Raw genomic sequence first — 55,054 nt, 5'->3', positions numbered from 1 at the left:
AGGAAGAGCGGGACCACTACGATTGGATGGGCTACGTCGGGAACTTCATCGGGGTGTTCGGCCTCCTGCCCCTGCCTTTCGCCGGCTACTGGTTGATGCGAGAAATCTACCAGTACAACCAGCAGATGGGCATCACCCTGATGGGCGGGTTCCTCTCCTGGCTGTTTATCCTCCAGGCGATGTTGATCGGTGTTCTGTTTCTCGGCTCCAACTATTACTTCTGGCTCGGGATCACGCATCGGATCCCCGGTTCGGAGGTCAAGTACCGGAAGCCGATGATGGCGATGCTGATCATTCTGCTGCTCTGTCTCGGGGTCTGGATGACGCCGCACTCCTTGGTTGCAAGCCTGGAAGAGGCGCGGAAGATGGGCGGGACGCACCATCCATTGCTGGGCGTCTTCGGCGTCATGTCCGCCAAGATGACGGTGGCCAACCTCATGATCCTGGTCACGTTCATGAGTTTCATCATGTACTGGCGCGCCGGCAAAGAAGAGACCGCCACCTGGGCCAAAGTCGCCAGGTCCCTGATGGGCGGGGTGCTCGGGGTGGCCGCGATCGTGGTCATCGTGCTCGGAGTCTGGGGCTATTTCGTTCCGGCCATCGTGCGCATCAACTACTTCTCGGTTGCCCAGGTGTTGATCGTGTTGTTCGTGATGCTCACGATCACACCGCTGACGGCCCTCCTGCTGCGCAGCGCCAAAACCACGACCGAGATGGTGTGGGGAAAGATGCCGCCGCGGGCTGGCTATGCGCTGGTTCTCAACGCTGTCATGGTCATTCTGTTGATGACGCTGATGGGTTATGCCCGGTCTTCTTCACGGGTCCACTGGCATATCTACGGCGTGATGCGCGATTCCTCGCAGTATGCCTTTTCGCCTGCGTTGGGATATGCGGCCGCCTTTATGTCGCTGAACACGTTCCTCTTCTGTATGCTGGTGGCGTTCATCTTCTGGGTGGCCACCATGGGGGACAAGGCCAAGGAGAAAGAAGCGGGGGGCAAGGGGCATGGAGCGCAGGGCACCCTGCCGGCGATGGCGGGCGGGTCTCCGGCGCTGGATGAGCGCAAGTAATCCGGGCTGTGGCTGGGGACAACCCGGCGGTCGGGGAACTGACACCTCACAACTGAGAAGGGCGCTATGAGCGAAGTTGCGCTGTTACAGATCATCGGACTTTGCGTGATCGGCACCGGAGTCTCGATTCTCTTGTTCGTCAAGGCCCGGTTCGTCCGCGTCGTCGGGTTTGTCATGATCGTGCTCGGGCTCTTTTCCATGACGGCGCTGGGTGTGCCCCAAATGGCGTCCTTGCCGCCGGCGGAAGAGAAGTTCGATGTGGCCAGCATCAAGACTGCTTCGGACATGGCGGCCATCGGTCAGAAGATTTTCTTCAGCAAGGGCCAGTGCGCCCTCTGCCATTCGATCGGGCCCAGCGAGTCGGCCCGCTGTCCGGACCTGAAGGGGATCGGGGCGAAACTGTCCCGGGAGTTTATATTTGAGAGTTTGACGCAACCCCAGGCCTACATTTATTTGGACTACCGGCACGAGGGGCCGCCGAAGGAGTACCCGGCGCGCATGCCGTATATCAACAAGAACCCGATCGGCTTGTCGAAGAACGAGATCCTATCCGTGATCGCCTTCTTGCAGCAGATGAGCGGGGAGCCGATCACTGTCAGTCCGGACGAGATCGCACAGACGGCTCAGGCAACGGCACCAGTGTCGATCGCGCACGCGCAGTAACCACGAGACGGCATCCGAGGAGCGGAGTGATGCCGGTTCTGGCACAGAAGGGTGGAAGATTATGAAAGGCGGCGTATTCCTCAAACCAGCGATCCTGATCGTCGGGGTCTATGTCTTCCTGAAGATTGTGTTGCCGCTGTTCACGGCCCCGCTTCCGGCCAGCTTGATTTTCCTCTACCTGGCCCTGACGACGACCGGGATCGTGATCTTCGCCACGCTCAGCGGCCCTTCCACGGATGCGTTCTTTGGGCCCATCGTGCGGTTTCTGACCGGGGAGGGGCAGGGTGGGGCGGCTCAGGGGGCACGGATCGCCGTGCTGCTGCTGTTTCCCATGTTGGTCGGCTGGCAAACCTATACCAGTACGGCGCCGAGCGATCAGCCGCCGGCCGAGAACCGCACCATCCATCCGGCGCCTCCCGGAGAGTACACAGGGCTCTCGAATCCCGTGCCGAACACTCCGGAAAACGTGATGACCGGAAAGGGGCTCTATGCCGCGTTTTGCTCCCCCTGTCATGGAGGGAACTTTGACGGGAAGGGGCCCGCATCGAGGGGGTTCAATCCGCCGCCGGCGAACTTTTCCGATCCGACAACCATCGCGATGCTGCAGGAGAGCTACTTGTTCTGGCGCATTAAAAAGGGCGGGGTCGGCCTGCCGATCGAGGGCATGCCCTGGAAGTCGGCCATGCCGCGCTGGGAAGTGGAGTTGCCTGATGAGTGGATTTGGAAGATCATTATGGGGGAATACGACGGGGCCCATCAGAAGCCGAGGACTTGGGAATAGTCACTGAGGAGGGCCGCCGATGGCCGTCTTCCAAGCCGTACGAGCGAATCAAGAGGAATCTATGAGGACGTTGGGTCAAGTCAAGCCCTGGTGTGCCGGGCTCCTGGTCGGAACGGTGCTGGCGGCGGGCTCTTTGGTCCCTTCCCCAGGCTTTGCTCAGGAAAGCGTGTCGGTCCGAGCGGCGCTGGTCAAGGGAGGGCTGCCGGCCGATGATCCTACGGCGGCGGCCTGGAATAGTGCGCCGGCCTCGGAGTTTCCGATGTCCCCGCAGGTCCACTGGCCCAACCGGATTCAGGAAGTGACGGTCAAGTCCGTCAAGGTCCGCGCGTTGCACGATGGGCAGCAGATCGCCGTCCTTCTGGAGTATGAAGATCCGAGCCAGGACCCGGATGATGCCGCCGGCTTGGAGTTCATGGTGGGGGATAAGAAAGCCCACTTTGCGCACGGGCAGCCGATGGCGCAGGTGCAGGGCGGTCCGGTGAACATCTGGTTCTGGAAGAACAAGGACAACAAAGCGCTGGACATGAATGCCCAGGGCTTCGGCAGCTTGAAAGTGCAAGACCAGCAGGATGTCAAGGCTAAGGGGGTCTATCAGAACGGCTCCTGGAAAGTCGTCTTCAGCCGGGCCCTCTCCACGCCCGATGTCGAGCATGACACGCAGATCAAGCCGGGTGACTTTATCAATATTGCCTTTGCCGTCTGGGACGGAAAGAAGCTGGAGAGCGGGGATTTGAAGGAGAAGGGCTCGCAGAAGGCGGTCTCTTCCTGGTGGTACTTCAGAGCTGATCCTCCGCCGGACTATTCGGCCTATTATTACGTGGCCCTGGCGGTGGGGCTTGCGGCGGGCTTTCAGTTTGTCATCATCAGGAAGTTGAAGAAAGGGGCGACCTCATGAAGGCGGTGGCGCAGGCGACAGACGGCGCGCGCATGGGGACGACGGGCGGCCGGCGAAGGCTGGTCGTCGCGGCTATGGTGATCGGGATTGCCGCAGCGGTCGGAGGCGCAGGCTGCGCCCTCTTTCAGAGCGAACAGGTCGCCAAAGGCAAGCACCTCTATGAACACTACTGCATGCATTGTCATGGCGAGCACGGGCAACAGAACGAAGGATACAACTGGAATCAGATGCCTGATCCCAAGCCCAAGGATCTTTCCAATAAGTCTGAAATGTCCACATTCAAGGACGAGGAGATCTTCAGCACGGTCTCCCGAGACATGAAGGATACGACTCCTGAGATCGGCGATAAGATCGGAGACGATGACTTTGCCGTTCCGACCATGCCCACGTTCAAGTACACCCTGTCGGAAGAGGAAATTTGGGCTATTGTCGCCTACGTCCGAACCTTGCACGGAATGCAACTGACCTATAATGTCGAAGGTCGGAAGAAGGAAATCGCGGATCAGTTGCAGGCCGCCCAGCAGAAATTCGATCAGGCCAAGCAGACCTTCGATGCGGCGGACAAGAAGGCCAGCGACGAGGCGGAGAAGAGCGGCAAAGACATGGATGATGCCGCAACCGCCAAAGAACAAGAGGCCATGGGGGTGGCCGCCAAGGAGCTGGAGACGGCCAAAGCCGCCTTGGCCAATTTCACCGCCAGACCAAAGTTTGCATCCGTCCCAAGGCCAGACCTGACGATGGCTGCCGACGTGGCGGCCAAGCAAGCCGAAGTGGGGAAACGGCTCTACTCGAACAAGTATGGCTGCAATGCCTGCCACCGGGTCGGGGAGGAAGGCGGAGTCGTCGGTCCGGCCCTGGACCGAGCCGGTTTTCGGCTGAACAGCACGTGGGTGGTGCGCTGGATCAAGTATCCACAGAGCATGAAGCCGGAGACCCGCATGCCGAACCTCGGGATCAATGATCCTGACGCGAAGGCGATCGCCATGTACTTGGCCACCCTGCAGGCTCCCAAGCCGGAGAAGCCGATCGAGAAGCCGGCCAGCTAAGCCGGGCGCTCATCCGGCCGGAGCGGTTTATGGAAGTAGAACTCCGGCCCAGATGCCTACCAGGATCGCCATACCGATCCATACGTGCTGTTTGAACAAGGCGAACGCGATGGGCTGCGACACGGGGCCTCTCAGGAGGCGAACCTGCCGGCTCATGACCCATGCCGCCCCGGTCAGCGTGACGTAGAACGCCGGACCCAAACCGGTGAGCCATCCGGTAGCCCCGATCATAGCCAGTGTTCCGGCGAAGAAGCAGGCCACGGCCAGCCATGTCCGTGGACCGAAAAAGATAGCCGAGGACTTCACGCCGATCCGCTCATCGTCGTCGCGATCCTGCAGCGCATAGATCGTGTCATAGCCCAGGGCCCAGCAGACGGTGCCGGCATAGAGGAGCCAGACGGGCAAGTCCAGATGGTTTCGCGCTGCGGCCCAAGCCATGACCGCGCCCCAGCCAAATGCGATGCCGAGCACGGCTTGCGGAATTTGCACAAATCGTTTGGAAAATGGGTAGAGGACGGCCAACAAGAAGGCTATCGGACTGAGCAAGATGGTGAGACGATTGAGAAAATACAAGAGGCCAGCCGAGGCGGACAAGAGCAGGAAGGCAGTGACCAGTGAGGTCTGCACGCTCAACCTCCCGCTGGCCAGCGGACGTGTTTTGGTGCGCGCCACCTGGCGATCGAAGGAACGGTCGGCCAGATCGTTGAGGACGACGCCGGCGCTGCGCATCAGAAATGAGCCAAGGATGAACAGGGCCAGCAGCGTCAGCGAGGGACGTCCCTCAGAGGCCAAGACCAGGCTCCACAGAATCGGCCACAGCAGGAGGAGGGTGCCGGATTGGTTCCGAAGCCGAATCAAGTCGGCCAGTGGCTGCCAACGGGTTTGTTTTTCCCCGCACATGGGTGAGGAAAAGCTCTCCGGCGAGGGGGCTGGAACCATGCCGCTGACCTTAACGCAAGCAAGAAAACCCTGTCAATGTGGTGTCCACAGCAGCCGCATCCGGCCTTTGCGGTTGCCTTGCAGCGAGGAATCCGGTATAACCCTAACGTGTGGGCTCCGTCCACATTCTTGGTCCCCCTTCCCGCGCGTACACTCCGTATGACTCGCGTTGCTACCTGGCTTCTTCTCCTTGCGGCCTTCACCGGCTGCAGCGGGCTCACGTCGCGCCCCTGGTTCGGCGGCGATAGCCGAGGCTATTGGCTGCCTCTGACCGTCAATCTGCAGCTAGACCCTACAGTAACCAGCGCGGCATTCGACTATACGAACGCCTGCCAGCAACCAGCCACCCTGGTTTTTGGGGAGAAACTCACGAAATCTGTGACCCGTGAGGTTGGGATGGCCTTCGAGCATGTTATTGACGGGCAAACCAAATTAACCGGCAAAGAGCTTCCTGATGGAACCGTGCAGCTGGTTCTGGGGTTGAAAGATCTGCAGCTCTTTATTCCGCGTCATGAGACCAATAGCTATACGGCTGTCGTGGTGCTCGGGGGGACGGCGACATATCTGGACGGCAGTGGCTCCGTCGTCTATACGAAAAGCATTCGGACCGAAGCCCAGGGGAGCGTAGAGACGGAGCGGGGCAGTTGTGACGTGCAAGGGCTCGACGGCCTGGTCGCCAAGGCGGCGGCAACCTTGGCCCAAGGATTCAAGACGCACCTTGGATCATCCAGCCAGATTCGGCAGGCGGCGGCCGACAGAAAGCAGAGGAGCGGTCCTCCGGTAGCCACCGCAGGTGTGCCGACCCAGGCTCAGCCCATAGCAGTGCCACCTGCGCAACCCAGCGCCTTGTCGTTCCGGGCCATGCTGAGAGATGAAAGTCAGGATAACGTCTTGGAGGGGACGGAACGGGTCACGGTGGATGTCGAGGTCAATAATGCGGGCCCGGATGTCGCCCGAGGCGTGGTCGTTGCGCTGAAGGGCACTCCGGCCCTGATCCAAATGTTGCAGAATCCGATTCCGGTCGGTGACCTGCAACCGGGAGAGAGCAAACATGTCACGGTCAGCGGAAATCTTCCCCAGGTGCCCGCGGTCCAGCAAGCGGAATTGATCGTCTCTGTGGAAGCTCCAGGAGGTTTGACCGGCCCGCTCCGACCGAAGAAGTTCCTGGTCGCCTTGCGTCCCGCCAAGCCGGAGAGTGTGGAAGTATTGTCGGTTGACGTGGATCAAGTCCCCACGCCGGTCCGCGGCTACGAGCGAAAGAAGGCTGTGGCCCTCGCCATTGGAGTGGGAAGCTTCCGCGAGCCGGACATGCCAGGCGTAAAATATGCCGCCCGTGACGCGGAGGTTATGGCCAACTATTTTAAAGCCGTCGGGGGAATTCCTGCGAAACGCGTGAAGTTGCTGACAGATGAGCATGCGCTCAAGGACGATCTCGTGGAGGCTTTCGAAGACTGGCTTCCCCAGCAGGCGGAGGCCGGCGGGGTAGCCTTGGTGTTCTTTTCAGGCCGAGCGCAGGTGGACCCAGCCACCGGATCGGTTGTCCTGTTGCCCCATGAAGGGAATGTGGGGGCGCCGCTTAAAGGGTTTTCCCTGCGTCGTCTTCAGACCGCCCTGGCCAACCTTCCCGTGCAGCATGCCGTGGTATTGCTCGATGTCACGCTCGCGCTGCCGCCGGGTGCGGTCTTGCCGGATGGACGAGCCGACGGGGTCGATCCCGTCTGGGGCACACCGGAGGTATTGGACGGCAAGCTGGTGCAGATGATCGGGGTCAGCCGAAGCCAACTCACGCACCAGTATGAACAAGGCAAGCATGGACTGTTTACCTACTTTTTGCTCAAGGGATTGGCCGGAGCAGCCGATCGAGACCATAACGGAACTGTGGCAGTTGGTGAACTCTTTGAGTACGCGCAACGGCAAGTCTCCACGACCGCCAAGGCGGATTTTGGGAACGAGCAGGACCCGGCCTGCGTACCCGCCTTGGTGCCCACCGCCAAGGCCTGGAGTCTGCCTCTGGCTCGTGTGAAGTAGAGACCTCCAGCTCATTGACAGCCTGGTCCCGACCTGAGTAAGATTCCACGTTCTTTCTTGCCAGAGCAGCCAGATCGAGAGCCGGCGTAGCTCAGTGGTAGAGCAGCTGATTCGTAATCAGCAGGTCGGTGGTTCAATCCCACTCGCCGGCTCCAGCCAAGTAAGCGCTTTCCCTGCCGCTTCTATGTCTCTATGGCAGCTGTCTGTCCGTGATGGCCTGGGAATGGGAATAGGGCGAGAGAAAAAATTGACGTAGCTTTGCCCGGTTGGAGCTCTTATAATTCATCCGCATCGCTGTATTGGAGGGGGTGGTTTCAGTTTGTATCCAGCAGGGTGGTGCAATCCAACCGGTCGCTCCAGTCTCCCCACTATCGACTCCGGCGAAGCAGGGCGTCTTTTCGTCTGGACTGGCTGTTCTCCAGGTTCAGGTGAGAAGGGTGGCAGTCAAGACCCCCCTGGGACGATGTCAGGTATACGAGATGCCCGTACGAGGAGCCTCACAGCCTGAAACCAAAAGACGGTCCAGCAAAGGATTGAAGACGTAGATACGGCAGGTAGCCCACGTCGCTCGCAGGAGAAATTGCGCAGTGTCCCCTGAAACGCAAGGTTCAAGTCATGCCAGTGCCCGGCATGTCCTCTGGGTACCGTTCCTGGCCCTCCTGCAGGTCATCGTTACACATGTTCCCGTATTTGCCGAAATGCCGTCTCAGCAAGGGCCGGTGCAGACGGTGCGGGAGGAATCGGTCACGGAAGGGGTCAAGGCCGTGATCGAAGACGCACGAGCCTTGGTGACCGCTCCCTTGAGAATGACCGGGGAGGATTGGCTCAAGGCTGGGGCTGGGGCGGCGGTTGTCGGAGGCTTTGTTGCTGCCGATCACAGTATTCAGGACTGGGTGGACCGGAACAACAAGAGTGCGACGGGGAAAAAGGTGGCGGATGGTTTCAACACCTTCGGCAACCCGGTGACCATGGCGGGTGTCAATGTCGGCGTCATTGCGATTGGTCTTGCCAACCAGTCCTACGGGGGGGGCAGTTGGATCAAAGAGGCGGGTCTGGTCGGCCTGGAAGCCGAGGGATTTGCCGTGGTGGCGGCTGAGTTGCTCAGCAATGCAACGGGCCGTGCTCGCCCTGAGAAACATCAAGGCGCGACGAACTTCCGTCCGTTCTCCGGGAATACATCGTTCGGCTCCTCGCATTCGGCGGCCAGTTTTGCCGTGGCGTCGGTCTTTGCCGATCGGTTCGATCCTGCTATCGGCTGGTTATCCTATGGTGTAGCAACTGCCGTGGCTGCGTCACGGGTATACACGGACAAGCATTTTACCTCCGATGTCATCGTTGGCGGATTGATCGGTTGGGGTATGGGGAAATTTATCAGTCGGCAACATGCGGGGGATCCGGACGACTGGCAGATTCGTCCTCTGTCCCTGGAGCAAGGCGTAGGTACGGGTCTCATGATCGGGAAGCGATTCTGATTTAAGCGGACGAATCTATGTCGCCTGGCAACGTCGGCATGTCCCCATTGCCGCAGATCCGGCAGAGGTTCGCTTGCGCCTGGCACGGGGTGAAGGCGGCCTATCGAGCGGAGCAGAGTTTTCGTATCCAACTGACAGTCGCCAGCGTCGTCAGCTTGGCCGGGTTGATCGTCGGGCTGTCGCAAACGGAATGGCTGTTCATCGTCACGGCGGTTGGCATGGTGCTCTCGCTCGAGTTGTTGAATACCATGATTGAAAAAACGCTCGACCTGTTGCACCCGATGCAGCATGAAAGGGTGAAGTTCATCAAAGATGTGTCCGCTGCCGCGGTGCTCATCTCATCATTGGCGGCGGCCATCGTAGGCCTCATCATATTCGTTTGTCACATACAGTGAGTCCGCCTCAGCCTTGACACTCCGACGGGCGAACGATATCCTGCCGTTGCAAAAATGATGGCCATGGCCTTTCCCCAACGCACCACACGTCAGCAAGCAATAGGTCAGGGCACACCTGACTCTCCTCCGCAGCAGAAAGCTCCGTTGTTGATGCCGAAGACTTTGGCCGGAGCACTGCTACGGCTTTATGATGTGCCAGATCCACGCAGGCCGGACCGTCTTATTCGAGGCTATGACCGGCCGCATGCCTTGCGGACAGCGCGTATGTGCGCTGCGGTCGCGGCCGAATTGGGCCATTCTCACGACCGGTTACGCCAGTACCAAATTGCCTGTCTGTTGCACGATCTGGGGAGGACGGGCTTGGACCGGAAGCGGTTCGGGGCCATCTGGTCCTGGGCGCGTCAGCGTGGCATTCCCACCAGACCTCGCGAGTGGCGCGCAGTTCACCCGAATACGGTCTATGGCCGCGAGACAGAAGCGTTCCTCGTCCGATATGCCGATGACTTGGAGCGTGCCGGCATTCCCATGGACCGCTGGAGCGAGGCCCAGGTGGAGATGCGCCTCGGTTATGCGCGGCGCTTGGCCCGTCGTCTGCGCGAGGTTAAGCCGAAGTTGCTGGATTTAGGCATTCAGTGGGAGCCCTGGATGGCCAAGGTCATGCTGTACTATTATTATCCAGAGAAACTCGAAAGAGCCAAGCTCTGGGTGCGTCAGCTTGCCGAGGTGTTGGTGGCCTGCGAACAGTTTGAGGCCTACAGCAATCGCCGACGTGGAGAGGATTATTATACTCGCTCACGGGAAACCCTTGCTGAGGCCTTTGCCTATTTGGAGAGGCTTCGGCTCGAAGGGATTCTCTCAGATCCGGTCGTACGGACATTGCGGAATTTGGCTGCCAGCGGGGCGTTCGACCGGATTCTTGAAGAGGCCAGGGGGGGTGCGTTGTCGGCGCGTGAACGCCGTCTACTCAGACGACTGGCCGAAGGAGTGGTCTGATGCCGGTGAAGACCGTTCCGCTCCGCATTGAGATGCGCGGGGATGCACAGATTGAGAATGTGACCGGTCATGTGAAGCAGGCTTTGAGTGGGTCTGGCTTGCAGGCCGGTGTCGTGACGGTCTTCATCAAGCACACGACGGCCTCGGTTCTGATTATCGAGGATGAGCCGGGCATCCGAGCAGACACCAAGGCGGTCTGGGATCGGCTGATTCCAGCCGATCCGGCCTGGCAGCACAATACGCGTAATCCTGGTGAAAACAACGGACACAGCCACCTGCGGGCCCATTTGCAGGGTCCGTCCGTGACGATTCCTTTCTCGGCCGGAGCCTTGCTGCTCGGCACCTGGCAACAGATTGTGGTCATTGACTTCGATACCCGTTCACGCACACGGGATCTGGTCGTGCAAATCCTCGGTGAATAACGTTTCTGCAAGACTTTCTCCCCTCCTCGTCCTTTCTCTGAGCTGCCTGATCCTGGTTGCGGGGCTCTGTGGGGCCGGTGACGCTGGCGGCGATGCGCAGTCTAGAGCCATCACGCCCGCCCCTGAACTTTCTCCGGAAGAGCGCGCCACCATTGCGGTGTTTGACAAGTCGGCCCAGTCGGTTGTCTTCATTACCAATACCGGCATTCGTCGGGATTTGTTCTCGCTGAATCTCTTTGAGGTTCCTCAAGGATCCGGATCCGGGTTTGTCTGGGACAAGGCCGGACACATTGTGACGAATTTTCACGTGGTGTATGGCGCCGATCAAATCAACGTGATCATGGCAGATCGGACGGACCACAAAGCCAAAATCGTCGGTGTGGATCCGGATCACGATCTGGCGGTGCTGCAGATCAAGGCATCGCCGGATTTGCTGGTCCCGATTCCGGTCGGTACCTCAGGTGATTTGAGGGTGGGGCAAAAGGTGTTGGCCATCGGTAATCCCTTCGGCCTCGATCACACGTTGACGACGGGAGTGGTCAGCGCCTTGGGGCGGACGATCAAGTCCATGACGGATCGGACGATTGACGGAGTGATTCAAACCGATGCGGCGATCAATCCCGGCAATTCAGGCGGTCCTCTTCTGGACGGCGCTGGACGGTTGATCGGAATCAATACGCAAATCATCAGCCCCAGCGGCGCCTATGCAGGAATTGGATTTGCGGTGCCGGTGGACACAATTCATCGCATCGTGCCCGAGCTGATCCAACATGGGAAACTCATCAAGCCAGGACTGGGCGTGACATTGATTCCGGACGCGATTGCCCGGCAGTGGGGCATCAAGGGCCTGGTCATCGGACGGGTATTACGCGGAGGGGCGGCAGAGCGAATCGGCCTCAAAGGTGTGCGAGAAAGCTTCGGCGGTCGCATCGAACTCGGAGACATCATCGTTGGGATCGACGGACGGGCCGTTTCAGAATTGGATGAATTCCTGTCGGTGCTGGATCGGCACAAAGTGGGTGACCGGGTATCGGTTGAGTACCTGCGTGAGGGGAAGCGTTACCAGGTAGCAGTGACGTTGCAGGTGGTCGAATAGCGGGGGCGGCCCACAGAAGGCCTCCACGAACGACAAAGGCGACGAGTCGGTTTTCCGCCCAGTAGCAATCTTCATTTTGCCTCGGTCTCTGGAAAAATCCACAATGGCCTCCCTGTTCCGTGGCCAGTATCCTGATCATGGGGTTGGACTGTACGGCAGGCGTGGTGAAGGTTCCGAACGGGATAAAGGGATCGTCCTGCGAGGCTATGATCAGTGTCGGAACTTTGATTTGGTGCAAGACATGTCTGGCGCCGACCCGTTCATAATAGTCGTTTGCGTCGGAGAATTCTCCGTGGAATGCGGTATACCGGTCATCGAACTCACGCAGAGAGCGGGTTCGGTCGAGGGATGCCAGGTCGAACTTTCCGGGAAAGTGTGCGGCCTTGCGGCGCACTCGGGCCTTCAGTCGAGTCAAGAAATAGTGCTGGTAGAACCAGTTTGTGGGTTGCTCTAAGGCCGACACGCAGGCGGCCGGGTCGATATTCGGACAGACGGCGACGATCCCTTTGAGCGAAGGTAGCCCGGTCCCTGATTCCCCGGCCATCTTCAAAACCAGGTTGCCACCCATGGAGTAGCCCGCCGCCCAGATATCATCGACCCCGTCCTTGTCGGCCAGCTCGCGGACTACGGCCGCGACGTCGCCGCTCATTCCAGAATGGTATAGCGTCGGAGTCAGGTGCTCTGTCCCGCCGCAATTCCGTTGGTTGAGCCGGATCACATTCAAGCCGGCGCGCCAAGCCTTGTCGGCGATTCCGAACATGTAGTGCGAGTCGCTGCAGCCTTCGAAGCCATGGACGAGGATGAGCGTCCTTGCGCGCCGACGCAACGGTTGCCAGTGACAATAGCCGAGGAGCTGAGAATCCGGGGCGACCGTAAAGAGCCTGGAGTGATTCGGGATATCGATCGGCGGCGGAGGGCGCCACCACCTGAGCCTGGGAAGGACCGTCATCAGGTGTGGGTGAAAACAGAGCGGGTGAGGGTGGAAGTCGGTCCAGGCCATATTGTTCTTGAGGGTGAGTCTATCATGGGATACGAGAGGAAAAGCTAGTCGGTTGCACAGCCAAAAGGATGTCTCTGGCAGGTGGGATCCCCGGCGCTTTGGCTACGTGCCAAAAAAAAGGGAGCGGCTCATTCGAGCCGCTCCCTTAACTGCAAAGGGGCAGACCTTAGAAGCGGTCGCGACCGCCGCTGCGGCCTCCGCCGCCGCCACCGAACCGGCCTCCGCCGCCGCCACCGGTACGGGGCTCCTGGGGTTTCGCCTCGTTCACCGTCAATGTCCGACCGTCCATTTGGGTGCCGTGCAGCGCCGCAATCGCAGCCTTGGCTTCTTCGGCTGTGGCCATTTCCACGAAGCCAAAGCCCCTGGACTGCCCGGTGAACTTGTCCGTGATCACACGCGCGGACTCGACCGCTCCGTGGACGGCGAACAGGTCGTTCAACTGAGACTCGGTTGCCGAATAGGGCAGCCCGCCCACATAAATCTTCGAACCCATGGGGTTCCTCCTTTGAGAGAATGATATTGTCTTGGACTCGAGAAAAAAACGACAGGAAGGAACGGGCCGAAGGCGCGAGCGCTGAGGCGACTTAGGTCTGGCTTCCGATCAAATTCCCGGACAAAACAACATCGGTTGAAGGCCTTACTTATTCCTGCTCCACCACAGGCCCTGCGCGATGAAGTCGATACACCGTAGCATGCTATGGGCCTAATAGCAACCACTGTCTTTCCAGCCCTTACCGGGTGGCGCCTCGCCGGCTTGGACGCGCGGCCTCTGCGGGTCGGTCGGCGGTCCCGTGCTTCCCGCCCTGGGTCATTGGCTGAGCCCGGGCGCCTTGCCCGAGCGCGCGACCGGCTAGTGCCAACCCTTGTCGGCGGATCTCTTCGATGGGGACGGTCGGCCGATCCTTGATGGATATCCCCAGCCCCCATTGCTCCATCTTGATCTTCCGCTTCGGAGTGCCACGCTTTGCTTTGAGGAGATGTTTACCGCCAGGCCATGCCATGAAGCCTCCTTCGGCTGTCCGTCTTGCGTGATGTTGAGATGATGGATGCTGCTACTGTCTCTTCGCCGTCAACGCTGCATGTGCCGGTGCCCACGATTGTCGGGTGCAACAGGCAGGTTCGGCCCAGACCAGACCAAGTAGGGCGGCTCCTTGATGGCATTGGCGCTGTCCGGAAACTGGCGCTGGGCATAGTGAAACGCGATATCCTGTGCCTCGCGGCAGGTTGGTGCCTCAAGATGGTCCGACAGGGCGCGGAGATCCAGTTTTTCCTTCTTGCAGGGAACGGACAGATACAGCTCGCAGGTAAAACTGCCGGCTCCGGAATATTGGGAGCTGACCAGTAGCTGAGAACCATCTGCAAAGGTGACGATCGGTTCGACATTCATTTTCCCCATATGCGATCTATCCTTTTGGCCCGCGCCTAAGCTTAGGCAGGCGCTTGTGGCTGGGGCACAGACACCAATGGCGTATCCAGGACAGCTCGCCGCCCATGGTATGCGCGGAGAAGAGCTCGGCCGTAGGAGCAGCGCGTCCCAGGGAATCGGTCGCGCAGGAAGCAGGACTGGCGGTACGGAAGCGCGAAAGATAGGATAGTGACCGTGGCTCGTACGGTAAGGCAGTCTACCACATCTCCGGCGTAGTAGCTATCTGTAATGATTCTCGGAAGTCTTTGAATTTTCAGCAATTGTCATGGTATTGCACCATCTGTTTGCTCAGTGGGTGATGGAGAACGCCCTCAAAGTGAGTCCGAGTGAGCCCGGTAAGAAAAGCCCCACCGAGAACTCGACTACTCTGTCGCGCCACTCATGCAACATAGCATGCTCCGATATTGGTGCTGTACCGTGAAGGAGGCGCTTCGCTTCTGACTTGACCTGAGCTCAATCCTTCATCTTCAGGGGGCAGCGGGTCAGCGTTTACTCCGTTTCCGCTTGGAATCACTAACCTCAGCCAGGTAACGAGGTCTGGTCCGGTCCCGTACCGGTTCATGATGGCCGATCCGATTGGCGGTAATGCCGGGCTCGATGACTTCACCACAGAGGAGACATTGCCAGCCGGCCAAGGACTGGCAGTTGGTCATTTTCCCGGTATCCTCCAGGCGAATCGGGCCCATCAGGCCTTGGCAGCGTGGGCAGGTCATCGGCTGTCTCCTTGGGCGGCGGGTGCAGTACTCAGCGCAGAAGCTGTTGAGTCGGGACGGCGGAGACCAGGGGAATCAACCGCACGAAAACGGCAAGAAAGCGCGAGGGATAAGGTGGGCGACGCGACTCTCACAATGCCATAGTCTATCACACTCGAGAGGGGGGAAACCGGGAAAGGAAAAGGGCTGCATCTGGTGTGGAATGCAGCCCTGGTGGAGTGGCTCCCTGGGAGGGATCAATCTGGGCACTGGGTCTGCAGCATTCGTATGGAGAAGGGGATAAGGCCGATTGATTAAGAGCGGGACAGGATATTTCCCAATTGCTTCATTTTGCGGCGGTTCTCAAGTGTTTATTGCAAATTCTCGCGTTTCTGTGGATTCCAGGAATTCTATTAATTCTAGCGATTCGGACTATTTGGGATGGTATTGATCGCACCATGATTCATAACGAGAAAACCCTACCCAGTGTGAGCGAGGCTTCTCCACAGCCAGCTAGAATGGATAATCCACCCCCACGAAGGCATTGCTCCCGTCACGTCCGTAGGAGATATCCAGCCGGCCGACCACATGAGGCTTGGCCATGACACGGATACCCAGCCCCGGATTGATCTGAGTCTGGGTAAAGGTGAAATGCTGGCGGGTCAAATTGGTCACTTTCCCCATATCCAGATTCGGCGCCAGCTGCATCTCGATCTTGTGATCCATGATTTGCACCTCTCGCACCCGAATCCGTTCCTCCAGGTTGATAAGAAAGGCCTGATCGCTGATGAACCGGTTGAGACCGAAGGCGCGCAGCGTCGTTTCACCACCCAACGTGGGGCGTTCGTAAAAGGGGATGTCGCGGGAACGAGTCTTGTCAGTCCGCACCACGCCGTCGGCGAGAAAGCGGACGACGAATACCTTCGTGTCCCCATCGTGAGGCAACAAGTGCCGGGCATCCAAAATGAAATGTACCCAGCGGTTGGGGTCATCGTGCTGGACGTTAGAAACCATCTCCGTTGAGAACAGGGCATACGTGCCCTTGATGGGCGTGAGCTGCGAGTCCCGGGTATCGTAGAGCAAGGACAGTTTGCCACCGGTCAACTGCGCCCCCTCTACGCCTGGCGTACGCGGGAATCGCACCGAGGTCTGTGGCAAGGTTGGAATGATGCCGTTCTCCACCCGTACATCCCGGTATCGCCCAGTCAGGATCATAGAAAGGTCAGGACTGAGGTTCAGCCCAATATAGGCATTGAGGTTTGTTTCCCGTGCTGTGTAATCGGTCTCATTGTTTAGCCTGGCCCCGTTCCCGAAGCCGAAGAAACGGGAGAAGGGGTTCTTGAAGAAATTCACCTGTCCGCCCAGGATGTATCGTCCCCCTCCAGCCCCAAGGTCCTTGTAGCTGAAATCGAAATTCTTTTGCACTCGTTCCGCATAGTTCACGATGGCCCGGTACTGCACCGTATCAGAGCGGTAACCGTAGTAGTTCATGGTCACGCTGCTCCCCACATACTGGTTGTAGAGGTACTGGGGTGCGAAAATGTCGTCGATTTCCCCTTTTTTGTTGGCCTTGAGGATCGGCGCGAGGGTCCCGACGTAGTAACTCTCGTTCCGGGAATAGCCGAAGGCCGGAAGCGGGAAATAGGTGTAGTCTCCACTGCTGAACAGGGAAGCCAGATCCGGTTCTTGTGGCGAGACGACACGGCCTTGCCGCCCTTCAGACAGCGACGTCTGTTCACCAGCCAGGGGGGCCGGCGGTCCGAGTTGAGGGGGCGCAGGAGACGATTCGGGGCCTGGCTCCGCATATGTCGGGTCCCCGAGCAGGAGCACGCAGATGAGGAAAACCCAGATTCCCCAGATCATGAGGCATACCGATGACGAGCAAAACAGGATACTTCGTACATAGATGGACGGGGTGCTATGTTGGGAGCCTAAGCTATGGACAAGGGAGAGACATCGCTTTCATGGACATACCCAATGCCAGTAATGGGGTCGTGGAAGGAGTGGACGTTGTTGCTATCCTAGAACCGGTGAGCGTGATGGAAGCACCAACCTGCGTTGTACGAACAGAGCTACCTCCTCTCAACCGCCGTGCAAGTTTGAATTATAAGGAAGCGCGGTGGCCTACGCCACACAAATTTTGGACTGTCCCTGCTCAATTTCCGGACAGCGTACATATGGAACAGAGAGCCGGAGGAAATATTGCCAGAACGGCCGCGCAGGACTGGCCACGACGGAGAGAACCAGCACTTCTGTTGTTTCTATCCTTTGCGAACGATTCAGTTTCACCGGCGCAGATGAGTGCCTGTCGTCATCAAACACTGATCACGTGGGAGGCCGCACCACCCCTCCTAGACCTTTTCTAAATCTGCCAGAAGCCCCTTGAGATCCCTTAGAATCTGCTCCACTCGTGGGTCAGAGGGCTGGCTCTGATGAAGGATTGACTCCGTCTTTTGCCCATCAAGTGGATTTTGGCTACTGACGTGCCCGTCATCGTTCTGGTCCCCTGTAAGACCCTGTGGACTGTTGAAGGTATCCTGCGCACTTGCGCTCAGGCTAACACTTTGCGGCAATTTCAGCGCATCTTCGCTCCCATCGCCATGGTGTCCCACCATTGCATGGCTATTGTCATCTTCGTCGTTCCCCTCGTCATCATCTTCGTTCTCAGACTCCTGCTGAATGTCCCGGCGGTCTACTGTGAGGCCGCGAAGATTCTGCTGCAGATCTGTGGCTGACGGATTGCACGCACAGTTTAGGTCAAGAGCGGACAGGCCGGAGGCGGTGCTTGGTACGGTTGACGAAGTCGTTTCCGCTTTCGCCTGGGCCGCAGAAGAAATGGTGACTGAGTCCGTCGGCTTACTCGGCGGAAGCGCAGAAGCAGAGACTGGTTTCGCCGGAGGGGGCCCAACTTTATTCATAAATTTGGGACTTGGAGGGAGAGGGTGACCCACGGGCTGTGGACCGAACGGTTTCACGGGATTCCAATGGGGCCCAGGTATAATCATACGGAGCTTCTCCTTTCACAGCCATGTGGTGAATGTACACTGACGGACAGCGAGTCAGTTAACAGCCTGCCTGCAAGATGTATAAATGGGAATTGTTCGTCAATGCGTGAAAGCACACCCTATGCCATCGAAAATTTGTGGCTAGGATGAATATTTCCACACAATATTGTGTATACCATGAGCCGTTTGACTGAAGAACCTAGGTAAAGCCTGCCACGAGGTGGCAATCTTTTCCCATGCCGACGAGACAAGATCAGATCGATGTCTAAATAATACGGAAGGGCAGGCCAGGTGGAGCTAGGGCATTGGCCGTGCTCGGATGCCGAAAGGCACCGGGCACGGCATAGCCCCCCATGTCAGTAACACGGGGGGCTATGGATACATAGCCACTTTCTTGTGGTCCTTTCTAATATCGCCGGCGGTAACGCGGGCGCATCTTGGGGGGAGTAGGGGGGTGTCGTAAGACTCCCCCTTTTCTGTTTGTAGAGGGGTCTTGCTGCTGAGGATTGCTAATGAAGTCTTCGAGGAAGGCGAAGATTGCGGAGCCGATTCTTGTGCCTTGACATATTCGTAACTAAATGGTAACGATACGGCCATGTGGAAACGTAAGAGGCCAGCGCCTGCACTTCCCCAGTTGGAAATGCCTGACTTGCCAGGCCTGCCGCGCAACTGGGATATCCTCTTGGAGTACCTTCGCCAGCGACGCTACACCTCTGGGGATGTCGAGACCTGTATTGGCGTGTCGCGTAAGGTCCTGATGGACTGGAACCGGGCCGGCATTCTGGCCCAACTGTATCAGGGACTGGGGGCCGGTCGTGGGGATGAGCGGTTTGGAAAATGGAGACTCTTTTCAATCTTCGATATTTGGACCCTTGGGTTTTATAAACGGTTCCGCGATGAAGGCATCTACTTCGAGCGGTTGCGAGGCATGAAGCACAAGGCGAAGGATAGCCGGGCCTTCGAGGGCGAAGCGATTCAGTGGTGGTTGTATCAAGCCCTGCCCTCGTGGGTCCATCGACAGCCCTTCTGGGTACACACCGATATGCGAGGGTTACTTGCCTCGACGCCGATTGAACGAAAAACCCAGGCCAGTTATCTCATTCGTATCGGCCATCTCGAACCGGAAACGACGGATCTCTTTCTCACCCTGAACCTCTTGCCGATCATGGACAAGGTGCTGTCCTTGCGAGGCCCCCTTGCACTCACGGTTGAGAGATCCAAGGGCCTGGTTATCCGGGTCGAGGGGGAGGCGCTGTGCCTCGAATCGCTCCCGAAGCCCGACGAGGATTGAGCATGGAACGCGAGCCGTACAAGCTGCTGCTCCATGGTATCGATACCGTCCAATGCGCCTATTTTCTTGTCTCGCCACCCGCGCAGGGGATTCCCTTTGCGCACCTGGGGATGGAAAAGGAAATGCTGCGCCATTCGAAGAGCCGGGAGCCGAAGGCCGTAACGCTGGGCGGGATGGAGTTCATGCTCCATCCCTACGGGAGCCCTTCCGGCTATCCATTTGTCCTAACCAATGAAGATTTCAAGATCGAACTGGGCGAGTTCAATACCCCGTCGTGCTTTGTGACCTTTCGCAGCCAGGGGCTGTGGCGGGACACGGCGGCGGGGCTGCATGAGAAGTTCTTGCGATGGGGGATGGCGTTGGGGTTGGTCCCGCATCGCCCGGAAGGCCTCTCGCGGGTAGACTTCAGCTTCGACTATCACGTGCCCACCGTCGATTTTACGGCGGATGCCTTTGTGAGCCTCTCGACCAAAGATAGCCAACACCGCGAAAATGGAACAATGCAGACCTTCACTCTGGGCAAAGGGGATATTGTCCTGCGGGTCTATGACAAGGTGGCGGAGGTCAACCAGAAGAGCGCCAAAGTCTGGTTCTATGACCTGTGGGGCCAGTCGGAACACGTCTGGCGCATTGAATGGCAGGTCAGAAAGCCGCTGCTCCGCAGTGCCGGGATCACGACCATGACGGACCTCTATACCCATCAGGGCACCTTGCTCCGGTATCTAGCCGAAGAACACGATACGCTCCGTTGCCCCACGTCAGATAGCAACCGCTCCCGGTGGCCGTTGCATCCGCTGTGGGAGGATTTGCAGCAGCGCATTCGAGCCCTCCCGACTCTGGAGCATCGCATACAGGACGGGCAATTTGCCGTGCTGGAAGAGCGTCTGATGCGGATGACGATTAGTATCTATGGCTATCTCAAGCGCATAGCTGCGATGGAGTGCGTCCAGAACAGACAACCCATGCTCACGGTGGAGGAGGCGATCGCGCACCTGGGCACCCGGGTCCATAAGGTCCATGAGCGGATGACCTGGGAGGCCGACGTGCGACACCGGATCAAGGCCATTGAGCTGGGCGAATAGTGACCAAGGATCAGATCTTGATCCTGCTGAAGGGACGCCTGAACAAGGTGTTGCTGGTGGCCGAGTCATGCCTCCCGGAGCCTCAGTTTCGGGCGTTTCGAAAGATTGCTTTGGATGAGTTTGGGCGAAGCGGATTGGAAGGGGAGTTGGAGCGGTTGGAGCGGGAAAGCGAGCAGACGGAACGGAACGGACCGGGCCGGAATTGACCACGCAGGAAAGGTGGTGCCCTATGTTTGGCTGACTCCAGACCATCCATTCGAGTGACCTTGAAGACCCGTGTGAAGATCGAAGACGGTCGAGTTTCCGTGGACGAACTGGCATTATTGGAACAGCATCTCCCAGACCTGATCAAGCAGGTCTTGACCCAGACGGAAGGGAGAGAGGAGTAGGGCTATGATCGTTGCGCTCTATGCTCGGGTGTCCACCGTGAGACAGGCGGAAAAAGACCTGTCGATCCCGGATCAGTTGCACCAGATGCAGGACTGGTGTCGCCATCAGGGCCATCGGGTGGCGGTGGAATACATTGAGCGGGGTGCCTCCGCCACGGATGACCGTCGCCCGGAGTTTCAACGCATGATCGCAGAGGCCGGTGCGGTGCCGTCGCCGTTTGAGGCCATTGTGGTCCATAGCCAATCGCGGTTCTTCCGTGATGCGTTGGAATTTGCGCTGTATGAACGTCAATTACGGCGGGCGGGGGTCCGGTTGATCTCCATCACCCAGCAAACCGGAGACGATCCTGCTGGGCAAGTGGCCCGCCGGATTTTCAGCATCTTCGATGAGTACAACAGCAAGGAGACGGGGAAGCATACGCTACGGGCCATGCAGGAGAACGCCCGGCAAGGCTACTTTAACGGGTCCACGCCGCCGTTTGGGTTTCGCACGGTGGAGGTGGAGAGTCCGGGGAATTCCGGCAAGAAGAAACGGCTGGAGGTACACCTGGCAGAGGCAGCGGTTGTCAAACAGGTGTTTGATCTCTATTTGCGTGGGGCGCAGGGGCGGATCGTCGGCATTCACGGTCTGGCGGCCTATCTCAATCAGTCCGGGGTGACGGTTCGGGGGCGTCGGTGGACCAAGGGCCGTATTCACGAAATCTTGGGGAACCGGGCTTATATCGGCGAATACTATTTCAACAAGTGCTACAAGCGAACGGGGACACTTCGCCAGCTCAAGCCGCTCTCCGAATGGGCGCTTATCAAGGTCGAGCCGATTCTGAGCGACGAGGTCTTTGCACAGGCCCAGCAGCTCCTGGCGTCACGCTCGCCGGGGGTGATTCCTCCACGGGTGGTCAATTCTCCGACCCTGCTAACCGGCCTCCTGCGCTGCGGCCAGTGTGGGGCGCGTATGACATTGGCGACCGGGAAGAGTGGGAAATACCGTTATTACAAGTGCACCAATCGGATTACGCGCGGGGCCGACAGCTGCGCGAGTGGGAATCTCCCGATGGACAAACTCGACCGGCTGGTGCTGGAGGCGCTGGCGGATCGGGTCTTTGTCCCTGGGCGCGTGCGGGCCATGTTAGAGGCCTTACGAAAACGGCTGAGTCAGGCCCGGACCAGTGACGATGGACAGATCAAGCAGTTGACGCAAGAACTCAAGAGCCTTCAAGGCCGGTTGGATAAGCTCTACGAGGCGGTCGAGCAAGGGCTCCTGCCGATGGATGCCACGTTGACCGAGCGGGCGCACAAGCTGCAAGTTCAACGACAGGCCCTGCTAACCGAAATCGCGGGACGCAGGCGACACCGGGACCTCCCCCAGGCCATCCTTGCCCAGAAGCATATCCAAACCTTCTGCACAACTCTGCGGGCCAAGCTCCTGGATCAGGCCTCGGGCTTGGGAAAGGCCTATCTCAAGCTCCTGGTCGAGGAAATCCGCTGCCATGGGAGGGAAATTCATCTGAAAGGGAGTTATGGAGCGTTGGCCCAGGCGGTGGGAGAAGCGAAACCGGGCACTTTTGGCAGGGTGCCCAGTTTCGGACTGGATTGGCTCCCCGGGCAGGACTCGAACCTGCGGCCACCTGATTAACAGTCAGGCGCTCTACCAACTGAGCTACCGGGGAACGCAGTCAACGCCATCAGAAGAATCTTTAGCCTGAAGCTATCGGCAAGGCCCGATATTAGCATAGTTGACGGATTGAATCGCCAGGTTTTATCGCTGGGGCGCGTGCACCCCGGTCCAGAGGGAACAATCGGCACTAGACGTCAAACGTCCCCGATTCATCCTCGTCATCGGCCGCGTCGGAGGTACCCTCCGAGAGCCCGGCAAAGTGGCGAGCCCAGGTGATGTAAAGATTTCCGCTGTCACGCATGGCGTCAGCACCCTTGGCGAGCTTGCTTGCCAGTTCGGGGTCCTTCCCAGTTGCCTCGATTTCAGCGGCACGGTGCTCCAGGACTTTGGGGAACCGATTGAGCAGGGTCGTGATCTCCCCTAGCAACTCGCTCGCCACATTGTCTTCGTTCGTCATAGAGCCTCCGCATTCCCTGGGCCTCAATAAAAAACCCCACAGCGTTGGCGCCATGGGGTTTCTTGGTCTCTTGGTACCGCGCGGGTTGTCAGCCTTGGTAGGCTTGCCCCAGGCCTGCGGACTCACCCTTGTGGGACATGAGCGCGCCGCTCGAGCTGACCGCCTGCATCTCGATCGCGTTGTGCTTGGCCGCGTTACAGACGACCACGCAGAGCTCGCAGCCCTTGCAGCGGCTGATATTCACCTCCGCCACCATCTTGGTCACGTTCAGGTCCAGACAGTTGGCCTCCGGACAGTACATGATGCAAAGACGGCAGCCCTTCTTGGCCACACACTTCTCGTCAATCACCTGCGCGATATTATACATGCGTCTGGTATCCCCGTTCGTTACGCTGCGGCCATGGCCGCCACTTGCAGTTCAAACTTGTTCTTCTCGGCCCATTCGACGCCCATTTCGTAGGCCCGTTTGACCGTGGCGAGGTTTTTGGCCAGCAACATTTCCTTCTTGGCGAATTTTTTCTTGATCGCTTCGTCCAGGGTGGCCGTGCCGCCGGAGGCCACGAACTTCTTTCCGAACCGCTCCTGGAGGGCCAAATCAAGCGCGTTCATAGAGACGCATTTGGTGATTCCGGCCACCGACCCGATCATGGTCATGTTCGTGGACAGTTCAGTGCCCGCGACGTCCAGGGCAATCTGCGTCCCGTTGATGTAGAACACGGCCACTTTGAGGTCCTTGAGCCGCTGGATATCCTCCTCGGTGAGCAGGGGGGCGTCCGAGTTGATGATCACCAAGCCGCCTTCCTTGATGCCGGAATAGAAGGGCATCGTATAGCTCTTGCCCATCGTGACCACCTGGGGGTGAAACACTTGGATCACGTCCGGGAACACCAGTTCGCCCCGGTCGTAGATGCGCTCGATACCGATCCGGCAGTAGCTTTCCGCCGGCGCCATTCGCTTTTCGGCGCCAAAGAACGGATTCGAAATGGCAAACCTGCCGTCCTTCGACGCGGCCATGGCCATCACGTGCGCCGCGGTTACTGCACCTTGCCCGCCCAGGCCGGACATCCGAATGTTGAGTCGCTTCTTGATCATGTGTGCTCTCTCCTGCGCCGGATACCGTTAGGCCTGAGCCGCCAGTTGTTCCTTGGCGGCAGCCTTCTTTTCCTTTTCCTTGGCGGCGATTTCCGCGAGCAACTGCTTGGCCGGTTCGCTGACGTACTCTTTGTAGGCGAAGCGTTCGGTCGGCTTTTCCGAATCCCGCATCTCCTGGAGGCCTTCCATGCTGTTCTTGCCGATTTCCAGGATGCAAGGAGTGTAGAGCTGGATGTATGTCGGTCCGATCTCCCGGGCGACGTGGACTGCGTTCCTGATGACTTTTTCCACCACCGATGGCTTGCTGACCGTGCATTGGATCACGTAGTGGCAGCCGGACTCGCGGGCGATCTCGGGCAGCCGTACCTTTTCGAACTGCTTGCCGACCGGCGCCATCTTGGCCACGAAGCCCTTCTGCATCAGCCCGCTCTCCTGGCCGCCGGTGTTGGCATACAGCTCGTTGTCGAAGCAGATCGTGGTGAACTTCTCCTGACGAAACCAGGCTTGCAGGGTCATGTCCAAACCGATGTCCACCGTGGCCCCGTCGCCGGCCAGCACCACCACGTCCTTGATCCGGCCCGGGAACCGCACCGTCAACGCCCGCTTGAGGCCGGAGGCGATGGCGTTCTGGTTGCCGAAGAGCGAGTGGATGTTGTGCACGGCCACGTGGGGGAATACCAGGCTGGTGCAACCGGTGGACCCCACCATGACGGTGTCTTCCGGGTTGGGCAGGGAGGCCAGGATGTACCGGAATGCCATGGATTCAGGGCAGCCGGCGCAGAGCGAATGCTCCTCGATCAGCTCCTTGGATGTCCCGATGTCTTTCCATCCTCGGGATTCATTCCCATAGGTGGCCCGATTGACCAAGTCTTGGTATTCGGGCGGCATGATCTCGTAGAACTCCGGCGCGATTTTTATCCGCTCTTTGCTCATGGAAGCCTCCTCTCAGGGCTGCTGTCGATCGTCGGTGACTGTGCGCGAACCGGTCAGCTGCTACGGCTCAGCTTCCACGACCGGCAAGGGCCGCGTTGCGGATGCCGAGCGCGTTCTTGATCTCCGACACGATGATCTCCGGGGGCATCGTCATGCCGCCGCCCACGCGAGGGCCGGAGACCACGCGGTCACTGTCCGGGATGCTTGCCTTGATCTCACGGGCCATCCAGCCCACCACGTTGAACTCCGGCACGATGATATGCTTGGCGTTCTTGGTGGCCTCGCGGATTTCCTGCCAGGGCCAGGGCCGCAGAGACTTGATCTTGACCAAGCCCACGCGGATGCCCTCGTCGGCCAATAGCCGGATGGCCTCCCGTCCTTGCGACACGGCGGTGCCGGAGGAGACGATGATGATGTCGGCGTCGGTGTTCTCGGTCTCGATCAACCCATCGATCCACGCGATCGTGTGCTTGCGCGACCGTTCCACCGCCGCCCAGACTTCCTGCTGCCAGGAGGCGTGGGTGGCGTAGCTGATGTAGTTGCTCTTCATCACGAAGGGATCCCGCATCATTCGGACCGGGGGGCACTCCATATCCATGCAGGGCACCGGCGAGCGGTAGGGGTCATAGGGCGGCAGGCACATGTCCACCGGCGTGAGATTGACCACGTCCTTGGTGTGCGTCACGAAGAACCCGTCGCAGCAGAGGGCCAGCGGCAGGTGCACATCCGGCTCCTCCGAAACCATGTAGCCCTTGAGAATCCAGTCGTAGAAGTCCTGGGCGGTTTCGGCGTGCCAGACCAGCATGCCGGTGTTGAGAAGATAGGCGATCTCCAACGTGTCGGGCTGGATGGAGAGCGGGGAGTTGATGCCGCGACAGGTCACGATCATTTGGATCGGGAGCCTGGCTCCGGCCCACATGGGGAAGTTCTCCATCGCCCGCATCGTGCCGGGCCCTGCGGTGGTCGTAAACACCCGCGCGCCGCCGAAGGCTGCACCGGCGCACTGTGACATCACGGCAAACTCGCTCTCGCCCCGGAAGTATTCCTTTACGTACCCTTCCGCGAACAGTTCGCCGCACAGGGCGGCGGCCTCGCTCTGGGGCGTAATCGGATAGGCGACCATCACGTCCACGTTGGCGCGCCGGACGGCTTCCTTGATCACTTCACTGCCCGTGAAAAAGGACGGGGTGCGGGGCGCCTCGAACATCATCTTCCGGGCATCCGTGATGACCTGCCCCTTTTTATTTATCGTTCCGATCGGCGAATGATTGTCCATGGACCCGGCCTCCTTATCCGTAGGCCCCGCAGCTTGCTGCGCGGCGGTAATGGCTCAGGAACTGCTCTGCGTCAGTTTGAAGACCCGCTCTTGGATACCGTTTGCGAAACCTTGACGGTCCCTTTGAGCTTGCGCACCCACTCGGCCAGTTTCATGATTTTTTCCACGGAGGCATCGCGGAACGAAAGCATGGCATCCTCGTGCCCCGCCTGAGCGCACATGGCGACGGTATAGCAAGACGTGCCGCCGCGGATGATTTTCAGCGACAGGTTGGCCTGGTGGCAATGCACGCCCACAAACATGCAGCAGTCGATCTTGTTGTGCCAGATAGTCAAATTCGGATGGTTTGGGTTGATTTCGACTTCAGGATTGATCTTGGGGTACTTGGGCCGGTAGTCGGGCATCGGGATGAGCATGGCGTGCTGTTGTGGGGTGACGCACTCCTTGAGCGTTTCGTACAGATGCCGGATTGCCGTGGCCTTTTTGGCGGCTTTTTCGTTCCAGGCCCACAGGACCAAGGGGCCCGGGAAAATGGTGGGGACTTTAGCCATTAAAAACTGGCGGGCCGCTTCTTCGTAGGCCTTCTCCTCAGGTACGATGACGCCGTGGATATGGGCCTCGCCAGGATTCGGCAGCCTGATGCCCATGGACGCCGCCGCCGGCGGCAGAAAATGTTCGGGGCCTGGCATTACGCGGTATTGGTTCATGCGACTTCAGCTCCTATCGCGGCTCCGTCTTCGACGGATCGGCGTCAGCAAAGGACCAATTCATAAAACGAGAGGAGGCCTCTGCTAATCTTTCCGGCCTCATATCCCCCCTCCCGGAAACGTCAATCTTGCGCGGTCCGAGAGTCAATGATATCTCATATATGCTTTTTCGTCTGTTTTCCGCAAGCTCGCAGAAGGCCCACCCTCTAGAGATTAAGGTCCATGATATCTAGTCCTTATGGGTCTTTTGAACTAAGCCGCGCCAGCGATCAAATGTCAGATTTGACGCCGGTTTTGAACGTCCGAGTATAGCTGTTCTTTTGCGCGGTTGTCAACGAACGGCAGGGCGCTCCGGGCAGGCTATTGGAGGCCGGAACAGCCTTCTTCCGAGCCCAGAGCGCAGGCCCGCTCCAGGTCATCCTTGGCTAGCCGCCCTTGGAGGAGGCGTCGGTAAAGCTGGGCCCGTTGAGTAAACAGGGCCGGGTTGGTCGGGTCCACCCGGATGACTTTGCCGAGGTCCTCCACCGCCCGATCCAGTTCCCCCAACTCCGCATAGATCTGGCTGCGCAGCAGCAGAGATTCTTTCTGTTGGGCCAGCCAACTCGGCGGCAGGTCCGGTTGGAGGACTTGCTCCAACGTGATCAGGGCTTGCCGCCACTGCTTGGCTGCGACCTGCCTCCTGGCGTTGGTGGTGAGCAAGGCAATCAGTCGCTGCCGGGCGACATCGAAGAAGGGGTCCATCTGCAAGACCTGGGAGTATTCCTTGGCTGCCTCATCCGGCTTGCGCTGCCAGGTGAACACATCCCCTCGTCCCAGGATCGCCCAAGTACTCGTGGGATCGAGTGCCGCCGCTCGGTCGAAGTCCTGAAGGGCCTGTTCGATATAGCCGTTCAAATCGGCTTTGGGACCGGCTTTCGAAAAGGTCACGGCGGCGATCCGCAAATAGGTCTGTCCGCGAATAATGTAGGCGTCCACATAGCGGTCGTCGGCGGCCATGGCTTGCGTGGCCAGATCAATTTTTTCGGGGAGGCTGCGGGTTTGAAAGGCCGCCCGCCCGAGTCTGACTGCCTCCCGCCGATTTTTGGGTATGACCCTGATGCTGTTGGCTTGCAGGTCGGTGGTGTGCAGCTGTTTTTTTAAATTCTCGAGCTGGTTTTTGAGCTGGCTGTTTTCCGTTTGGAGCTGCTGATGATGCTGGGCCAACAGTTCGTCGGATTTCATCCGCTTGACCGCGTCCGCCAGCATGTCCACGTGTACGGTGCAGCGGATCTTCACGTAGAACGTCAGCCGGCCGTTCTCCAAGGTTTGCCGTTTGTCGAGGAATTCGGTTTCCGTCACGGCGGATGAAATCGTGCGCACGCTGAGCTGGTTGAGATGTGAGGTGGTGCCGTCGGCATGGGTTTCGACGTCCGTTGAGGCGGCTTCGACATAGACACCGGCCTCTTCCACGGCCTTGCGTTTGGCCCGCATCAGCACGGCCTCTTCGGCCCCGGTCAAGGTATCGGCATCGCCCATGACATAGCTGGCTTCCGCGACGATGACCTTGGTCGGCTGGGCCGGGACTGATTGGGCCAGGGCCGATGTGCTGGGAAGGACGAGGGTGATCGCGAGGGCGATTTTCAGGTAGGGTGTGCCCATGAAGCGGACCTTCGTGCGCATGTCCGTCTTGTGAGCGGGCGACTCCAGCGGTTAAGACGTCGCCGCCCCGTCCTTCGGAAAAACCTGCAGGAAGGGGTGGACTTCAAACCGAGCAAAAACGCCGTGGACCACGTAGGGGTCCTCCCGGATAAAGGCTTCGGCCTCCCCGAGCGACTCCGCCTCAATCACGATGAGGCTTCCGGCCTGGTCGGTGAGCGGGCCGGCCAGTACAACCCGTCCTTCGGCATCCAGAGCGTCCATGCGGGCCAAGTGGGCCGGCCGGTGCACTTTTCGTTTGGCGGCACCCTCGGGTCCGTCGAAACCAAGAATGACGAATTTCATCTGTTCCGCTGCGCTTCTCGTGGCACGATACGCCCCAGAAGGAACGTGTTTACGATTCGTCCGGCTCCAGCGGATGGCGGTCGGCATACCCGCTGTGCACTTCGTGCCACCACCGGATTTCGGCCTCCCCGAGCTTCCAGCAGAGGTAGACGATTCGCCCGTCCAGCAGGTGCGGGAAGTCGCAGAGACCCATGTCGAGGTCTTTCACATGGACGCCCAGTTCCTGTATGGCCTGGAGGTGTTCGCTGATCTGTTCGAGCGCGGCGATGTAGTGGGGGCCGGCGAAGCTACCCCCGCCGTATAAGGCCTGCGCGCTGGCCTTTTTGATCTCGTCTTTGGTGCGGATCAAAACGGCCTTGGCCGCTTGGACGGCGGTCAAGTGTTCGCGGAGCTGGGGAAGCAGGCGGGTGGCCTCGGCCAGGGTGAACAGGCGTTCCAGATTCTGTCCTTCTTCGCGCGCCGCCATGGGGAAGATCTTTAGCACAATCCGGCGCTCCCGCGCAACGACGAGCGGGCCTTGGCACGGGGACTGGCCGGCCTTTTCCAGGCCGGTTGAAAAGAAAATAGCTATTGACAACGGGAAGCCTCGCCGATACTATATCGTCACGATCCAAGCTTCCCTGAATACGAGCAATCAACAATACGCTTCCACCTCAGTCGAGCTTCCCGGGGCTGCTCTCGACATACCAGGTTTTGCCAGGTTTTGATTGTGACTGTCTGATGGATTGGGGTGTGTTGTCCCCCGCGGGTGGAACCACCGCGCTGTCAACCATGGAGATTCAGGGCGCCAAGTAGTAGTCCTTTCGCGGACCATCCTCTCCGCATACGCCCCATTCACCGCTCAACAGTTGATCCATGCTTCAAGATTCGCTCTGTCGCACCATGTCATACCCACAGCCCCATTGCGGCTCGTGAAGGGATTTGTTCCATGTTAAGGGAGAAGACCATGTATCTTGCCGAGCTCAAGCAGAAGTCCATTGCCGACCTCAACGAGGTGGCGCGAGACCTGAAGATCGAAGGCGCCGCCAACCTGCGCAAGCAGGAGCTGATCTTCGCCATCCTCCAGGCGCAGACGGAAAAGAACGGGGTCATTTTCGGCGAGGGGGTCCTGGAGACGCTGCCGGACGGCTTCGGCTTCTTGCGGGCGCCGGACTCCAACTATCTGCCCGGCCCGGACGACATCTATATCTCCCCCTCCCAGATCCGCCGGTTCAACCTGCGGACCGGGGACATCGTATCCGGGCAAATCCGCCCCCCCAAGGAAAGCGAGCGGTACTTTGCCCTTTTGAAGGTGGAGAAGGTCAACTGCGAAGATCCGGAGGTGTCGCGGGACAAGATACTGTTCGACAACCTGACCCCGCTCTATCCAGAAGAGCGGCTCATTCTGGAGTATGACCAAGGGGAACATTGCACGCGGGTCATGGACCTGATCACCCCGATCGGCAAGGGCCAGCGCGGGTTGATCGTGGCCGCCCCGCGAACCGGGAAAACGATGTTGCTCCAGGCTATTGCACGGGCTATTTTGAAAAACCACTCCGAAGTCACCCTGATCGTGCTGTTGATCGACGAGCGTCCGGAAGAGGTGACGGACTGGCAGCGGCAGGTCAAGGCGGAAGTCATCAGTTCGACCTTCGACGAGCCGGCCCAGCGCCACGCCCAGGTGGCGGAAATGGTGTTGGAGAAGGCCAAGCGGCTGGTCGAGCACAAGAAGGACGTGGTGATTCTGCTCGACAGCATCACCAGGCTGGCGCGGGCGTATAATACGATCGCGCCGCCGAGCGGCAAGGTCCTGTCCGGCGGATTGGATTCCAATGCCCTGCAGCGGCCCAAACGGTTCTTCGGCGCCGCCCGCAACATCGAGAACGGCGGGAGTCTCACGATCATGGCGACGGCGCTCGTGGATACCGGCAGCCGCATGGACGACGTGATTTTCGAAGAGTTCAAGGGGACCGGCAACATGGAAGTGCATCTGGATCGCCGCCTGGCCGACAAGCGGGTGTTCCCGGCGATCGACATCAGCCAGTCCGGCACCAGGAAGGAAGAGCTGTTGGTGGATCGGGACCGGCTCAACAAGATGTGGATTCTCAGAAAGGTGCTGAGTCCGTTGGGCACGATGGAAGCCATGGAGTTTTTGATCGACAAGATCGGCGGGACCAAGAACAACCAGGAGTTTCTGCAGTCGATGAACCGGTAACGGGGAAGCTCTCAGCCGTCAGCGTTCAGTAAGGGACCTGGGGAGAAGAGAGCGAATATCGTCCATGGTTAAGCTGATAGCTGATCGCTGACAGCTTCATTCAAGGAGTGAGGAGCATGAAGAAGGGCATTCATCCGGAGTACGTGGAAGTGACCGTCCATTGCGCCTGCGGGGCCAAGTTCAGGACCCGCTCGACCGTGGGCGACCTGAAGGTGGACATCTGTTCGCGCTGCCATCCGTTTTTCACGGGCACGCAGAAAATCGTGGACACCGAAGGACGTGTGGAGCGATTCAAGAAGAAGTACACGAAGAAGTAGGGGCCGCGAACTGTGGTGCAAAGAATCCTGCTCCGAGGAGGGGCGGGGTTTTTTGTTTTTTAGCCCGGAATCCTGAGTCGTCAACCGGAGCCCTATGGCCGACGCACAGACAGCCGACCAGCAAGCCGCGCCCCTGATCGCCAAGTGGGAAGGGGTGGCGCAGCGCTACGACGAGCTGACCCAACAGCTGATGGACCCGTCCGTCCTCAGTCAGCCGGCGATGATCCACAAGCTGAACAAGGAGCGGACGGAGATCGAAGCGCTCGCCCGCCAGTATGTCGACTATCGGGCCTTGGTCAAGCAACTCGACGAGGTCACCCAGCTCATCCAGGATTCGGCCACGGACGGGGAGATGCAGCGGGTGGCGGCCGAAGAGGCCGGCAGCCTGCAGGCCCGTTGCCGCGAGATGGAGGCGCAGGCGTTGGAGCAGTTGGTGCCCAAGGATCCCCGCGATGAAAAGAATACCTTCGTGGAAATCCGGGCCGGGACCGGAGGGGACGAGGCGGCGCTCTTCGCGGGGGACCTGTTTCGGATGTATATGAAGTATGCGGAGCGAAAGCGGCTGCGCGTCGAAGTGATGGAGTCGAGCGAGACCGGGATCGGCGGGTTCAAGGATGTGGTGATGCTGGTTGAGGGCAAGGGGGCCTACAGCCACTTCAAGCATGAGAGCGGGGTGCATCGGGTCCAGCGGGTCCCGGCGACCGAGGCCAGCGGGCGCATCCACACTTCCACGGTGACGGTGGCCGTGATGCCCGAGGTGGACGAGGTGGAGGTGCAGATCGATCCCAAGGATCTGCGGATCGACACGTTCTGCTCGTCGGGGGCCGGCGGCCAGAGCGTGAACACGACCTATTCGGCGGTGCGCATCACCCACATCCCGACCGGGGTGGTGGTTTCGTGCCAGGACGAGCGGTCCCAGTTGAAGAACCGGACGAAGGCCATGCGGACGTTGCGGGCCCGCATCGTAGAGGCCGAACGGGAGAAGCAAGAAGCGGAGATCGCCCAAAGCCGGAAAGCCCAGGTCGGAACCGGAGAGCGGAGCGAGAAGGTCCGGACATACAACTTTCCGCAAAACCGGGTGACCGATCACCGTATCGGGCTGACGTTGCACAAGCTCGAGCAGGTGCTGGCTGGCGATTTGGACGAAATCGTGGAAGGCCTGCGTGCGGAGCACGCCAGGGCTGCGACGGAAGAACCCTCATGCTCACGCTGACCCGGCAGCCGACGACCTATGGCGCCCTGGTTCGGGCGGGGCTGGACCTCCTGTCGAATGCGGGCGTTGCCAATGCGGCGCAGGACACGCGGTGGCTGCTCGAGCGGGCGCTGGGCACCACCGGGCTCCGGCTCAGGGTGGAGAGCGACCACCCGGTCTCGGAGGAGCACCGCAATCTGGCGTGGTCCCTCTTGGCGCGCCGCGCGTCCGGAGAGCCGCTCCAGTACCTGCTCGGCACCCAGGAATTTTGCGGGTTGGATTTCGAGGTGGGGCCGGCGGTCCTGATACCCAGGCCGGAAACCGAACTGTTGGTCCAAGAGCTGACGCAATTGAGCGAGCGACCGGCGAACGGCAACGCTCCGCTCGTCGCCGACATTGGCACCGGGTCCGGGTGTATCGCGGTTGCGCTGGTCCATGCCCTGCCGAAGGCGATGGTTTACGCGACGGACCTCTCAGCCGAAGCGCTGGATATCGCCTGCAGGAATGCCGGTCGGCACGGGGTGACGGAACGGGTGCGGTTTCTGGAAGGAGATCTCCTGGCGCCGCTGGCTGGTCTTGGGTTGGAAGGCCGGCTGGCCGCGGTCGTCTCCAATCCTCCCTACATTCCCGCAGGCGATCTGTCGGGGCTCCAACGGGAGGTCCGGCGGGAACCCAGGCTGGCGCTGGACGGAGGGCCGGACGGGCTGACACTCTATCGTCGGTTGCTGCACGAGGCCAAACCATACCTGGCGCTGGGCGGAACGCTGGCGCTCGAAGTGGGACAAGGACAGGCAGGACCGGTCTGTCGCATGGCTGAAGAGTCGGGCGGATACGAATCGATTCAGGTCCGCCGGGACGAGGCGGGCATCGAGCGGGTGGTCTGTCTACAAAAAAGTGAAAGGTGAATAGAGAAAAGTGAATAGTCGTGGCCGGGGTCTTATTCGCCGTTCACTTTTTACCATTCACCCTTCACTAAGCTGTTATGGATCGTATCGTCATCACCGGTAAGCAGCCCTTGCGGGGGAGCGTCAAGGTCAGCGGGGCCAAGAACGCCGCCTTGCCGATTCTCGCCTCGGTCATTCTGGGTGGCGGCGAATGCACGGTCACGAACGTCCCGCGCGTCGTGGACGTGTTCACGATGGGCAAACTGCTGGGCATGCTCGGCGCGACGGTGCAGGCCGATGGCAACCGGGTGACCATGACGATGGACGCGCTGCGGTCATCCGAGGCGCCATACGATTTAGTGAGAACCATGCGCGCGTCGGTGGTCGTGCTGGGCCCGTTGCTGGCCCGCTGGGGGGAAGCCACGGTCTCGCTCCCCGGGGGCTGCGCGATCGGCTCCCGGCCGGTGAACCTGCACCTGGCGGGTTTCGAGAAAATGGGGGCGACCGTGACGGTCGAGCACGGCTATATCAAGGCGAAAGCGTCGCGCTTGAAGGGCGCGCGGCTCTGTCTGGACTTTCCGACGGTGACGGGCACGGAAAATCTGATGATGGCCGCCTGTCTGGCCGACGGCACGACGGTCATCGAAAATGCGGCCAAGGAGCCGGAGATCGTCGACCTCGCGGCTTTTCTGGTCAAGCGCGGCGCGCGGATCGCCGGCGCCGGCAGCGACCTGATTACGATCGAAGGGGTCAAGGCCTTGCGCGGCGCCGACCATGACGTCATCCCGGACCGCATCGAAGCCGGCACCTATCTGGCCGCCGGGGCGATTACCGGCGGGGACGTCTCGGTGGAGGACTGCCGGCCGCAACACCTGGAGGCGGTGACCGCGAAGCTGCGCGAGGCGGGCGCCGAGGTGGTGGAGGGCAAGGAGTCGGTGCGGCTCAAGGCCCCGGCGCGCCTCAAGAGCGTGGATGTGAGGACCTACCCCTATCCGGGGTTCGCCACCGACATGCAGGCCCAGATGATGGCGCTCATGTGCGTGGCGCAAGGCACCAGCGTGATCACCGAAACCGTGTTCGAGAGCCGCTTCATCCACGTGCCGGAGTTGCAGCGCATGGGGGCGGAGATCAAGGTGGACGGCAGCCATGCGGTCGTGACCGGCACGGCCAGGCTCACCGGCGCACCGGTGATGGCCTCGGATCTGCGCGCCAGCGCCGGCCTGATCGTCGCGGGACTGGCGGCGGAGGGCGAAACGGACATCGCCCGTGTCTATCACCTGGATCGGGGCTACGAACGGATCGAGGACAAGTTGCGGGGATTGGGCGCGAGAATCACGCGGGTCAAGAGCGGATCGGCCGGGGCGGCAAGCGGAGCAGGGGCATGATCACGGTCGCGCTGGCCAAAGGGACGCTGCTTGCGCCCGCGCTCGAGTTGTTCCGGCGGGCCGGGTATGCCAAGAACGGGATCTCGGCGGAAAGCCGGCGCCTGGTCTTTACGGACGAGGACCGGGACGTGACCTTCCTGATCGTGCGGCCGACCGACATCCCGACCTACGTCGAATATGGGGCGGCGGATGCGGGCGTGGTCGGAAAAGACGTCCTGCTGGAGCAGGAGAAAGACGTCTACGAGCCGCTGGATCTGAAGATCGGCGGCTGCCGGATTTCGGTGGCGGCGTTGCGGGGGCGGGAGCAGCGGGATCGGCTTTCGGCCAAGGTGCGCGTGGCGACCAAGTATCCGCGCATCACGGAACGGTACTTCAACCAGAAGGGCGTGCCGGTCGAGATCATCAAGCTGTACGGGTCCATCGAACTGGCGCCGATGGTCGGGCTGGCGGACCGGATCGTGGATCTGGTCTCCACCGGCAAGACGCTCAAGGCCCACGATCTGGTGGAGGTGGACGTGATCGCGCGGTCCACCGCGAGACTGATCGTGAACCGGGCGAGCCTGAAGATGAAGCACGGGAGTCTCACCGAATTGATCGAACGACTGAAGCGCGGGCGTCCGCGCCGCGCCCGGTAAGGCCAGGACAGGGCCGAGCGAAGGGGGATGACGATGAAGGTGATCGCCAGCACGGATCGAGCTTTCAAGGGAGCGCTCAAGCGTGTGACGTCACGGTCCAACCTCCAGGGGGGGGGCGTCGAGAATTCCGTCAGAACCATCCTGAAGGCGGTCGAGCGCGGCGGAGACAGCGCCGTTTCCCGCTACACGAAAAAATTCGACCGGGTCTCTCTCAAAGCCGCCCAGTTCCGGATCAGTCCCGAGCAAGTCAAAGAGGCCTACTATCAGATTCGCAAGGAAGAAGGGGACGCGCTGCGCTACGCCGCGCATCGCATCATGGCGTTTCACGAGCGGCAGCGGACCAAGACCTGGATGTACCAGGACGGCGGGGCCACGTTGGGACAAGTGGTGATGCCGCTGGATTCCGTGGGGCTGTATGTGCCCGGCGGCAAGGCGGCCTATCCCTCCTCCGTGCTCATGAGCGCGATCCCCGCCAAAGTGGCCGGCGTCAAGCGGGTGGTCATGTGCACGCCGATGCCCAAGGGCGGCATCAGCCCCTATCTGCTCGTGGCGGCCGATATTGCGGGCGTGGACGAAGTGTACCGGATCGGCGGGGTCCAGGCCATTGCGGCCATGGCGCACGGGACGAAAACCATCGCGCGGGTGGACAAGATCATCGGACCGGGCAACCACTATGTGGCGACCGCCAAGCGCTTGATGTACGGGACCGTGGCGATCGATATGGTGGCGGGGCCCAGCGAACTCCTGGTCGTGGCGGACGAGACGGCGACCCCGGCGCATGTGGCGGCGGACTTGCTCGCCGAGGCCGAGCATGACGAAGAGGCCCAGGTGTACCTGGTGACCACCTCGGAGCGGCTGGCCAAGGACGTCGTCCGGCAGCTGGGCGAGCAGCGCAAGCGGTGCTCGCGCGACAAGATACTGGCCAAGTCCCTGGCCAAGCACGGAGTGGCCTTCGTGGTGAAGACGATGGAGGAGGCGATCGAACTGGCCAACGAGATCGCGCCGGAGCATTTGACGCTGGCGGTGGATCAGCCATTCGATTATTTGGAGAAGATCCGGCACGCGGGGGCCCTGTTCCTGGGCCGGTACACGCCTCCGGCGGTGGCGGACTACGTCGCGGGCCCCAATCATATCCTGCCCACGGGCGGGACGGCCCGGTTCTCCTCGGCTCTGTCGTTCGACGACTATGTGAAGAAGAGCAACATCATCGCCTATACCAAAGAAGAGCTGACGAAGGTGAAAGACCATATCGCGCGCATTTCACAGATGGAAGGGCTGGACGCGCACGCCAAGTCCGTGGAGAGCCGGTACTCATGAAGAAGACACAGGCGCGGCGCGCGATGATCACGCGCGCGACGAAAGAGACGAACATCCGCGTGGACTGGATGCTGGACGGCACGGGCCGGAGCCGGATCAAGACGCCGATTCCGTTCCTGGACCATATGCTCGACCTGCTGGGGCGGCACGGGTTCTTCGATCTGACCGTGCAGGCCAAGGGCGACACGCATATCGACGATCACCACACGGTCGAGGATGTCGGCATCGTGCTGGGCGACGCGCTCAAGCAGGCGCTGGGCGACAAACAAGGCATTCGGCGGTATGGCTTCGCCTCGGTGCCGCTGGACGAAACGTTGGCGCAGGTCACGGTGGATCTGAGCGGGCGGCCGTACCTCGTCTACAACGCCAAGTTGCCGAACCGGCGCATCAAAGAGTTCGACCTCTACCTGTTCGAGGATTTTTTCCAGGCCTTCGTCACGCATGGGGCGTTCAACCTGCACGTCAACGTGCTGTACGGGCGGAATCCGCACCATATCGTGGAAGCGACCTTCAAGGCGCTGGCGAAAGCCCTCGATCAGGCGACGGGGCTCGACGGACGGGTGAAGGGCGTGCTCTCGACGAAGGGAAAGCTGTAATTGGTGAACAGTCAACGGTGAATGGTGAGGGGCTCCGAGGGAGCCTGTCCGTTCACGGTTCGCCATTCACCATTCACTGATCCGATGATTGCGATTATCGATTACGGCATGGGCAACCTCCGCAGCGTCCAAAAGGCGTTCGAAGCGGTGGGGCACCAGGCGGTCGTGACGCGCGACGCGCGCGCCATCGGGGATGCCTCGCACGTCGTGCTCCCGGGCGTGGGGGCGTTCGGCGATTGCATGGCCAATCTGGACCGGTATGGCTTGATCGAACCGGTCCGCCGGGCCGTGCAGTCGGGCAAGCCGTTTCTGGGAATCTGCCTCGGCCTCCAGCTGTTGTTCACGGAGAGTGAAGAGTTCGGCCGTCATCAGGGATTGGGTGTGATACCGGGAACGGTCCGGCGATTTCCGGCCGGGCTGAGCGAGGCCGCCGGCGCCGGGGCGGCGCACCTGAAGGTTCCGCATATGGGGTGGAACGAAGTGCGGGTGACGCAGGCGGCGCCGCCGCTGCGGGGGCTCGAATCGGGGGCCTATCTGTATTTCGTGCATTCCTACTATGTCGAGCCGCAAGATGTCGGCATCGCCTGCACCATGACGGACTACGGGCTTTCATTCGTCTCGAGCATCTGGCGGGACAACGTCTTTGCCTGCCAGTTCCACCCGGAGAAGAGCCAGTCGAGCGGGCTGCACATTATTCGGAACTTCGCCGAGTGGCACTGATGTCGCATGAGGCCGCTAAAATAGGCCGGCAGCGGCTGAACGACGGGGGGTCTTCCATGTCCTCGCTGGCGCTTGGGTTGCTGCTCGGAATGTCTTGGTTCGCCCTGGAAGGCTGCGGGCCGACCAAGGTGACGACGAACAGCGCTCCGGACATCGAGAAGTACCGGATCAAGACGATCGCGGTGCTGCCGTTCGAAGCCCTGGCCACGCCGCAAACGACCGAGCGGCGGGATACGGAGATCCTGGCTCCCCAGGGCGTGCTTCGATCGGACATCTCCCTGGGCATTCCCCCGACGGTTGAACGGCAAAACCAGCCGACCGCCACGGTGCCGGCGGTGGCGGCCGACCACGTCACACGCATCGTCTATGGGAAGCTGCGGCAGTGGGGCGGGATTCTGACGCTCACCCCGTCGGAAACGGGACGGGTGGCGGCGTCATTGGGCCCCCAGGCGGCCAAGCTGCCGCAGCCGCAGCTCGTCAGACAAGTGGCGGAGCAGATGAAAGCCGATGCGGTGCTGGTGGGGCGAGTGCTGATCTATCAGGAGCGGGCCGGGAGCAAGTGGGGAGGAGACCCGGCCGTGGTCGGGTTCGAACTGAAGCTGGTGGGAGCCGACGGCAAGGTTCTCTGGGTCGGTAACTATTTCGAACGGCAGCGGCCCCTGATCGAGGACTTGGCCGGCTTTCTGGATCGCGGCGGCGTCTTCGTCACGGCGGACGAACTGGCTGCCTACGGGGCCGAGCATGTATTCAAAGAGTTTCCCTTCGGCACGCCGGCGGAACGGTAAGACGAAGGTTGAATGATGAACGGGACCAGCCATTTGTTCATCGAACATCGTTCCACGTTCATCGTCGGGTAGGCCATGCTGATCATTCCCGCCATTGACCTGAAGGATGGGCGGTGCGTGCGTCTCCGGCAAGGAGATTTGCAGGCGGAAACCGTCTATTCCGACGACCCGGCTTCCATGGCGATGCAGTGGGAGCGGCGGGGCGCCCAGATGTTGCATCTGGTGGATCTGAACGGCGCGGTCGAGGGCCAGCCCAAGAACATGGCGGGCATCGAGGCCATCGTGAAAGCCGTCTCCATTCCGGTGCAAGTCGGAGGCGGCGTGCGGGACCTGGAGATCATCAAACGCTACCTGGACGGAGGGGTCCGCCGTGTCGTATTGGGCACTGCCGCGCTCCGCGACCGGAATTTGTTGGAGCGGGCTTGTTCCCTGTACCCGGCCCGCATCCTGGTCGGCCTCGATGCGCGCAACGGCAAGGTCGCGGTGCAGGGCTGGACCAGCCAGTCCGAGACGCTGGCCGTCGATTTGCTGAAGAGTCTGGCGGAATGTCCCCTGGCCGGGGTGATCTACACGGACATTGCGCGGGACGGCATGTTGCAGGGGCCCAACCTGACGGCGCTCCGGGAGATCGCCGCTCGGTCGCCCGTGCCGGTCATCGCCTCGGGAGGGATCACGAGGGCCGAGGATATCCAGGCGATCAAGGCTCTGGGGCCGCGTATCGAGGGGGCGATCGTGGGCAAGGCGCTCTACGACGGCAAGCTGGACCTGAAAGCGGCAATCGCCGCAAGTGAACAGTAAATAGTGAATAGTGAGCAAGAGCAGGCCGTCCAACTTCTATCAATATCTTTTCACCGTTCACTGTTCACGTCGGTGATATGCTGACCAAGCGCATCATCCCCTGTTTGGACGTCAAAGACGGGCGCGTGGTCAAGGGCGTCTCGTTCGTCAATCTCCGGGATGCGGGCGATCCGGTGGAAGTGGCCCGGGCCTATGATCGGGAGGGGGCCGACGAACTTTGCTTTCTGGACATCACGGCCTCCTATGAGAACCGCAAGACGATTCTGGATATCGTGAGCCGGACCGCCGAGCAGGTCTTCATGCCCTTGACCGTCGGGGGAGGAGTCAGGACGCTCGAGGATATCCGGGCCCTGCTTCAGGCCGGCACAGACAAGGTCAGCATCAACACAGCCGCGGTCGAGCGGCCGGAGTTCGTGAAAGAGGCGGCCGAGCGGTTCGGCACCCAGTGCATCGTCGTCGCCATCGACGCCAAGCGGAGAGCGAAGCCCGAAACCGGCTGGGAAGTGTTTACCCATGGCGGGCGCAAGCCGACCGGACTGGATGCCGTCGAGTGGGCGCGCAAGATGGAAAGTTACGGGGCGGGCGAAATTTTGCTCACCAGCATGGACCAGGACGGCCGGCAAAACGGCTATGACCTGGAGCTGACCGCAGCGGTCTCCGATTCAGTCTCGATTCCCGTGATCGCGTCCGGCGGTGTGGGCACGCTCGATCACCTCTACGATGGCTTCGTCAAGGGCAAGGCGGACGCGGTGCTGGCCGCCTCGATTTTCCACTACCGGACACACACGATTCCGGAGGCCAAGGCTTATCTCCGGCAAAAGGGCATTGCGATCAGATGACGGACTTCAGCCGATTGAAATTCGACGCACAGGGGTTGATCCCAGCGGTCGTCCAGGACTGGCGTGACGGGTCCGTGCTCATGCTGGCCTTCATGAATCGGGAGGCCTTGCAGAAGACCCTCGAAACAAAATCCGTCCACTTCTGGAGCAGGTCGCGGAAGAAACTCTGGGAGAAGGGCGAGACCTCAGGGAATAAGCTGGCCCTCAAAGACCTCTTCGTGGATTGCGACGGCGATACTCTCTTAGTCAAGGCCGAACCGGCCGGCCCGACCTGCCACACGGGGGAGAAGGCCTGCTTCTTTACGCGCCTGGAGGGCAACGGGGAGAAGACGCAGGAGGCCTGGGGCGGCATCATCGAGCGGCTCTACCAGACGATTCAGGAGCGTAAACGGCAGCCCTCGAGCGACTCTTATACCTCGACGCTCCTGCAAGGCGGGATCGACAAGGTGCTCAAGAAGGTGGTCGAGGAAGCGGGCGAGGTCGTCCTGGCAGCCAAGGGGGGCAAGAAGGAGGAGATCGTCTACGAAACCGCCGACCTCTTGTTCCACACGCTGGTGGCGCTCGGGTACCACGATATCCAGCCGGAGGAGATCTATCGGGAGCTGGCGGGCCGGTACGGGAAATCCGGGCTCAGGAAGGGCAAAGCATGAGCGACTGCCTGTTCTGCAAGATCGCCGCAAAGGCCATTCCGGCCAAGCTCGTCCATGAAGACGATCGGGCGGTCGCCTTCGACGACATCAATCCTCAGGCGCCGGTCCATACGTTGGTGATTCCGCGCAAACACGTGGCCTCCATGGCGGAGCTGAATGAAGCCGATGCGGGCCTGCTGGGGCATCTGCTGCTCGTCGGCAATCAGGTCGCCAAACAGAAGGGTATCGCCGAGGGCGGCTACAGGCTCGTCGTGAACACCGGTCGGAACGGCGGCCAGACGGTCTTCCACCTGCATCTCCACCTGCTCGGCGGCCGCCCCATGCACTGGCCGCCGGGATGAAGTTGATGGGACGGGGCGGACTGGCTGCTCCCCCGTGCTCGCGCAACGCGCGGCCGCAGAAGGCCCTCGTTGGACGCGCGCAGTTAGGGGATCAACCAGTCCACCCCTTGAAGAGAAAAACGTTTAGCCGAGACTAAAAAAGAGAGAGTGACGGGGCCAGGCCGCTTCAAAGCCTGGCCCCTTGTTTTTTTGCTCTCCCCATCGGTTGGTTGAAACCCTTTACCCCAAGACGTGGCTTGGTGCCGTTCCTTGCTCCAGCTGACGGCAGATGCATTGGCAACTGGGGGGTAGCTGCAAAAAGTTCCTCTCCTGGCACGCTATAGAGGTTCGATTGAAGGAGGGATGCCGGGGCTCCAGAGGTAAGCGCTCCCTTTCAAAGGGGTACGTTCTCCCCCCCAGACCTCCAACACCTCCGCCCAGGCGTAAGCGGCCGCTACGATGCCCATGCAGGGGGCAGCTGCACTAATCCCGTCGAACGATTTTACCCATCCGCAAGGATTGGACGGATCATCCAAGCTTTTTGCCAAAGGGCTGTCGAAAGGAATGAGGGGGACGGCTGCGGGAGGCCTCTCTTCGAAAATGCGTTTGCCGAGTTCTTTATCCGGTGGAAGGCTATGCCAGGTGATACGAGGGCACTCGAATCTCAAGCCAATCCCTGCATCAATTAGCCATTCATACCCTCCGGCAATGGCCATGCGCCTGGCTTCAAACGTGTCAAATCCCATCAGTGCTATAGATGGATGGGCGTCGGACTTCTTCCATCCCCACTGAAGGGTTTGCGCGTCCGCGTCCACAGGCATTCCAATTGCCTTTAATTGCTCGGAAAATATTTCGGTCTTGAGGGCTCCTTCCCATGACGGATTTTCGTCCAGCAACACGTGAGTTTTCCAGTTCGCCTTTTCCAGCCTGCCGCCATCTTCCCCTCGATCGAGTAGAAGAAGTTGAGGAAAACTCCCCTGCTGTTGTGCGATGAAATAGAGGAGTGCGAGGTATGTATTCCCGAGGTGTCCTAGACCCAAGATGGCTAAGCTTTGTTCCGGCATGCTGAGTCCGGCAAGGTTCACTTTTCCTACTTCTAACGTGCCTTGACAGAATCTCTTCTTGTGAGTGGAAAAGCCTGCGGCGGAAGCTAAAAGTGCAAATGAGAGGTAGCCTGCAACAGCAAATGCCGAAATAGGAGAAGCGACTTCGCCAGGCAAATGCTGCCCGAAGGCAATGCGGTTTCCCCGAGCGTCTCCCCACAATGTCACATCCGAAGGGGAAGATGCCGCTTGCCCCAAGCCTACTGTGAGTCGGCATGTCGGGGGGCGATCTGTAAAAACACATCGAGAAGGCAACGAGCCTGGTGCCGCATGAGGTCGGTCGAGACCAGTAACGACATAAATTTGCCCCATGAATTGGCGAGAAAGAGTCGCAGCCAGGGCCCAAATTCCAGGCCAAAGATCCTCTTCGGTGGCACGTTTTGGGTCGGCGTAGATTGCGACGTCTTGCGCCAAGACTCGTTTAACTTCTGTCTCTGTTAGGAGTCCCCTTCCGGACTTTGCTACGCCATTAGCGACACGGTCTTGCCACCATTCCATGGCTGCTCCTCCAAGCGAAAATGAGCAAGACGTTCCTCTGCTGTAAGCTCACGCCAGCCGCTGTCTTCAAGGACATGGAAGCCTATCTCCTCAAGGTTCCAAGGAGGACTTCCATAGTGGGGTACCACAATGGACCAAAATCCAATGGTTGATGAGATGCGGTTGCTCTGATCAACCACGCTCAGCCCGACCCATGCCTCTGGGTGAGTATGGACCAACGACACAGGGGATAATCGACGCTTTGCGAGGTCTGCATACATCTTGAATTTCGCATGCTCAGGAAGTTCAATGGACAAGGCTGTTGCGCGGTCATCGGCGAGACGATGATGGAAAATAGCATCAACAGCGACCCGAACTCCGTTCGTAGAAGCTGTGCCGATGAGGATGCAAGCACTTTCTCGCCATCCTTCACTCCGCTGACGAAGTGTTTCCAAGACATCGGTCCACAGCGGATGAGGAACGATCAGCGATGAGTTTATCCTGCCCGTCCTGTGTAACCGCATGCTCTGTTCCATAGTAACCTCCTGATAAAGTCTGCGTAGGCTACAATCGGGCTTGGCGGTTTCCTCCATAACTGTTGTGCTGCCCATTCTTGGTGATGCTGGATGCCGTAGCGATCGCCGGGCCAACAGATGAACAAGTTATTGGCATCCCATTTCACCCACCCATTAAATGTTCCATCCCCGCGTGGCCATGCGCTCGATATGCAAACCTTACTTTGGGGATCAATGAATTTTCCGCCGATGGCTTGTTGCCCATATCCGGCGCACTCCAGCTGCATTACGTAGTCCATGTTGTCTCTGGCGTGGAACTCCAGATAAACAAGATCGCCCTGGCGGTCGAGCAACGTCCAGAAACGTTGCTCGGCCCCGAGCCGGAACTCCGTCGACTCCAGATCGCACTGGAGTTGGTCTGCGGGTTGCTCAGCCATTGGGCTCAGGGCCCGGCTTAGCGAGCCAAACAATTTTGCAGTCGTGGGACGTGCCGATCGGCAAGTTCTCATTCAGAGGGCTACCCGTCGGGGCCCCTGCAAAGAGCTCAAGGTCCCGGCACATCGAGGCTGCGACCTTGAAGTGTCGGCACGCCCACTCGTGCACAACCCGCCAGGGGCTCTTCGGATTGAAGAAGTGCCGAGCCGGTTCTTCACTTTGATAATGGACTTCGACGCATGTCTGCCTGCGTCGGCAGTGCCACTTGTGGCCGTGACGGATACAGTCGCCGACAGTGTCGTATTTCGTGAAGGCGACATCGTCTGTCCCAAGCCCCTCGATTACTTCGGACGGGTTGAGACCGAATTGTGTGGCAACCCGAGCGGCAATGGTTTCCACGTTTTCCTGTTCCGAGGCATCGACCCTTACTGATCGGTGCTCTCCATTCTTGTCTTCTAAGTCAATTGAAATGTTCACGGGTGCCTCCTGGGCAGTGTCTGTGTTCTCGCTTCCCTGTTGGCCATGCCCACTCTTCACCTCCTTGCGGCATGGTAGTTGTTGATCGGACGGTCTTTCTCATGGTGTTCGTATTGATCACGCCCCATGTGTTGCAAGTATCGAACGCCATATCATATCATAGCACTGCAAGTTTTGTGTTGCAAGTGTCGAACGGCGATGCTAAAAGGTGGCATCGAAAGGGGGTGCTATATGGCAGAAACTACCGTCGATGTGAGGGCTCTCTATGACGCTGTAGACGGTAAGCGGCAAAGCAAGGAGCTGAGTTGGCGAGAATTGGCTGGCGAACTACAGATTGCTCCGTCAACTTTCACACGGATGGCTCAGGGTAGACGGCCAGATGTTGATACCTTTGCAACGCTCTTGAGGTGGCTTGGGGAAACGGCTGATAAATTCACTCATTCCGAACGAAAAAAGATAAGGGATGCCGAACCAATGGCGATGATTTCTAGTTATTTGCGTTCAGCAAAAAACGTCTCTCCCGGTGAGGCTGCGGCGCTTGAGCAAATCATTCAGGCCGCTTATCGCCATTTGAAAGGGAAGAAATGATAGATGTCCAAGAAGCTCCCGCATGGTTTTAAGGCACAAGCTGAGCGGATTTCTCTTGAGGTGCGCGTCGAGCTTGGCCTTGCTCTTGTAGATCGCCTCGACGCTTTATCGCTCGCCGCCTATCTAGAGATCCCGGTCATTTCACTTCTCGCTCTAAGGGCATCTGGCGCTGCCGATGAAGAGATTCAGCTTATCCAGGGGGAAAGTGCGAAGTTCTCTGCTCTGACCGTTATTGATGGTACGCATAGGTTAATCGTATACAATCATCGGCATCCGCCTGGACGCCAGGCGAATTCCTTGGCGCATGAGCTATCCCACACGATTCTTGAGCATTCCCCAAGCCCTGTTCTCGGCGACGGAGGTTGTCGACATTGGAATTCTCAGTATGAAGACGAGGCGGACTGGTTAGCTGGAGCACTGTTAGTTCCGAGGGAAGGGGTGCTGAATTGGTTACGAGGTGGGGGTAGTGAGATGGACGGTGCACAACATTTCGGTGTGAGCCGCGCCTTGTTCTCTTGGCGTGCCCATCATTCGGGTGTATTGAAGCAATTGGAGTCGTGGCGACGGATGAGGTCGAGAGGCTGAGGGGAGCACAGAGGATCGCACGCAGCGAGCAGATGGAATCCTGTTGGCGGTTCTCCGCTGGCATCGATTATAGTGTAACGATGCTGAGCTGACGGTTCAGCCAAAGGTTTGCGTGAGGGAATCTTTTTGTTGAGAGAGTAGGGGGGAGTGGCGCGATATGAAACTCGAAGAAGCCAGGCAGAGGATAGAGGCGGCGATTGAGCAGTATGGCCAGCATGCGGCGAATGCGATCGAGTTGGTGATCAACGAGGTGCGGTCGGACCATGGCGCGGCGGTGGTGAACGGGCTGATCGACGAATTCGACCTGGAACTCCAGTACAACATCGCCCCGCTGGAATCGGATTACTCCAACAGCTGACCCTGCCACCTGCGCATTGTCTGGAGCGTTGCGTACAACCGGTTCGTTGCATCCGGTGCGATGATCTGTTAAGCTAACCCGTACAGAATCCTGTACAGGTCGGAGGAACGATGCAAACCCTGAGCGCGACCAAGGCCCGAAGCAATCTCTTCGAAGTCATCACGAAAGCGGTGGATGGGCACCGGCAGTTTCGCGTCGTCTCCCGGCGCGGCGACGTGGTCCTCATGTCGGAGGAGGATTACTCCAGTTTGATCGAGACCCTGGAATTACTCTCCACACCCGGCCTGTTGAAAGGCGTCCGCAAAGCCAAACGGGAGATCAAGAAAGGCCAGACCTACTCGCTTGAGGACGTCTTCGGTGGCTGAGGCCGCACCGTATACGATCCGGATCACTCGACAAGCTAAAAAAGACATCGACACCCTCACACCGAAACTCAAACAGAAGCTCCGTACGATTCTCCTGAACGTCCTCGCCCACGATCCCTACGAGGGGAAGCGACTGATCGGCGACTTGGCCGGCAGTTATTCATACCGGCTCACATATCAAGACCGGATCGTCTATTCCATCGACGAGACGACGAAGACTATCTATATCGAACGGGCCAGGACTCACTACGGCGATTGATGGAGAGCATCAGAGGTCTTTCCACTCAGACGTTCCCGAGGAGGGAAAAGGCTCAAGGCGCCTTTTTCCTCCACCCCTTCCCTCCCCCTCTCTGAACTACGACCGGCCTTCCTCACGGGCGGCCTGCTCGGTCCGCATTGCGCGCTACCGTTCTCACCCATCCGCCTCAAGCGAGCAGGACAGACACTGCCATGATCTCGCTCATCTTGCGTTTGGCGAGGCGGCCTGGCTGTCCCCTATGCGCGCGTCCAGCGAGCACTTTCTGAAGTGCGCGATGCGCGAGCACGGGGGATAGCGGCCGCAGTTGCCCCCTCCTTCCGAGGCCGCGCGCTGCGGGAGCAAGGGAATAACCTGGTTGCTCCGCGTCGATTTTTCAGCCGTGCTGGCCCTGCAAGCAGAGGGCCGAATAGGCTGTCTCTTATGCCTCTTCCCCTCATTGACTTAGTCTTTTCTCGTCTGTTACATTGACCGGTCGATAGTTCAGGAATTTCAAGCCCTTCCGATTCGGTTCACGACAACTGGCAGCACAGGAGCGCAACCGGCGTGAGCCTCGGTCTCATCCCCCAGGACATCATCGAACAGGTCAAAGACCGCATCGATATCCTCGACGTGGTGTCCGGCTACGTGACCCTGTCCAAGGCCGGCCAGCACTTCAAGGGGCTCTGCCCGTTTCACAGCGAAAAGACCCCCTCCTTCACGGTCAGTTCCTCCCGGCAGATCTTTCACTGCTTCGGCTGCGGGGCGGGCGGGAACGTCTTCAGCTTCCTGATGAAGATCGAGGGGACGAGCTTCCCCGAGACGGTGCGCGAGCTGGCCCGCAAGGCCGGCATCGAGGTGCCGGCGGCGCCGAGCGGGCGTCCCTCGCCGGATGCGGGCAGCCGCGAGAAACTGGAGCGGCTGAACGAGGCGGCGCAGGCCTGGTTTGCGCGTAATCTGCACGAGGGCGAGGGGGGCGCGTCGGCGCGGGCTTACCTGGACGAGCGAGGCATGGCGCAGGCGACGCTGCATACGTTCGGCTTCGGCTATGCGCCCCAGGCCTGGGACGGCCTGTTGAAGCATCTGCTGAAAGAGGGCTTTACGCTGCCGGACCTTGTGGCCGGCGGCCTGATCACCCAGAAAGAAAGCGGGGGGCGGAACCCCAAGGATGTGTCCGGCTACTACGACAAGTTTCGCCAGCGGGTGATGTTTCCGATCTGCGACCTGCGCAAGAAGGTGATCGGCTTCGGCGGGCGCATCCTGGGCGAGGGGATGCCCAAATACCTCAATTCGCCGGAGACGCCGCTCTTCAACAAGGGCCGGGCGCTCTACCTGCTGGAGAAGGCGCGCGAGTCGGCGGGCAAGCTGGACCGGCTGGTCATCGTCGAGGGCTATTTCGACGCGATCGCCTTGCACCAGGCGGGGATCACGAACGTGGTCGCGACGCTCGGCACGGCCCTGACGCCCGATCATGTGCGGACGATCCGGCGCTACGTCACGAAGGTGGTGCTGCTGTTCGATCCGGACGAAGCGGGCGTGCGGGCGGCTCTGCGGACGCTGGACCTGTTCGTGGACAGCGGGATCGGCGTGACGGTGGTGTCGCTGCCGGACGGGGACGATCCGGACACGTTCATCCGGAAGCAGGGGCCGGAGACCTTCGCGCGGCTGCAAGAGCAGGCGCCAAGCCTGCTGGACTTTTCCGTCGCGCACAGCCTGGAGAAGGCCGGCTCGAGCTCGATCGAGGACCGTATCCGGAGCGTGGACGAAATCCTGCGCATCCTCCAGAAGACGAGCCACCGACTGGCCAAGGAGGAATGCCTCAAGCTGGTGGCGGAGCGGCTGGGGATCAACCAGTCGCGCCTGATCGAGCGCTACCCGGAATTGCTCGCGCGCGACGAACGCAAGGGGGCGCGCAAGCCGGCGGCGCCGGTTCCGCCCGCGCCGCCGGGGCCTTTCAAGGGGTCGCCGGAGGAGCGGGACCTGGCGTTTCTGCTGCTCCAGGGACGGCTGCGCGCCGAGCATTTGCAAGCCCTGGACGCCGCCGCCTTCAGCGTGCCCGCCTGCCGGCGCTTGGCCGAACTGGGCCTGAAGCATCGCGGCAAGGACGGGCGGGTGCTCGTGCGGGCGGTGCTGGACGAGGCAATGGCCGACGAGGCCTGCGCCCCCATGGCCACCCAACTGTCTCTGATGGAACAGCAGTATGACGACGAAGAGGCCCATATCCGCGGGTGCCTGGAATTAATGGGACGCAAACAGCGCGAGGCGGCCGAGCGCGACTTGATCGCCAGGCTCCGCGCGGCGGAGCGGGAGGGCCGGCTGGAGGAGTGGCGCGATCTGAACGCCCAACTGAAGGACATGCACGTGCAAAAGGCCGCGGTGCGGCCGGAAGTCGCCCCATGAGGGCGTCGCATCGTAAGGGAGTCACAATGGCGAAAGAGCAATTGCTTGGCGAAGTGAAGAAGCTGATCTCGCTCGGGAAGTCCAAGGGGTTCCTGACCTACGAGGAGTTGAACAGCAAGCTGCCCTCGGACATGGTGTCCTCCGAGCAGCTGGGGAACCTCATGACCATTTTCGGCGAGATGGACATCGAAATCGTCGACGCCGCCGACAGCGAGCGATACCAGAAAACGGCGGAGAGCGAGGAGGCGGGAGAGGAAGCCGAAGAGCCCGAGGAGGCGGAGGAGACCGAGAAGGAAATCGATCTCACCCCCGGCGTGCTCAGCCGGACCGACGACCCGGTCCGCCTGTACTTGAAGGAAATGGGGAGCGTCGCGCTTTTGAGCCGGGAAGGCGAAATCGAGATCGCCAAGCGCATCGAGGAGGGGAAGAAAGACATCGCGTCCGCGGTCTTCGGGATGCCGATGTCGATCCAATTCGTGCTCTCGCTGCGGGAGAAGCTCAAGGCGGGCAAGATCAACATCCGCGAGCTGGTGCCGGTCATCGACGAGGATTTCGAGGAAGACGAGGAGGTGACCGAGCGCGACGATCAGGAACTGCGCGACAAGACCCTCGAGGCCCTGAACAAGGTCCGCAAGGTGTCCCTGACCCTGATGAGCCTCTACGAGAAAAGCCGCAAAACGGGCGGCGACCACGGCAAGCAGCAGAAGATCAAGGCCCAGATCAAGGACATCCGCGCGCAGGTGGTCGAGAAGATGGAGTCCGTGAACTTGCACGCGGCCATCAAGGACCGGATGGTGCAACGCGTGCGGGAGATCGGGCAGGAGTTCCGCGCGGCGGAGCGGGAACTCGCGCACTGCCAGCGGAAGATCGGCGTGTCCGGGGAAGCGGGCCAGGAATTGCTGCGCAAGCTGGGGCGGGACCGCCGCGACTTCCTGGCCGTGAAGCGGAAGACCGGCCTGTCCGAGGAGCAACTCCACGAACTCAAGAAGATGCACCAGACGGCCCGGAGCCGCATCCGGCAGCTGGAGACGGAAGAGGCCCTGGTCACGACCGATGAGATCAAGGAGGCGGTGCGCCACCTGGACATCGCTGCCGAGAAGGTCAAGCGCGGGAAGGCGGAGCTGGTCGAGGCGAACCTCCGCCTGGTCGTGAGCATCGCCAAGAAGTACACCAACCGCGGCTTGCAGTTCCTCGACCTGATCCAGGAGGGCAATATCGGCCTGATGAAGGCCGTGGACAAGTTCGAGTACAAGCGCGGCTACAAGTTCAGCACCTACGCGACCTGGTGGATTCGCCAGGCCATCACGCGCGCGATCGCCGACCAGGCCCGGACGATCCGGATTCCGGTCCACATGATCGAGACGATCAACAAGCTGATCCGGACCTCGCGGCATCTGGTCCAGAAGTTGGGCCGCGAGCCGACGCCGGAGGAGATCGCCGAGCGGATGGACCTGCCGCTCGACAAGGTCCGCAAAATCCTCAAGATCGCGCGGGAGCCGATCTCGCTCGAAACCCCGATCGGGGAGGAGGAAGACAGCCATCTGGGGGACTTCATCGAGGACAAGAAGGCGATCTCTCCGTTGGAGGCCGCGATCCGCTACGACCTGCAGCGCCAGATCAACAGCGCGCTGGAAACCCTCACCCCGCGCGAAGAGAAGGTGCTTCGGAAACGCTTCGGCATCGGGGAGAGCACGGACCATACCCTGGAAGAAGTCGGTCAGGATTTCGAAGTGACCCGCGAGCGCATCCGGCAGATCGAGGCCAAGGCCTTGCGCAAGCTGCGCCATCCGAGCCGAAGCAAGAAACTGAAGAGCTTCGTGGAAAACCTCTGATTGGTGAATGGTAAATAGTGAATGGTGAATTGACGAGGTGGAACGCCCTCACAAAAAGCTCTCGGTGTGGAAAGAAGCCATTGAATTGGCGCTTTTAGTGTATCGTGTCACCGAGCAGTTTCCAGGCAGCGAGCGTTTTAATTTGATTGATCAGTTGCGGCGCGCCGCCGTGAGTGTCTCCAGTAACATCGCTGAAGGAGCGGGAAGGCAAACCAAGAAAGAATTTGTCCAGTTCCTCTACGTCGCACAAGGCCCACTCAGCGAGTTGGATACGCAATTCGAACTGGCCCAAAGGCTCGGGTATTTGGACGGAGGCCAGTGGAAAGCGATTGATGAGCAGCTAGTGCGAGTGGCCAAGTTGCTGAGCGGGCTGATCCGGCACGAAAAGTAATCGGCGGACCTTGAGGCGTGTGGCGCTGTTCACCAATCACTGTTCACTATTCACTGGTTTGAAAGGGCCCATAGCTCAGTTGGTCAGAGCGGCGGACTCATAATCCGTTGGTCCCAGGTTCGAGGCCTGGTGGGCCCACCACACCGCGCTTGCGTGGCGGCCACTTTCCGATTGTGTGGCCGCTCAACGCCACTGAGCAACTTTCTCGCTTTTCGGTTTTTGCGTGATCTGACCCCTCCGGCTCCTCTCTTCTTGAAACGACCCGAAGGCTTGTGTTACGGTATTATCCGTCGTCGATGTCGGTTCTGCGTCCATCCTTCATGTCGGCAATGAGGCGCAGTTGAATCCGCAGCTTCAGCCGCTTATTGATCTTCAAGTCCTTGACCTCCGCCTGGCGGAGATCAAGGAGCAGCAGCGCAAATCCCCCGAACTGATTCAGGCCGCCGAAGCGCCTCTCCAAGAGGCGCAGCGTCTCCACCAGGAGGCCAAGGCCACTCTCGATGCGCTCACCAAGGAACGCAAAGATCGCGAACGCGATCTCGAGGCGCACGAGTCCCAAACCGAAAAGATGAAGACCCGATTGTCCGAACTCAAGACGAACAAGGAGTACCAGGCCCATCTGTTCGAGATCGAGATGTCCAACAAGAAGAAGGGTGAGATCGAAGAGCAGATCCTGGTGCTGATGGAAAAGATCGAGATCAAGCAGAAAGACGTGAAAGAGATTCAGGTCAAGGCTGCCGAAGCCGAGCAGTCATTCGCCAAGGAAAAACAAAGGCTCGAAGCGCTGGCCGCCGAGCTGGGGACCGAGTCGGCCCAGCTGGAGCAGAAGCAGGCCGCCGTGGCCGCCGTCGTGGACAAGACGTTGATGGAACGATATCGGAAGCTCAAGGCGATGAAGAAGGATCTGGCGCTGGTGCCGGTGCGCGACGGCATCTGCTCCGGATGCCGCTTGCAGCTTCCCCCGCAGCTCATTGCCGAGGTCAAGCGGAAAGAGGACCTCCTGGCCTGCTCCTACTGCCACCGAATTCTGTATTGGGAAGGGGAGGTGATCGCGACGGCCCAGGCCGCCCCCTCCGCGCTGGAAAAAGAAGAGTATGACGTGGGGGAAACGGTTTAGCCTTCCTGTGCCGGCCCCAGCACCGCCTGCGTCGTCCTGAAGTGCAGCTTCGCGACCGTGCCCAACCGCTCCACCCCGTGTTTCTTCACGATCATGCGTCCCGCCAGTTCGACTTGCGGCGAAGCCCCCTTCGGGAGGGCCAGGCCGATTTCGTCCGACAGCCGCTTGAGCCGGAGGAGGAACTCGGCGCGGGCCAGGATCGACGCTGCTGCCACCGCCAGGTCTGATTCGGCCTTGGTGCGCTGAATCAAACGAATACGCTTTCCCTTCTCCTGCAAGGCGTTCAGGACGAACCGTTCGTCTCCGAATTGATCGGCGATCGCCAGCTCGCACGGCACCTGCTCCAGCAGGTTCTCCAGCGCGCGGGCATGACCCCAGGCCAGAAGCCGGTTCAGGTTTTTAATCTTTTTGTAGAGTTCGTTGTAGCGCTCCGGGCCAATCGCCACGATGCTGTGCCGGCACACCAGCTTGATGTCCGGGGCCATCTCGAGAATGCGGCCGTCGGAGATGCGCTTGCTGTCCCGCACCTCCATCAGACGTAAATCCGGCTCCAATTCCGGTGTGACGTGGACGGCGGCGATGACGAGGGGGCCGAAGTAATCCCCCTTCCCTGATTCGTCGATACCGATGCGGGCTTGGCCTGCGGTCTGGTGTTCGGTCGTCACCGGTGATGCCTGTTCGTGGTGAGGTCTGGTGGTTTGCCGGGCGGACTGTAACAGAGGCTTCGATGGCGGTCAATCGGCGCCGGCCGCTTGCACGTGGGTTGTTGAGGGCTTATACTGCAGGCGCGTGCTGGAGTGGACCGGGTGATCGCTCGTCGGCTTGCCGGCGGGAGGAAAGTCCGGACTCCACAGGGCAGGGTGCTGGGTAACCCCCAGGCGGAGCGATCCGACACCGGCGCCACAGAAAACAAACCGCCGATGGCCCGCAAGGGATCAGGTAAGGGTGAAACGGTGGGGTAAGAGCCCACCGCGTCTGTGGTGACACAGACGGCAGGGTAAGCGTCGCCCGGAGCAAGACCAAATAGGAGGACGCCCGACCGCGAGGTCGGATCGGCTGGCCCGGCCGAGGTCCTCGGGTAGGTCGCCCGAAGCCCGGGGTAACTCGGGCTCCAGAGAAATGATCATCCCCGTGCTGGCGTCAAGCCGAAACGGGACAGAATCCGGCTTATAGGTCTTCTCCAGCGCGCCCTTTTTAGAGCCCGTCGCAAGTCTCCTTCGGTAATCTTGCCGGCACAGGCTTCGACTTGGTCGATCAGGACGACCGGGATCCTCGTCCCGTAGCGGCGGGCCATGTCTGCATTCTCGTTGATATCCACTTTAGCCAAGTTGAACGGGGTCTCCTCCTGCAGGCGGCGGGCGATCTTCAGGACTACCTCGCAGAGGTGGCAATCGGGACGCGAAAGAATCGTGATCTCCAGCATGGGGGCTGTCCGCTCCTCGGCCGGTACCGTACCTGATTTGCTGGTGTTGCTCAAGGTGCCGGAGGTCGCAACCTGAGGCTGGGACAGTGAATATACCGGCCCAGGACCCATGGCGGAGTGCAGTGGGAGGGGGATTCTTATTGACTTAAAGGCCCCCCGAATGGTAGCATGAAAAACTCTTTTGCCTTGTTTTTCAGAGAGATTCGAGCAATTTGCTGAGTCGGGATAAAGGGCGGCCCGACTTACGTTCAAAAGACAGGATCTTCCGCGGGGGCTGCCGATTCAGTCGTCCGCGAGAGGGAGTTGGGTATATGAAGCTGACAGGCGCAGAGATCTTCTTGGAGTGTCTCAAGCGAGAAGGGGTGAAGACCCTCTTTGCCTTGCCGGGCGGCGTCGTGCTGAAGATCTTCGATATTCTGCACCAGCAGAAGGATGTCAACGTGGTCCTGACTCGCCACGAGCAGGGTGCCGGCCATATGGCCGAGGGCTATGCCAAGGCGACGGGCAAGGCCGGCTGCTGTCTGGTCACCTCCGGGCCGGGCATGACCAACGTCATCACCGCGCTGGCCGATGCCTATATGGATTCGGTGCCCTTGGTGTGTTTTTCCGGCCAGGTGCCGACCAGTTTGATCGGCAATGACGCCTTCCAGGAAGCGGACAACATCGGACTGAGCCGTCCTTGTACCAAGTATAATTTTCTCGTGAAGGATGTAAACGATCTGGCCGTGACCATCAAGGAAGCCTTCTACGTGGCCACGACCGGCCGGCCGGGACCTGTGCTCGTGGACATTCCGAAAGACGTGTCCATGAACAAGGCGGAGTTCAAGTATCCCGGGTCCGTGTCGATCCGGGGCTACAATCCGACGTACGACGGCAACAAGTGGCAGATCAAGCAGGCGGCCGAGGCCATCATGAAGGCGCGGAAGCCGATTCTGTATGTCGGCGGCGGGGTCATTTTCTCCGGCGCCTCGGAAGAGCTGCTGGAACTGGCCGAGCTGACCCACATTCCCGTGGACATGACCCTCATGGCCCTGGGGGCGTTTCCAGGAGAGCATCCCTTGTCGATGGGCATGCTGGGTATGCACGGCACCTATTGGGCCAACATGGCCATGCACTATTCCGACCTCGTGATTGCGGTCGGCGCACGGTTCGACGACCGTGTGACGGGTAAGGTGTCGGAGTTCTGTCCCCAGGCCAAGGTGATCCACATCGATATCGACCCCACGTCCATCCGCAAGAATGTGAACGTGGACGTTCCGATCGTCGGGGACTGCAAGTCCGTCCTGCGGGAGTTGGTCCAGATTCTGCGGGCCACGGTCAACGGGGATCAAAAGGATTTGCGGAAACCCTGGCTGGACCAGATCCGCGAGTGGCAG

Annotated in this window: 60 protein-coding genes, 3 tRNA genes, 1 other RNA gene and 2 pseudogenes (1 of these 66 cut by a window edge); 43 read left to right on the top strand and 23 right to left on the bottom strand. The window is 60.1% G+C overall.

All coding sequences use genetic code 11. The annotated features are described in order from the left end of the window. From EPO61_05395 to EPO61_05375, 5 genes are all read left to right on the top strand, one after another. On the top strand, positions 1-1,070 hold the 3' portion of the coding sequence (locus EPO61_05395; protein ID TAJ09495.1) for a hypothetical protein. 781 nt of this gene lie to the left of the window's left edge; only the last 1,070 of its 1,851 coding nucleotides appear in the window; its start codon lies off the left edge, out of view; the stop codon is at positions 1,068-1,070. 66 nt (positions 1,071-1,136) lie between these two features. Next, positions 1,137-1,733 (top strand): cytochrome c, encoded by a 597-nt coding sequence (locus EPO61_05390; protein ID TAJ09494.1) that lies wholly within the window; start codon positions 1,137-1,139, stop codon positions 1,731-1,733. Between the two features lie 61 nt (positions 1,734-1,794). After that, the gene (locus EPO61_05385; protein ID TAJ09493.1) at positions 1,795-2,514 is read left to right on the top strand and encodes a cytochrome c; all 720 of its coding nucleotides are present in this window, start codon (positions 1,795-1,797) and stop codon (positions 2,512-2,514) included. Between the two features lie 19 nt (positions 2,515-2,533). After that, on the top strand, positions 2,534-3,409 hold the full coding sequence (locus EPO61_05380) for a hypothetical protein (GenBank protein TAJ09492.1): 876 nt from the start codon (positions 2,534-2,536) through the stop codon (positions 3,407-3,409). Further along, the gene (locus EPO61_05375; GenBank protein TAJ09491.1) at positions 3,406-4,455 is read left to right on the top strand and encodes a c-type cytochrome; all 1,050 of its coding nucleotides are present in this window, start codon (positions 3,406-3,408) and stop codon (positions 4,453-4,455) included. Before EPO61_05380 ends, EPO61_05375 begins: the two co-directional genes overlap by 4 nt. Before the next feature lie 27 nt (positions 4,456-4,482). Here EPO61_05375 and EPO61_05370 read toward each other — a convergent pair whose 3' ends face one another. Continuing rightward, the gene (locus EPO61_05370) at positions 4,483-5,394 is read right to left on the bottom strand and encodes a 4-hydroxybenzoate octaprenyltransferase (GenBank protein ID TAJ09490.1); all 912 of its coding nucleotides are present in this window, start codon (positions 5,392-5,394) and stop codon (positions 4,483-4,485) included. Between the two features lie 159 nt (positions 5,395-5,553). Between EPO61_05370 and EPO61_05365 the strand changes: the two genes are divergently transcribed. The 7 genes from EPO61_05365 (at position 5,554) to EPO61_05335 (ending at position 11,800) form a co-directional block, all read left to right on the top strand. After that, on the top strand, positions 5,554-7,422 hold the full coding sequence (locus EPO61_05365; GenBank protein TAJ09489.1) for a hypothetical protein: 1,869 nt from the start codon (positions 5,554-5,556) through the stop codon (positions 7,420-7,422). Between the two features lie 80 nt (positions 7,423-7,502). Beyond that, positions 7,503-7,577, top strand: a tRNA-Thr gene (locus tag EPO61_05360). 543 nt (positions 7,578-8,120) lie between these two features. Next, a complete protein-coding gene (locus tag EPO61_05355) occupies positions 8,121-8,894 on the top strand; it encodes a phosphatase PAP2 family protein (protein ID TAJ09488.1) in 774 nt (257 codons plus the stop codon). A 17-nt stretch (positions 8,895-8,911) separates the two neighbouring features. After that, positions 8,912-9,289, top strand: coding sequence for a diacylglycerol kinase family protein (locus EPO61_05350; protein ID TAJ09487.1), 378 nt, complete (start codon positions 8,912-8,914; stop codon positions 9,287-9,289). A 264-nt stretch (positions 9,290-9,553) separates the two neighbouring features. Then, positions 9,554-10,282: a hypothetical protein gene (locus tag EPO61_05345; protein TAJ09486.1), complete on the top strand. Its 729-nt coding sequence runs from the start codon at positions 9,554-9,556 to the stop codon at positions 10,280-10,282. Continuing rightward, positions 10,282-10,704 (top strand): YjbQ family protein, encoded by a 423-nt coding sequence (locus tag EPO61_05340; protein TAJ09485.1) that lies wholly within the window; start codon positions 10,282-10,284, stop codon positions 10,702-10,704. The genes EPO61_05345 and EPO61_05340 overlap by 1 nt, the downstream gene beginning before the upstream one ends. Next, entirely contained in the window at positions 10,697-11,800 is a 1,104-nt protein-coding gene (locus tag EPO61_05335) for a trypsin-like serine protease (GenBank protein TAJ09684.1), read from the top strand. The genes EPO61_05340 and EPO61_05335 overlap by 8 nt, the downstream gene beginning before the upstream one ends. Here EPO61_05335 and EPO61_05330 read toward each other — a convergent pair. The 6 genes from EPO61_05330 to EPO61_05305 form a co-directional block, all read right to left on the bottom strand. Next, entirely contained in the window at positions 11,649-12,800 is a 1,152-nt protein-coding gene (locus EPO61_05330) for an alpha/beta fold hydrolase (protein ID TAJ09484.1), read from the bottom strand. The genes EPO61_05335 and EPO61_05330 overlap by 152 nt on opposite strands. Positions 12,801-12,966: 166 nt before the next feature. Beyond that, positions 12,967-13,293 carry an RNA-binding protein gene (locus tag EPO61_05325; protein TAJ09483.1) on the bottom strand — a complete coding sequence of 109 codons (327 nt, stop codon included), beginning with the start codon at positions 13,291-13,293 and terminating at the stop codon, positions 12,967-12,969. A 238-nt stretch (positions 13,294-13,531) separates the two neighbouring features. After that, on the bottom strand, positions 13,532-13,801 hold the full coding sequence (locus tag EPO61_05320) for a hypothetical protein (GenBank protein ID TAJ09482.1): 270 nt from the start codon (positions 13,799-13,801) through the stop codon (positions 13,532-13,534). Positions 13,802-13,869: 68 nt separating this feature from the next. Continuing rightward, entirely contained in the window at positions 13,870-14,196 is a 327-nt protein-coding gene (locus tag EPO61_05315; protein TAJ09481.1) for a hypothetical protein, read from the bottom strand. A 512-nt stretch (positions 14,197-14,708) separates the two neighbouring features. Continuing rightward, positions 14,709-14,939, bottom strand: a complete 231-nt coding sequence (locus EPO61_05310; GenBank protein ID TAJ09480.1) for a hypothetical protein — start codon at positions 14,937-14,939, stop codon at positions 14,709-14,711. A 492-nt stretch (positions 14,940-15,431) separates the two neighbouring features. Then, positions 15,432-16,781 carry a hypothetical protein gene (locus tag EPO61_05305; protein TAJ09479.1) on the bottom strand — a complete coding sequence of 450 codons (1,350 nt, stop codon included), beginning with the start codon at positions 16,779-16,781 and terminating at the stop codon, positions 15,432-15,434. 1,881 nt (positions 16,782-18,662) lie between these two features. Here EPO61_05305 and EPO61_05300 point away from each other — a divergent pair. The 5 genes and pseudogenes from EPO61_05300 to EPO61_05280 all read left to right on the top strand — a co-directional run bounded on the left by EPO61_05300 (position 18,663) and on the right by EPO61_05280 (position 22,318). Further along, positions 18,663-19,214 (top strand): hypothetical protein, encoded by a 552-nt coding sequence (locus tag EPO61_05300; GenBank protein TAJ09478.1) that lies wholly within the window; start codon positions 18,663-18,665, stop codon positions 19,212-19,214. Positions 19,215-19,216: 2 nt separating this feature from the next. Beyond that, on the top strand, positions 19,217-20,296 hold the full coding sequence (locus EPO61_05295; GenBank protein ID TAJ09477.1) for a hypothetical protein: 1,080 nt from the start codon (positions 19,217-19,219) through the stop codon (positions 20,294-20,296). Continuing rightward, a complete protein-coding gene (locus EPO61_05290) occupies positions 20,293-20,502 on the top strand; it encodes a hypothetical protein (protein TAJ09476.1) in 210 nt (69 codons plus the stop codon). Before EPO61_05295 ends, EPO61_05290 begins: the two co-directional genes overlap by 4 nt. A gap of 187 nt (positions 20,503-20,689) precedes the next feature. Next, positions 20,690-21,139, top strand: a pseudogene (locus EPO61_05285) (recombinase family protein). Positions 21,140-21,637: 498 nt separating this feature from the next. Beyond that, on the top strand, positions 21,638-22,318 hold the full coding sequence (locus EPO61_05280) for a hypothetical protein (protein ID TAJ09683.1): 681 nt from the start codon (positions 21,638-21,640) through the stop codon (positions 22,316-22,318). Here the strand turns inward: EPO61_05280 and EPO61_05275 are convergent. The 10 genes from EPO61_05275 to EPO61_05230 all read right to left on the bottom strand — a co-directional run bounded on the left by EPO61_05275 (position 22,277) and on the right by EPO61_05230 (position 29,211). Next, positions 22,277-22,352 (bottom strand) — tRNA-Asn (locus EPO61_05275). The genes EPO61_05280 and EPO61_05275 overlap by 42 nt on opposite strands. 135 nt (positions 22,353-22,487) lie before the next feature. Beyond that, positions 22,488-22,757, bottom strand: a complete 270-nt coding sequence (locus tag EPO61_05270; GenBank protein ID TAJ09475.1) for a hypothetical protein — start codon at positions 22,755-22,757, stop codon at positions 22,488-22,490. A gap of 88 nt (positions 22,758-22,845) precedes the next feature. After that, on the bottom strand, positions 22,846-23,124 hold the full coding sequence (locus EPO61_05265) for a pyruvate ferredoxin oxidoreductase (GenBank protein TAJ09474.1): 279 nt from the start codon (positions 23,122-23,124) through the stop codon (positions 22,846-22,848). 20 nt (positions 23,125-23,144) lie between these two features. After that, complete coding sequence (locus EPO61_05260) at positions 23,145-23,849, bottom strand: ferredoxin oxidoreductase (GenBank protein TAJ09473.1); 705 nt, start codon at positions 23,847-23,849, stop codon at positions 23,145-23,147. A gap of 27 nt (positions 23,850-23,876) precedes the next feature. Beyond that, a complete protein-coding gene (locus EPO61_05255) occupies positions 23,877-24,782 on the bottom strand; it encodes a ferredoxin oxidoreductase (protein TAJ09472.1) in 906 nt (301 codons plus the stop codon). A gap of 67 nt (positions 24,783-24,849) precedes the next feature. Then, positions 24,850-26,058, bottom strand: coding sequence for a ferredoxin oxidoreductase (locus EPO61_05250; GenBank protein ID TAJ09471.1), 1,209 nt, complete (start codon positions 26,056-26,058; stop codon positions 24,850-24,852). A 71-nt stretch (positions 26,059-26,129) separates the two neighbouring features. Beyond that, the gene (locus EPO61_05245; GenBank protein TAJ09470.1) at positions 26,130-26,765 is read right to left on the bottom strand and encodes a carbon monoxide dehydrogenase; all 636 of its coding nucleotides are present in this window, start codon (positions 26,763-26,765) and stop codon (positions 26,130-26,132) included. A gap of 360 nt (positions 26,766-27,125) precedes the next feature. Continuing rightward, entirely contained in the window at positions 27,126-28,424 is a 1,299-nt protein-coding gene (locus tag EPO61_05240; GenBank protein TAJ09469.1) for a hypothetical protein, read from the bottom strand. Positions 28,425-28,454: 30 nt separating this feature from the next. After that, complete coding sequence (locus EPO61_05235; protein ID TAJ09468.1) at positions 28,455-28,745, bottom strand: hypothetical protein; 291 nt, start codon at positions 28,743-28,745, stop codon at positions 28,455-28,457. 49 nt (positions 28,746-28,794) lie between these two features. Further along, complete coding sequence (locus EPO61_05230) at positions 28,795-29,211, bottom strand: DUF2203 family protein (protein ID TAJ09682.1); 417 nt, start codon at positions 29,209-29,211, stop codon at positions 28,795-28,797. 480 nt (positions 29,212-29,691) lie between these two features. Between EPO61_05230 and EPO61_05225 the strand changes: the two genes are divergently transcribed. The 14 genes from EPO61_05225 to EPO61_05160 all read left to right on the top strand — a co-directional run bounded on the left by EPO61_05225 (position 29,692) and on the right by EPO61_05160 (position 41,398). Further along, complete coding sequence (locus tag EPO61_05225) at positions 29,692-30,939, top strand: transcription termination factor Rho (protein ID TAJ09681.1); 1,248 nt, start codon at positions 29,692-29,694, stop codon at positions 30,937-30,939. A 116-nt stretch (positions 30,940-31,055) separates the two neighbouring features. After that, a complete protein-coding gene (gene rpmE, locus EPO61_05220; GenBank protein TAJ09467.1) occupies positions 31,056-31,256 on the top strand; it encodes a 50S ribosomal protein L31 in 201 nt (66 codons plus the stop codon). A gap of 94 nt (positions 31,257-31,350) precedes the next feature. Further along, the gene (locus tag EPO61_05215) at positions 31,351-32,469 is read left to right on the top strand and encodes a peptide chain release factor 1 (GenBank protein TAJ09466.1); all 1,119 of its coding nucleotides are present in this window, start codon (positions 31,351-31,353) and stop codon (positions 32,467-32,469) included. After that, the gene (gene prmC, locus EPO61_05210) at positions 32,457-33,353 is read left to right on the top strand and encodes a peptide chain release factor N(5)-glutamine methyltransferase (GenBank protein ID TAJ09465.1); all 897 of its coding nucleotides are present in this window, start codon (positions 32,457-32,459) and stop codon (positions 33,351-33,353) included. The genes EPO61_05215 and prmC overlap by 13 nt, the downstream gene beginning before the upstream one ends. Before the next feature lie 77 nt (positions 33,354-33,430). Continuing rightward, positions 33,431-34,717, top strand: coding sequence for a UDP-N-acetylglucosamine 1-carboxyvinyltransferase (murA, locus tag EPO61_05205; GenBank protein TAJ09464.1), 1,287 nt, complete (start codon positions 33,431-33,433; stop codon positions 34,715-34,717). Then, entirely contained in the window at positions 34,714-35,352 is a 639-nt protein-coding gene (locus tag EPO61_05200) for an ATP phosphoribosyltransferase (GenBank protein ID TAJ09463.1), read from the top strand. The genes murA and EPO61_05200 overlap by 4 nt, the downstream gene beginning before the upstream one ends. 33 nt (positions 35,353-35,385) lie before the next feature. Next, positions 35,386-36,669 (top strand): histidinol dehydrogenase, encoded by a 1,284-nt coding sequence (gene hisD / locus EPO61_05195; protein TAJ09462.1) that lies wholly within the window; start codon positions 35,386-35,388, stop codon positions 36,667-36,669. After that, positions 36,666-37,265, top strand: coding sequence for an imidazoleglycerol-phosphate dehydratase HisB (gene hisB / locus EPO61_05190; protein TAJ09461.1), 600 nt, complete (start codon positions 36,666-36,668; stop codon positions 37,263-37,265). Before hisD ends, hisB begins: the two co-directional genes overlap by 4 nt. Positions 37,266-37,349: 84 nt before the next feature. After that, the gene (hisH, locus tag EPO61_05185; protein ID TAJ09460.1) at positions 37,350-37,985 is read left to right on the top strand and encodes an imidazole glycerol phosphate synthase subunit HisH; all 636 of its coding nucleotides are present in this window, start codon (positions 37,350-37,352) and stop codon (positions 37,983-37,985) included. Positions 37,986-38,041: 56 nt separating this feature from the next. After that, positions 38,042-38,770 carry a hypothetical protein gene (locus EPO61_05180; protein TAJ09459.1) on the top strand — a complete coding sequence of 243 codons (729 nt, stop codon included), beginning with the start codon at positions 38,042-38,044 and terminating at the stop codon, positions 38,768-38,770. 75 nt (positions 38,771-38,845) lie between these two features. Further along, on the top strand, positions 38,846-39,568 hold the full coding sequence (hisA, locus tag EPO61_05175) for a 1-(5-phosphoribosyl)-5-[(5-phosphoribosylamino)methylideneamino]imidazole-4-carboxamide isomerase (protein ID TAJ09458.1): 723 nt from the start codon (positions 38,846-38,848) through the stop codon (positions 39,566-39,568). Positions 39,569-39,645: 77 nt separating this feature from the next. After that, positions 39,646-40,407, top strand: a complete 762-nt coding sequence (gene hisF, locus EPO61_05170; protein TAJ09457.1) for an imidazole glycerol phosphate synthase subunit HisF — start codon at positions 39,646-39,648, stop codon at positions 40,405-40,407. Continuing rightward, a complete protein-coding gene (locus EPO61_05165; GenBank protein ID TAJ09456.1) occupies positions 40,404-41,057 on the top strand; it encodes a bifunctional phosphoribosyl-AMP cyclohydrolase/phosphoribosyl-ATP diphosphatase HisIE in 654 nt (217 codons plus the stop codon). The genes hisF and EPO61_05165 overlap by 4 nt, the downstream gene beginning before the upstream one ends. Then, positions 41,054-41,398, top strand: a complete 345-nt coding sequence (locus EPO61_05160) for a histidine triad nucleotide-binding protein (GenBank protein ID TAJ09455.1) — start codon at positions 41,054-41,056, stop codon at positions 41,396-41,398. The genes EPO61_05165 and EPO61_05160 overlap by 4 nt, the downstream gene beginning before the upstream one ends. A gap of 317 nt (positions 41,399-41,715) precedes the next feature. Here EPO61_05160 and EPO61_05155 read toward each other — a convergent pair whose 3' ends face one another. Continuing rightward, positions 41,716-42,978 (bottom strand): hypothetical protein, encoded by a 1,263-nt coding sequence (locus EPO61_05155; protein TAJ09454.1) that lies wholly within the window; start codon positions 42,976-42,978, stop codon positions 41,716-41,718. Next, positions 42,942-43,493: a hypothetical protein gene (locus tag EPO61_05150; protein ID TAJ09453.1), complete on the bottom strand. Its 552-nt coding sequence runs from the start codon at positions 43,491-43,493 to the stop codon at positions 42,942-42,944. The genes EPO61_05155 and EPO61_05150 overlap by 37 nt, the downstream gene beginning before the upstream one ends. Before the next feature lie 1,122 nt (positions 43,494-44,615). Here EPO61_05150 and EPO61_05145 point away from each other — a divergent pair. From EPO61_05145 to EPO61_05125, 5 genes are all read left to right on the top strand, one after another. Then, complete coding sequence (locus EPO61_05145) at positions 44,616-44,972, top strand: XRE family transcriptional regulator (GenBank protein ID TAJ09452.1); 357 nt, start codon at positions 44,616-44,618, stop codon at positions 44,970-44,972. A 3-nt stretch (positions 44,973-44,975) separates the two neighbouring features. Beyond that, positions 44,976-45,557 (top strand): ImmA/IrrE family metallo-endopeptidase, encoded by a 582-nt coding sequence (locus EPO61_05140; GenBank protein TAJ09451.1) that lies wholly within the window; start codon positions 44,976-44,978, stop codon positions 45,555-45,557. 157 nt (positions 45,558-45,714) lie between these two features. Further along, positions 45,715-45,915, top strand: coding sequence for a hypothetical protein (locus tag EPO61_05135; protein ID TAJ09450.1), 201 nt, complete (start codon positions 45,715-45,717; stop codon positions 45,913-45,915). Between the two features lie 110 nt (positions 45,916-46,025). Further along, complete coding sequence (locus tag EPO61_05130) at positions 46,026-46,280, top strand: type II toxin-antitoxin system Phd/YefM family antitoxin (protein TAJ09449.1); 255 nt, start codon at positions 46,026-46,028, stop codon at positions 46,278-46,280. Beyond that, a complete protein-coding gene (locus tag EPO61_05125; GenBank protein ID TAJ09448.1) occupies positions 46,273-46,539 on the top strand; it encodes a type II toxin-antitoxin system mRNA interferase toxin, RelE/StbE family in 267 nt (88 codons plus the stop codon). Before EPO61_05130 ends, EPO61_05125 begins: the two co-directional genes overlap by 8 nt. A 236-nt stretch (positions 46,540-46,775) precedes the next feature. On the opposite strand, the gene EPO61_05120 is transcribed toward EPO61_05125, so the two are convergent. Further along, positions 46,776-46,976, bottom strand: a complete 201-nt coding sequence (locus EPO61_05120; protein ID TAJ09447.1) for a hypothetical protein — start codon at positions 46,974-46,976, stop codon at positions 46,776-46,778. Between the two features lie 49 nt (positions 46,977-47,025). Between EPO61_05120 and EPO61_05115 the strand changes: the two genes are divergently transcribed. From EPO61_05115 to EPO61_05100, 4 genes are all read left to right on the top strand, one after another. Further along, the gene (locus EPO61_05115) at positions 47,026-48,915 is read left to right on the top strand and encodes a DNA primase (GenBank protein ID TAJ09446.1); all 1,890 of its coding nucleotides are present in this window, start codon (positions 47,026-47,028) and stop codon (positions 48,913-48,915) included. Continuing rightward, positions 48,912-50,747 carry an RNA polymerase sigma factor RpoD gene (gene rpoD / locus EPO61_05110; GenBank protein ID TAJ09445.1) on the top strand — a complete coding sequence of 612 codons (1,836 nt, stop codon included), beginning with the start codon at positions 48,912-48,914 and terminating at the stop codon, positions 50,745-50,747. The genes EPO61_05115 and rpoD overlap by 4 nt, the downstream gene beginning before the upstream one ends. Before the next feature lie 37 nt (positions 50,748-50,784). Continuing rightward, positions 50,785-51,138, top strand: a complete 354-nt coding sequence (locus EPO61_05105; protein ID TAJ09444.1) for a four helix bundle protein — start codon at positions 50,785-50,787, stop codon at positions 51,136-51,138. 64 nt (positions 51,139-51,202) lie between these two features. After that, positions 51,203-51,279, top strand: a tRNA-Met gene (locus EPO61_05100). A 142-nt stretch (positions 51,280-51,421) separates the two neighbouring features. Here the strand turns inward: EPO61_05100 and EPO61_05095 are convergent. Continuing rightward, positions 51,422-51,697 (bottom strand): hypothetical protein, encoded by a 276-nt coding sequence (locus tag EPO61_05095; protein ID TAJ09443.1) that lies wholly within the window; start codon positions 51,695-51,697, stop codon positions 51,422-51,424. A 9-nt stretch (positions 51,698-51,706) separates the two neighbouring features. Here EPO61_05095 and EPO61_05090 point away from each other — a divergent pair, with 9 nt between their 5' ends. Next, positions 51,707-52,255 (top strand): hypothetical protein, encoded by a 549-nt coding sequence (locus EPO61_05090; protein TAJ09442.1) that lies wholly within the window; start codon positions 51,707-51,709, stop codon positions 52,253-52,255. Here the strand turns inward: EPO61_05090 and rnhC are convergent. After that, positions 52,252-52,920 carry a ribonuclease HIII gene (gene rnhC, locus EPO61_05085; GenBank protein TAJ09441.1) on the bottom strand — a complete coding sequence of 223 codons (669 nt, stop codon included), beginning with the start codon at positions 52,918-52,920 and terminating at the stop codon, positions 52,252-52,254. The two genes, EPO61_05090 and rnhC, sit on opposite strands and share 4 nt — an antisense overlap. A 129-nt stretch (positions 52,921-53,049) precedes the next feature. Here rnhC and rnpB point away from each other — a divergent pair. Continuing rightward, an RNA gene (gene rnpB, locus EPO61_05080) (RNase P RNA component class A) lies at positions 53,050-53,441 on the top strand. 9 nt (positions 53,442-53,450) lie between these two features. Here the strand turns inward: rnpB and EPO61_05075 are convergent. Continuing rightward, positions 53,451-53,789, bottom strand: a pseudogene (locus tag EPO61_05075) (glutaredoxin family protein). A 200-nt stretch (positions 53,790-53,989) separates the two neighbouring features. Between EPO61_05075 and EPO61_05070 the strand changes: the two are divergent. Further along, positions 53,990-55,054: acetolactate synthase large subunit (locus EPO61_05070; protein ID TAJ09440.1), on the top strand; the 1,065-nt coding region annotated here is incomplete at its 3' end.

This window comes from Nitrospirota bacterium (assembly GCA_004296885.1).
Lineage (GTDB): Bacteria > Nitrospirota > Nitrospiria > Nitrospirales > Nitrospiraceae > SYGV01.
The sequence above is the reverse complement of the archived record's forward strand: the minus strand, read 5'-3'. Positions and strand labels throughout refer to the sequence as shown.

Bases quoted from the DNA above. Each gene is read 5' to 3' on its own strand.
- rpoD (TAJ09445.1), top strand. From the start codon at position 48,912: ATGAGGGCGTCGCATCGTAAGGGAGTCACAATGGCGAAAGAGCAATTG.
- rpmE (TAJ09467.1), top strand. From the start codon at position 31,056: ATGAAGAAGGGCATTCATCCGGAGTACGTGGAAGTGACCGTCCATTGC.
- EPO61_05325 (TAJ09483.1), bottom strand. From the start codon at position 13,293: ATGGGTTCGAAGATTTATGTGGGCGGGCTGCCCTATTCGGCAACCGAG.
- EPO61_05200 (TAJ09463.1), top strand. From the start codon at position 34,714: ATGATCACGGTCGCGCTGGCCAAAGGGACGCTGCTTGCGCCCGCGCTC.
- EPO61_05165 (TAJ09456.1), top strand. From the start codon at position 40,404: ATGACGGACTTCAGCCGATTGAAATTCGACGCACAGGGGTTGATCCCA.
- EPO61_05180 (TAJ09459.1), top strand. From the start codon at position 38,042: ATGTCCTCGCTGGCGCTTGGGTTGCTGCTCGGAATGTCTTGGTTCGCC.
- EPO61_05385 (TAJ09493.1), top strand. From the start codon at position 1,795: ATGAAAGGCGGCGTATTCCTCAAACCAGCGATCCTGATCGTCGGGGTC.
- EPO61_05250 (TAJ09471.1), bottom strand. From the start codon at position 26,058: ATGGACAATCATTCGCCGATCGGAACGATAAATAAAAAGGGGCAGGTC.
- EPO61_05320 (TAJ09482.1), bottom strand. From the start codon at position 13,801: ATGGCATGGCCTGGCGGTAAACATCTCCTCAAAGCAAAGCGTGGCACT.
- EPO61_05235 (TAJ09468.1), bottom strand. From the start codon at position 28,745: ATGAAATTCGTCATTCTTGGTTTCGACGGACCCGAGGGTGCCGCCAAA.
- EPO61_05255 (TAJ09472.1), bottom strand. From the start codon at position 24,782: ATGAGCAAAGAGCGGATAAAAATCGCGCCGGAGTTCTACGAGATCATG.
- EPO61_05240 (TAJ09469.1), bottom strand. From the start codon at position 28,424: ATGCGCACGAAGGTCCGCTTCATGGGCACACCCTACCTGAAAATCGCC.
- hisA (TAJ09458.1), top strand. From the start codon at position 38,846: ATGCTGATCATTCCCGCCATTGACCTGAAGGATGGGCGGTGCGTGCGT.
- EPO61_05150 (TAJ09453.1), bottom strand. From the start codon at position 43,493: ATGGAACAGAGCATGCGGTTACACAGGACGGGCAGGATAAACTCATCG.
- EPO61_05090 (TAJ09442.1), top strand. From the start codon at position 51,707: ATGAAGACCCGATTGTCCGAACTCAAGACGAACAAGGAGTACCAGGCC.
- hisH (TAJ09460.1), top strand. From the start codon at position 37,350: ATGATTGCGATTATCGATTACGGCATGGGCAACCTCCGCAGCGTCCAA.
- EPO61_05355 (TAJ09488.1), top strand. From the start codon at position 8,121: ATGCCGTCTCAGCAAGGGCCGGTGCAGACGGTGCGGGAGGAATCGGTC.
- murA (TAJ09464.1), top strand. From the start codon at position 33,431: ATGGATCGTATCGTCATCACCGGTAAGCAGCCCTTGCGGGGGAGCGTC.
- EPO61_05375 (TAJ09491.1), top strand. From the start codon at position 3,406: ATGAAGGCGGTGGCGCAGGCGACAGACGGCGCGCGCATGGGGACGACG.
- EPO61_05370 (TAJ09490.1), bottom strand. From the start codon at position 5,394: ATGGTTCCAGCCCCCTCGCCGGAGAGCTTTTCCTCACCCATGTGCGGG.
- EPO61_05135 (TAJ09450.1), top strand. From the start codon at position 45,715: ATGAAACTCGAAGAAGCCAGGCAGAGGATAGAGGCGGCGATTGAGCAG.
- EPO61_05265 (TAJ09474.1), bottom strand. From the start codon at position 23,124: ATGTATAATATCGCGCAGGTGATTGACGAGAAGTGTGTGGCCAAGAAG.
- EPO61_05380 (TAJ09492.1), top strand. From the start codon at position 2,534: ATGGCCGTCTTCCAAGCCGTACGAGCGAATCAAGAGGAATCTATGAGG.
- EPO61_05215 (TAJ09466.1), top strand. From the start codon at position 31,351: ATGGCCGACGCACAGACAGCCGACCAGCAAGCCGCGCCCCTGATCGCC.
- EPO61_05315 (TAJ09481.1), bottom strand. From the start codon at position 14,196: ATGGGGAAAATGAATGTCGAACCGATCGTCACCTTTGCAGATGGTTCT.
- EPO61_05155 (TAJ09454.1), bottom strand. From the start codon at position 42,978: ATGGAATGGTGGCAAGACCGTGTCGCTAATGGCGTAGCAAAGTCCGGA.
- EPO61_05130 (TAJ09449.1), top strand. From the start codon at position 46,026: ATGCAAACCCTGAGCGCGACCAAGGCCCGAAGCAATCTCTTCGAAGTC.
- EPO61_05145 (TAJ09452.1), top strand. From the start codon at position 44,616: ATGGCAGAAACTACCGTCGATGTGAGGGCTCTCTATGACGCTGTAGAC.
- EPO61_05390 (TAJ09494.1), top strand. From the start codon at position 1,137: ATGAGCGAAGTTGCGCTGTTACAGATCATCGGACTTTGCGTGATCGGC.
- prmC (TAJ09465.1), top strand. From the start codon at position 32,457: ATGCTCACGCTGACCCGGCAGCCGACGACCTATGGCGCCCTGGTTCGG.
- hisF (TAJ09457.1), top strand. From the start codon at position 39,646: ATGCTGACCAAGCGCATCATCCCCTGTTTGGACGTCAAAGACGGGCGC.
- EPO61_05295 (TAJ09477.1), top strand. From the start codon at position 19,217: ATGGAACGCGAGCCGTACAAGCTGCTGCTCCATGGTATCGATACCGTC.
- EPO61_05140 (TAJ09451.1), top strand. From the start codon at position 44,976: ATGTCCAAGAAGCTCCCGCATGGTTTTAAGGCACAAGCTGAGCGGATT.
- EPO61_05245 (TAJ09470.1), bottom strand. From the start codon at position 26,765: ATGAACCAATACCGCGTAATGCCAGGCCCCGAACATTTTCTGCCGCCG.
- EPO61_05230 (TAJ09682.1), bottom strand. From the start codon at position 29,211: ATGGCGGCGCGCGAAGAAGGACAGAATCTGGAACGCCTGTTCACCCTG.
- EPO61_05345 (TAJ09486.1), top strand. From the start codon at position 9,554: ATGTGCGCTGCGGTCGCGGCCGAATTGGGCCATTCTCACGACCGGTTA.
- hisD (TAJ09462.1), top strand. From the start codon at position 35,386: ATGAAGGTGATCGCCAGCACGGATCGAGCTTTCAAGGGAGCGCTCAAG.
- EPO61_05365 (TAJ09489.1), top strand. From the start codon at position 5,554: ATGACTCGCGTTGCTACCTGGCTTCTTCTCCTTGCGGCCTTCACCGGC.
- EPO61_05350 (TAJ09487.1), top strand. From the start codon at position 8,912: ATGTCGCCTGGCAACGTCGGCATGTCCCCATTGCCGCAGATCCGGCAG.
- EPO61_05160 (TAJ09455.1), top strand. From the start codon at position 41,054: ATGAGCGACTGCCTGTTCTGCAAGATCGCCGCAAAGGCCATTCCGGCC.
- EPO61_05270 (TAJ09475.1), bottom strand. From the start codon at position 22,757: ATGACGAACGAAGACAATGTGGCGAGCGAGTTGCTAGGGGAGATCACG.
- EPO61_05305 (TAJ09479.1), bottom strand. From the start codon at position 16,781: ATGATCTGGGGAATCTGGGTTTTCCTCATCTGCGTGCTCCTGCTCGGG.
- hisB (TAJ09461.1), top strand. From the start codon at position 36,666: ATGAAGAAGACACAGGCGCGGCGCGCGATGATCACGCGCGCGACGAAA.
- EPO61_05280 (TAJ09683.1), top strand. From the start codon at position 21,638: ATGACATTGGCGACCGGGAAGAGTGGGAAATACCGTTATTACAAGTGC.
- EPO61_05260 (TAJ09473.1), bottom strand. From the start codon at position 23,849: ATGATCAAGAAGCGACTCAACATTCGGATGTCCGGCCTGGGCGGGCAA.
- EPO61_05330 (TAJ09484.1), bottom strand. From the start codon at position 12,800: ATGGCCTGGACCGACTTCCACCCTCACCCGCTCTGTTTTCACCCACAC.
- EPO61_05340 (TAJ09485.1), top strand. From the start codon at position 10,282: ATGCCGGTGAAGACCGTTCCGCTCCGCATTGAGATGCGCGGGGATGCA.
- EPO61_05225 (TAJ09681.1), top strand. From the start codon at position 29,692: ATGTATCTTGCCGAGCTCAAGCAGAAGTCCATTGCCGACCTCAACGAG.
- EPO61_05310 (TAJ09480.1), bottom strand. From the start codon at position 14,939: ATGACCTGCCCACGCTGCCAAGGCCTGATGGGCCCGATTCGCCTGGAG.
- EPO61_05120 (TAJ09447.1), bottom strand. From the start codon at position 46,976: ATGAGGGGAAGAGGCATAAGAGACAGCCTATTCGGCCCTCTGCTTGCA.